Origin of the sequence: Goekera deserti (assembly GCF_010685995.1) — a bacterium.
Classification (GTDB): domain Bacteria; phylum Actinomycetota; class Actinomycetes; order Mycobacteriales; family Geodermatophilaceae; genus Goekera; species Goekera deserti.
Genome location: NZ_JAAGWK010000018.1, coordinates 1 through 55,910 on the forward strand (window position 1 = coordinate 1; position 55,910 = coordinate 55,910).

59 protein-coding genes and 1 riboswitch (1 of these 60 running past the window's edge) are annotated in these 55,910 nt (G+C 75.7%); of the genes, 30 read left to right on the forward strand and 29 right to left on the reverse strand.

All coding sequences use genetic code 11. The features are described from left to right. The 3 genes from G1H19_RS12635 to G1H19_RS12645 all read right to left on the reverse strand — a co-directional run. On the reverse strand, positions 1–216 hold a 216-nt coding region (locus G1H19_RS12635), incomplete at its 3' end, for a transposase (RefSeq protein WP_163638823.1). A gap of 143 nt (positions 217–359) precedes the next feature. Then, positions 360–1,295 carry an HNH endonuclease gene (locus G1H19_RS12640; protein WP_174278051.1) on the reverse strand — a complete coding sequence of 312 codons (936 nt, stop codon included), beginning with the start codon at positions 1,293–1,295 and terminating at the stop codon, positions 360–362. A 47-nt stretch (positions 1,296–1,342) separates the two neighbouring features. Further along, on the reverse strand, positions 1,343–2,314 hold the full coding sequence (locus G1H19_RS12645; protein WP_163638825.1) for a restriction endonuclease: 972 nt from the start codon (positions 2,312–2,314) through the stop codon (positions 1,343–1,345). Between G1H19_RS12645 and G1H19_RS12650 the strand changes: the two genes are divergently transcribed. Then, positions 2,286–2,816, forward strand: a complete 531-nt coding sequence (locus tag G1H19_RS12650; RefSeq protein ID WP_163638827.1) for a hypothetical protein — start codon at positions 2,286–2,288, stop codon at positions 2,814–2,816. The genes G1H19_RS12645 and G1H19_RS12650 overlap by 29 nt on opposite strands. Before the next feature lie 207 nt (positions 2,817–3,023). Here G1H19_RS12650 and G1H19_RS12655 read toward each other — a convergent pair whose 3' ends face one another. Further along, positions 3,024–3,266 (reverse strand): helix-turn-helix domain-containing protein, encoded by a 243-nt coding sequence (locus G1H19_RS12655; RefSeq protein WP_162392979.1) that lies wholly within the window; start codon positions 3,264–3,266, stop codon positions 3,024–3,026. 100 nt (positions 3,267–3,366) lie between these two features. Beyond that, positions 3,367–4,041 carry a CpaE-like family protein gene (locus G1H19_RS12660; RefSeq protein WP_152729537.1) on the reverse strand — a complete coding sequence of 225 codons (675 nt, stop codon included), beginning with the start codon at positions 4,039–4,041 and terminating at the stop codon, positions 3,367–3,369. Positions 4,042–4,166: 125 nt separating this feature from the next. On the opposite strand from G1H19_RS12660, the gene G1H19_RS12665 reads away from it, so the two are divergent. The 3 genes from G1H19_RS12665 (at position 4,167) to G1H19_RS12675 (ending at position 6,912) form a co-directional block, all read left to right on the forward strand. Beyond that, positions 4,167–5,018 (forward strand): HAD family hydrolase, encoded by an 852-nt coding sequence (locus G1H19_RS12665; protein ID WP_162392978.1) that lies wholly within the window; start codon positions 4,167–4,169, stop codon positions 5,016–5,018. Between the two features lie 77 nt (positions 5,019–5,095). Next, entirely contained in the window at positions 5,096–6,247 is a 1,152-nt protein-coding gene (gene macS, locus G1H19_RS12670; RefSeq protein ID WP_162392977.1) for a MacS family sensor histidine kinase, read from the forward strand. Continuing rightward, a complete protein-coding gene (locus G1H19_RS12675) occupies positions 6,244–6,912 on the forward strand; it encodes a response regulator (RefSeq protein ID WP_217269528.1) in 669 nt (222 codons plus the stop codon). The genes macS and G1H19_RS12675 overlap by 4 nt, the downstream gene beginning before the upstream one ends. Positions 6,913–7,029: 117 nt before the next feature. Here the strand turns inward: G1H19_RS12675 and G1H19_RS12680 are convergent, their stop codons facing one another. Then, the gene (locus G1H19_RS12680; protein ID WP_152729536.1) at positions 7,030–7,998 is read right to left on the reverse strand and encodes an aldo/keto reductase; all 969 of its coding nucleotides are present in this window, start codon (positions 7,996–7,998) and stop codon (positions 7,030–7,032) included. An 87-nt stretch (positions 7,999–8,085) separates the two neighbouring features. On the opposite strand from G1H19_RS12680, the gene G1H19_RS12685 reads away from it, so the two are divergent. Continuing rightward, positions 8,086–9,027, forward strand: coding sequence for a phosphotransferase (locus tag G1H19_RS12685; RefSeq protein WP_162392976.1), 942 nt, complete (start codon positions 8,086–8,088; stop codon positions 9,025–9,027). 125 nt (positions 9,028–9,152) lie between these two features. Here the strand turns inward: G1H19_RS12685 and G1H19_RS12690 are convergent, their stop codons facing one another. Further along, on the reverse strand, positions 9,153–9,935 hold the full coding sequence (locus G1H19_RS12690; protein WP_202925900.1) for a Fic family protein: 783 nt from the start codon (positions 9,933–9,935) through the stop codon (positions 9,153–9,155). 53 nt (positions 9,936–9,988) lie between these two features. Here G1H19_RS12690 and G1H19_RS12695 point away from each other — a divergent pair, with 53 nt between their 5' ends. Genes G1H19_RS12695 through G1H19_RS12705 form a run of 3 tightly spaced genes read left to right on the forward strand, consistent with a single transcriptional unit; the run spans position 9,989 to position 11,836 of the window. Beyond that, on the forward strand, positions 9,989–10,543 hold the full coding sequence (locus G1H19_RS12695; RefSeq protein WP_152729535.1) for a histidine phosphatase family protein: 555 nt from the start codon (positions 9,989–9,991) through the stop codon (positions 10,541–10,543). 19 nt (positions 10,544–10,562) lie between these two features. Next, entirely contained in the window at positions 10,563–11,084 is a 522-nt protein-coding gene (gene cobU / locus G1H19_RS12700) for a bifunctional adenosylcobinamide kinase/adenosylcobinamide-phosphate guanylyltransferase (protein WP_162392975.1), read from the forward strand. Next, positions 11,081–11,836 (forward strand): adenosylcobinamide-GDP ribazoletransferase, encoded by a 756-nt coding sequence (locus tag G1H19_RS12705; protein WP_235928123.1) that lies wholly within the window; start codon positions 11,081–11,083, stop codon positions 11,834–11,836. The genes cobU and G1H19_RS12705 overlap by 4 nt, the downstream gene beginning before the upstream one ends. 227 nt (positions 11,837–12,063) lie before the next feature. Here the strand turns inward: G1H19_RS12705 and cobN are convergent, their stop codons facing one another. Beyond that, positions 12,064–15,702, reverse strand: coding sequence for a cobaltochelatase subunit CobN (gene cobN / locus G1H19_RS12710; RefSeq protein ID WP_152729534.1), 3,639 nt, complete (start codon positions 15,700–15,702; stop codon positions 12,064–12,066). Positions 15,703–16,103: 401 nt separating this feature from the next. Here cobN and G1H19_RS12715 point away from each other — a divergent pair, with 401 nt between their 5' ends. Together G1H19_RS12715 and G1H19_RS12720 are read left to right on the forward strand one after the other, a co-directional pair. After that, entirely contained in the window at positions 16,104–16,598 is a 495-nt protein-coding gene (locus tag G1H19_RS12715; RefSeq protein ID WP_152729533.1) for a hypothetical protein, read from the forward strand. 119 nt (positions 16,599–16,717) lie between these two features. Further along, a complete protein-coding gene (locus G1H19_RS12720) occupies positions 16,718–17,008 on the forward strand; it encodes a DUF1540 domain-containing protein (protein WP_152729532.1) in 291 nt (96 codons plus the stop codon). Here the strand turns inward: G1H19_RS12720 and G1H19_RS12725 are convergent. From G1H19_RS12725 to G1H19_RS12740, 4 genes are all read right to left on the reverse strand, one after another. After that, entirely contained in the window at positions 16,993–17,421 is a 429-nt protein-coding gene (locus G1H19_RS12725; protein WP_152729531.1) for a hypothetical protein, read from the reverse strand. The genes G1H19_RS12720 and G1H19_RS12725 overlap by 16 nt on opposite strands. A 122-nt stretch (positions 17,422–17,543) precedes the next feature. Continuing rightward, complete coding sequence (locus tag G1H19_RS12730; RefSeq protein ID WP_162392973.1) at positions 17,544–18,548, reverse strand: ABC transporter substrate-binding protein; 1,005 nt, start codon at positions 18,546–18,548, stop codon at positions 17,544–17,546. A gap of 85 nt (positions 18,549–18,633) precedes the next feature. Next, positions 18,634–20,637 carry an ABC transporter permease gene (locus G1H19_RS12735; RefSeq protein ID WP_162392972.1) on the reverse strand — a complete coding sequence of 668 codons (2,004 nt, stop codon included), beginning with the start codon at positions 20,635–20,637 and terminating at the stop codon, positions 18,634–18,636. Positions 20,638–20,640: 3 nt separating this feature from the next. After that, positions 20,641–21,723: a quaternary amine ABC transporter ATP-binding protein gene (locus G1H19_RS12740; RefSeq protein WP_152729530.1), complete on the reverse strand. Its 1,083-nt coding sequence runs from the start codon at positions 21,721–21,723 to the stop codon at positions 20,641–20,643. A 299-nt stretch (positions 21,724–22,022) separates the two neighbouring features. On the opposite strand from G1H19_RS12740, the gene G1H19_RS12745 reads away from it, so the two are divergent. Beyond that, on the forward strand, positions 22,023–23,732 hold the full coding sequence (locus G1H19_RS12745) for a TIGR03767 family metallophosphoesterase (protein ID WP_162392971.1): 1,710 nt from the start codon (positions 22,023–22,025) through the stop codon (positions 23,730–23,732). Between the two features lie 72 nt (positions 23,733–23,804). Here G1H19_RS12745 and G1H19_RS12750 read toward each other — a convergent pair whose 3' ends face one another. Further along, positions 23,805–24,134: a tetratricopeptide repeat protein gene (locus G1H19_RS12750; protein WP_235909578.1), complete on the reverse strand. Its 330-nt coding sequence runs from the start codon at positions 24,132–24,134 to the stop codon at positions 23,805–23,807. A gap of 132 nt (positions 24,135–24,266) precedes the next feature. Between G1H19_RS12750 and G1H19_RS12755 the strand changes: the two genes are divergently transcribed. Genes G1H19_RS12755 through G1H19_RS24540 form a run of 3 tightly spaced genes read left to right on the forward strand, consistent with a single transcriptional unit; the run spans position 24,267 to position 27,741 of the window. Continuing rightward, positions 24,267–25,589: a nitrite/sulfite reductase gene (locus tag G1H19_RS12755; RefSeq protein ID WP_152729528.1), complete on the forward strand. Its 1,323-nt coding sequence runs from the start codon at positions 24,267–24,269 to the stop codon at positions 25,587–25,589. Further along, positions 25,586–26,209, forward strand: coding sequence for a precorrin-8X methylmutase (locus tag G1H19_RS12760; RefSeq protein ID WP_162392970.1), 624 nt, complete (start codon positions 25,586–25,588; stop codon positions 26,207–26,209). Before G1H19_RS12755 ends, G1H19_RS12760 begins: the two co-directional genes overlap by 4 nt. After that, positions 26,206–27,741 (forward strand): precorrin-2 C(20)-methyltransferase, encoded by a 1,536-nt coding sequence (locus tag G1H19_RS24540; protein WP_162392969.1) that lies wholly within the window; start codon positions 26,206–26,208, stop codon positions 27,739–27,741. Before G1H19_RS12760 ends, G1H19_RS24540 begins: the two co-directional genes overlap by 4 nt. Here the strand turns inward: G1H19_RS24540 and G1H19_RS12770 are convergent. Then, positions 27,738–28,523, reverse strand: coding sequence for a hypothetical protein (locus G1H19_RS12770; protein WP_152729527.1), 786 nt, complete (start codon positions 28,521–28,523; stop codon positions 27,738–27,740). The two genes, G1H19_RS24540 and G1H19_RS12770, sit on opposite strands and share 4 nt — an antisense overlap. Before the next feature lie 173 nt (positions 28,524–28,696). On the opposite strand from G1H19_RS12770, the gene G1H19_RS12775 reads away from it, so the two are divergent. After that, on the forward strand, positions 28,697–29,926 hold the full coding sequence (locus tag G1H19_RS12775; RefSeq protein ID WP_235928122.1) for an MFS transporter: 1,230 nt from the start codon (positions 28,697–28,699) through the stop codon (positions 29,924–29,926). A 226-nt stretch (positions 29,927–30,152) separates the two neighbouring features. On the opposite strand, the gene G1H19_RS12780 is transcribed toward G1H19_RS12775, so the two are convergent. Genes G1H19_RS12780 through G1H19_RS12790 form a run of 3 tightly spaced genes read right to left on the reverse strand, consistent with a single transcriptional unit; the run spans position 30,153 to position 34,029 of the window. Next, positions 30,153–31,724 carry a YfjP family GTPase gene (locus tag G1H19_RS12780; protein ID WP_322099362.1) on the reverse strand — a complete coding sequence of 524 codons (1,572 nt, stop codon included), beginning with the start codon at positions 31,722–31,724 and terminating at the stop codon, positions 30,153–30,155. Next, positions 31,721–33,439, reverse strand: coding sequence for a GTPase family protein (locus G1H19_RS12785; protein ID WP_162392968.1), 1,719 nt, complete (start codon positions 33,437–33,439; stop codon positions 31,721–31,723). Before G1H19_RS12785 ends, G1H19_RS12780 begins: the two co-directional genes overlap by 4 nt. Before the next feature lie 56 nt (positions 33,440–33,495). Next, positions 33,496–34,029, reverse strand: coding sequence for a DinB family protein (locus G1H19_RS12790; RefSeq protein WP_174278050.1), 534 nt, complete (start codon positions 34,027–34,029; stop codon positions 33,496–33,498). Positions 34,030–34,115: 86 nt separating this feature from the next. Here G1H19_RS12790 and G1H19_RS12795 point away from each other — a divergent pair, with 86 nt between their 5' ends. Next, positions 34,116–35,072, forward strand: coding sequence for a helix-turn-helix transcriptional regulator (locus tag G1H19_RS12795; protein WP_152729523.1), 957 nt, complete (start codon positions 34,116–34,118; stop codon positions 35,070–35,072). On the opposite strand, the gene G1H19_RS12800 is transcribed toward G1H19_RS12795, so the two are convergent. The 3 genes from G1H19_RS12800 to G1H19_RS12810 all read right to left on the reverse strand — a co-directional run bounded on the left by G1H19_RS12800 (position 35,053) and on the right by G1H19_RS12810 (position 37,756). Continuing rightward, positions 35,053–36,078: a TerC family protein gene (locus G1H19_RS12800; protein ID WP_162392967.1), complete on the reverse strand. Its 1,026-nt coding sequence runs from the start codon at positions 36,076–36,078 to the stop codon at positions 35,053–35,055. The two genes, G1H19_RS12795 and G1H19_RS12800, sit on opposite strands and share 20 nt — an antisense overlap. A 299-nt stretch (positions 36,079–36,377) precedes the next feature. Next, positions 36,378–37,022 (reverse strand): HAD family hydrolase, encoded by a 645-nt coding sequence (locus G1H19_RS12805; RefSeq protein WP_162392966.1) that lies wholly within the window; start codon positions 37,020–37,022, stop codon positions 36,378–36,380. Then, on the reverse strand, positions 37,019–37,756 hold the full coding sequence (locus G1H19_RS12810) for a cobalt-precorrin-6A reductase (protein WP_174278049.1): 738 nt from the start codon (positions 37,754–37,756) through the stop codon (positions 37,019–37,021). Before G1H19_RS12810 ends, G1H19_RS12805 begins: the two co-directional genes overlap by 4 nt. 212 nt (positions 37,757–37,968) lie before the next feature. Here G1H19_RS12810 and G1H19_RS12815 point away from each other — a divergent pair, with 212 nt between their 5' ends. Then, positions 37,969–39,063 carry a cobalt-precorrin-5B (C(1))-methyltransferase gene (locus G1H19_RS12815; RefSeq protein ID WP_174278048.1) on the forward strand — a complete coding sequence of 365 codons (1,095 nt, stop codon included), beginning with the start codon at positions 37,969–37,971 and terminating at the stop codon, positions 39,061–39,063. A 17-nt stretch (positions 39,064–39,080) separates the two neighbouring features. On the opposite strand, the gene cobM is transcribed toward G1H19_RS12815, so the two are convergent. From cobM to def, 4 genes are read right to left on the reverse strand one after another with little or no spacing between them, the layout of a single operon-like run. Further along, positions 39,081–39,821, reverse strand: coding sequence for a precorrin-4 C(11)-methyltransferase (gene cobM / locus G1H19_RS12820; protein WP_152729521.1), 741 nt, complete (start codon positions 39,819–39,821; stop codon positions 39,081–39,083). Continuing rightward, positions 39,818–39,964, reverse strand: coding sequence for a hypothetical protein (locus G1H19_RS12825; protein WP_162392965.1), 147 nt, complete (start codon positions 39,962–39,964; stop codon positions 39,818–39,820). The genes cobM and G1H19_RS12825 overlap by 4 nt, the downstream gene beginning before the upstream one ends. Beyond that, on the reverse strand, positions 39,961–41,175 hold the full coding sequence (gene cbiE / locus G1H19_RS24545) for a precorrin-6y C5,15-methyltransferase (decarboxylating) subunit CbiE (protein WP_193616504.1): 1,215 nt from the start codon (positions 41,173–41,175) through the stop codon (positions 39,961–39,963). The genes G1H19_RS12825 and cbiE overlap by 4 nt, the downstream gene beginning before the upstream one ends. After that, a complete protein-coding gene (def, locus tag G1H19_RS12835) occupies positions 41,172–41,729 on the reverse strand; it encodes a peptide deformylase (RefSeq protein WP_152729520.1) in 558 nt (185 codons plus the stop codon). Before def ends, cbiE begins: the two co-directional genes overlap by 4 nt. A 52-nt stretch (positions 41,730–41,781) precedes the next feature. On the opposite strand from def, the gene G1H19_RS12840 reads away from it, so the two are divergent. The 6 genes from G1H19_RS12840 (at position 41,782) to G1H19_RS12865 (ending at position 47,159) form a co-directional block, all read left to right on the forward strand. Beyond that, entirely contained in the window at positions 41,782–42,795 is a 1,014-nt protein-coding gene (locus G1H19_RS12840) for a cobalamin biosynthesis protein (RefSeq protein WP_162392964.1), read from the forward strand. A gap of 116 nt (positions 42,796–42,911) precedes the next feature. Continuing rightward, the gene (locus G1H19_RS12845; protein WP_162392963.1) at positions 42,912–43,598 is read left to right on the forward strand and encodes a PAS and ANTAR domain-containing protein; all 687 of its coding nucleotides are present in this window, start codon (positions 42,912–42,914) and stop codon (positions 43,596–43,598) included. Positions 43,599–43,711: 113 nt separating this feature from the next. After that, positions 43,712–44,356 carry a lysophospholipid acyltransferase family protein gene (locus G1H19_RS12850; protein ID WP_162392962.1) on the forward strand — a complete coding sequence of 215 codons (645 nt, stop codon included), beginning with the start codon at positions 43,712–43,714 and terminating at the stop codon, positions 44,354–44,356. Beyond that, entirely contained in the window at positions 44,353–45,849 is a 1,497-nt protein-coding gene (locus G1H19_RS12855; protein ID WP_162392961.1) for a cobyric acid synthase, read from the forward strand. The genes G1H19_RS12850 and G1H19_RS12855 overlap by 4 nt, the downstream gene beginning before the upstream one ends. 193 nt (positions 45,850–46,042) lie before the next feature. Next, positions 46,043–46,660 (forward strand): MSMEG_1061 family FMN-dependent PPOX-type flavoprotein, encoded by a 618-nt coding sequence (locus tag G1H19_RS12860; protein WP_162392960.1) that lies wholly within the window; start codon positions 46,043–46,045, stop codon positions 46,658–46,660. A gap of 73 nt (positions 46,661–46,733) precedes the next feature. Then, positions 46,734–47,159 carry a VOC family protein gene (locus tag G1H19_RS12865; protein WP_152729518.1) on the forward strand — a complete coding sequence of 142 codons (426 nt, stop codon included), beginning with the start codon at positions 46,734–46,736 and terminating at the stop codon, positions 47,157–47,159. 43 nt (positions 47,160–47,202) lie between these two features. On the opposite strand, the gene G1H19_RS12870 is transcribed toward G1H19_RS12865, so the two are convergent. Beyond that, positions 47,203–47,406, reverse strand: a complete 204-nt coding sequence (locus G1H19_RS12870; RefSeq protein WP_152729517.1) for a hypothetical protein — start codon at positions 47,404–47,406, stop codon at positions 47,203–47,205. A gap of 197 nt (positions 47,407–47,603) precedes the next feature. Between G1H19_RS12870 and G1H19_RS12875 the strand changes: the two genes are divergently transcribed. Beyond that, positions 47,604–48,194, forward strand: coding sequence for a type II toxin-antitoxin system PemK/MazF family toxin (locus G1H19_RS12875; protein WP_152729516.1), 591 nt, complete (start codon positions 47,604–47,606; stop codon positions 48,192–48,194). An 85-nt stretch (positions 48,195–48,279) separates the two neighbouring features. On the opposite strand, the gene G1H19_RS12880 is transcribed toward G1H19_RS12875, so the two are convergent. Next, complete coding sequence (locus G1H19_RS12880) at positions 48,280–49,344, reverse strand: AbrB family transcriptional regulator (protein ID WP_152729704.1); 1,065 nt, start codon at positions 49,342–49,344, stop codon at positions 48,280–48,282. 96 nt (positions 49,345–49,440) lie between these two features. Here G1H19_RS12880 and G1H19_RS12885 point away from each other — a divergent pair, with 96 nt between their 5' ends. Continuing rightward, positions 49,441–49,677, forward strand: coding sequence for a type II toxin-antitoxin system Phd/YefM family antitoxin (locus tag G1H19_RS12885; RefSeq protein ID WP_152729515.1), 237 nt, complete (start codon positions 49,441–49,443; stop codon positions 49,675–49,677). Further along, positions 49,674–50,093, forward strand: a complete 420-nt coding sequence (locus G1H19_RS12890; RefSeq protein WP_235928121.1) for a type II toxin-antitoxin system VapC family toxin — start codon at positions 49,674–49,676, stop codon at positions 50,091–50,093. Before G1H19_RS12885 ends, G1H19_RS12890 begins: the two co-directional genes overlap by 4 nt. 15 nt (positions 50,094–50,108) lie before the next feature. Here the strand turns inward: G1H19_RS12890 and G1H19_RS12895 are convergent, their stop codons facing one another. From G1H19_RS12895 to G1H19_RS12905, 3 genes are read right to left on the reverse strand one after another with little or no spacing between them, the layout of a single operon-like run. Next, a complete protein-coding gene (locus tag G1H19_RS12895) occupies positions 50,109–50,444 on the reverse strand; it encodes a hypothetical protein (protein WP_235928120.1) in 336 nt (111 codons plus the stop codon). Between the two features lie 35 nt (positions 50,445–50,479). Beyond that, entirely contained in the window at positions 50,480–50,773 is a 294-nt protein-coding gene (locus G1H19_RS12900; RefSeq protein ID WP_162392959.1) for a winged helix-turn-helix domain-containing protein, read from the reverse strand. Beyond that, positions 50,770–51,231: a hypothetical protein gene (locus G1H19_RS12905; protein WP_152729514.1), complete on the reverse strand. Its 462-nt coding sequence runs from the start codon at positions 51,229–51,231 to the stop codon at positions 50,770–50,772. Before G1H19_RS12905 ends, G1H19_RS12900 begins: the two co-directional genes overlap by 4 nt. A gap of 66 nt (positions 51,232–51,297) precedes the next feature. Then, a riboswitch (cobalamin riboswitch) is annotated at positions 51,298–51,424 on the forward strand. 39 nt (positions 51,425–51,463) lie between these two features. Between G1H19_RS12905 and G1H19_RS12910 the strand changes: the two genes are divergently transcribed. The 4 genes in view from G1H19_RS12910 to G1H19_RS12925 are tightly spaced (each overlapping or abutting the next) and all read left to right on the forward strand, a layout consistent with a single transcriptional unit that may run on beyond the window. Beyond that, the gene (locus tag G1H19_RS12910; RefSeq protein WP_162392958.1) at positions 51,464–53,548 is read left to right on the forward strand and encodes a putative cobaltochelatase; all 2,085 of its coding nucleotides are present in this window, start codon (positions 51,464–51,466) and stop codon (positions 53,546–53,548) included. After that, on the forward strand, positions 53,548–54,162 hold the full coding sequence (gene cobO / locus G1H19_RS12915; protein WP_152729513.1) for a cob(I)yrinic acid a,c-diamide adenosyltransferase: 615 nt from the start codon (positions 53,548–53,550) through the stop codon (positions 54,160–54,162). Before G1H19_RS12910 ends, cobO begins: the two co-directional genes overlap by 1 nt. After that, positions 54,159–55,583: a cobyrinate a,c-diamide synthase gene (locus tag G1H19_RS12920; protein ID WP_235928119.1), complete on the forward strand. Its 1,425-nt coding sequence runs from the start codon at positions 54,159–54,161 to the stop codon at positions 55,581–55,583. Before cobO ends, G1H19_RS12920 begins: the two co-directional genes overlap by 4 nt. Next, positions 55,570–55,910: the 5' portion of a cobalamin biosynthesis protein gene (locus tag G1H19_RS12925; protein WP_162392956.1), read on the forward strand. Its footprint extends 169 nt past the window's final position; the window shows 341 of its 510 coding nt (coding positions 1–341); it begins with the start codon at positions 55,570–55,572; the stop codon falls past the right edge of the window. The genes G1H19_RS12920 and G1H19_RS12925 overlap by 14 nt, the downstream gene beginning before the upstream one ends.

Consider the following 55,910-nt stretch of genomic DNA (forward strand, 5'->3'; position numbering starts at 1 on the left):
GTCCCGGGAGAAGCGGGCATGCCGCTTCCACACCGTCTGCCACGGCCCGAACCGCTCCGGCAGATCCCGCCAGGCGATCCCGCAGCGGTAGCGGTGCACGATCCCCTCGACCACCTGCCGATGCTCCCGATACGGCCGTGACCGTCCCCTGACCTGCGGCATCAGCGGCTCGATCACCGCCCACTGCGCATCCGTCAACTCAGCCAGCGGCGCCACGATCAAGATCCTGCCAGGTCAGCCCGACTTGGGAGACGTGCCCTAGGCGCGCCTCCTAGAACCGCCCGCCGAGCCGACGGGATCGCCTTGGGACGAGGCGGCCCTCATATTCGGCCGAGGTGCCACACAGGGCTGTAACCGAGTCAGGAGGCTTGGAAGACGGTGTCGAGATGCCACTCGAGGAACTGCTTGCCGGGACGGTCGGCCCGGCGCTCGGGCAGGGCGATGGTCTGGCCGGCGCGGCTGTAGAACTGTTCGCCGTTGCGGAACTCCGCGCGTAGCCGTGGGCTGACCAGCAGCCGGTGATGGGTGTCGACGCCGAGGTAGCCGCGGTCGTAGAGGGTGTGCACGTCTGAGCGCAACAGCACGCCGTTGTCGAGCCGGTGTTCACCGCCGGAGGGCAGCGGGCGGATGTGCGCGGCCTGCAGGGTGGGACGGATCTTGTCCCCGGTGATGGCGCAGCGGCGGTCGTAGGCGCCCAGAACCACAGCTTGGAAGGCCTGCTGCCCGAGGCGTTGGGGTGTCAGGCGGGGGTCGCCGTACACCGGCCCGTCCAGCCGCCACGCCTGCTCCAGGTCGAGCTCGATATCGGTGCCGAGCACCCGATGCAGCAGCCGGCTGAAGTAGGTCGACCAGCGGGCGTCAGCCAGGTCATAGCCCTTGCCCTGCACGATGCTGGGAGCGAACTCCGGTGGTGGCTCCGCAGCCGTGTCGGCGGGGAAGAAGCGGGTGTCGCGCACCAGCACGCAGCCGATGACCGGGTCCTCGTGCGCGGTGAGGGGCTGCCGGCGGTACCCGCCGACCCGGGCGCGCATCTCCTCCAACGTGCGGGCGCCGTTGCCGAGGCCAAACATCTCCCAGGCCTCAGAGATCCGCAGCGGGACGAAGCCACTGTAGAAGCCACCGCCCACCACGCGGTTGTGCGGATGGTGGCTCTTGAAGAAGAACGGCTCCCCCAGGCTGAGTGCTCCGAACCGCCGACCGCCGGACGGGCGCCAAAAGTTCACCTCACCGCCAGCCGGCTGGTCGGCGAGCTGGCGGTACCACTCGCCGTCGGTGACCCCGACGTAGGCCTTCACGCTCGCCAGTGTGCAGCGACAAGCTGATTGGGCAACGTCAAGGCGCCTCATCCATCCTTGCGGAAGCCTTCGATGTCTATTGCGGTTGGGAAGCCAGGGCTCGCCTTGCGGCGCTCGCAAACCAAGGCTTCGGCCTTGGACTTCATGGACCTCTTCCACCGTCGGCGGCCGCGAATGTGAGCCCAGGTCAGCAGGAGCGCCAAGCCACCCAAGACTCCGATGACGCGAACAAGGCGCCAAGAATCCACCCACCCATCGCCGGTGAAGAACACCGGGTCACGAAGCAGCGCAACCAAGATGACGAGCAGGAGCAAGACCACCGGCATGAGCAGCCAAGTAGGGCTCGGCGTGCTGGCGACCTGTGATGGGGTCAACGGGGGTCGAGGCGGGCGGGGCCTTCTGCCTTTGGTCGAGGAAGTGCGCGTTGGCCGTGGCGAAGCCGGTTCACTCTCGAACAGGCGCTTGCCTAATTCAGGCGACGATTGGACGGGCCCTGTGCGCACCGCTCCTGAACCGGGTTCAGTCCTCGACGAGGGCTGATGCGGCTTCGGCCTAAAGATGTGCTGCGCAACGCGGCCGACCGGGGTCATACGGCCGTCGACGTCAAAGACGAACAAGGCAACGGCCCGTTTGTCCGCCTCCTCGATCGCCGCCTTGCTATAGGCGCTGGCAGCGAAGAAGAACTTTTGGGCTGGCGGATGGTCCAGCGAAGCGCCCAGTAACCGCTGGATGTCCGGACGGCCCACCTGGACGGGTCGGTTCTTCACCTGATCCGGGCCAACAGGCAGAGCTCGGGCATCGGCGTGGCCCCGCTGGCGCAGCCAACGCTCAGCGGCAATCTCGGCATCCCGCGGAGTGGTGATCCGCATCGGTTCCGGCTGCATCACATCCCCTGTTCGCTGAACAACGCCTGGTGACAGCGCAGGCGCTCCAGCAGGACGATTGAGTCTTGCAGCTGCCGATACACCGCACATGCAGAAGAACCTCATCATGACGATCACCGCGGTGGCCGCGCTCACCGCCGGCTGCTCAAGCTCAGCTGAGGAAGTCACGGTCGCTGCGCCCAGCACGACCGTCGCAGCACCCGCGCCGTCCTCAACGGCGGCAGCGCCGACCACGGCCGCCGAGAGCCTGGACGCAGCGGCGGTCCTGGCCCAGCTACAGAGCGCCGGCCTGCCTATCACCGACAGTGCCGCTGTGACCGAGACCAACGACTCAAACAACCTCATCGGCCGGCCGGGGCAGTACGTGTCGAAGGTGGCGTTCGCCGATAGCCGCGTCGGCCAACCGATCGACCAGGCCGCCCCCGGCAATGAGGCCGGCGGGTCGATCGAGGTGTTCACCACGGCCGCCGAGGCGCAGGCACGGTCGGACTACATCCAGAAGAGCCTGGCCAGCCTGGGCCCGGCCGCCGGCACCGAGTACCACTACCTCACCGGCACAGCTCTGGTCCGAGTCACCGGCGTGCTGCCGCCCTCGGCTGCAGCCGAGTACGAGACCGCCGTCGCCTCGATCGGCTGACCCGATGCTGCCGTCTGCCTCAGGTGACGGAGGCGGGCCCAGACAGCGCCAAAGCCGGGTCCCGTCATTCCGGCGGGGGTCCCGGCCTCACTTCCCACAACCCGTGGGAGGTGGGCTACGTCCTCATACTGCCAGGAACCTAGGTAAGGCAACGCAAGGGCCGCGCCTCACCTCATCGAGGGGTCGCTCGCTAAGTCGCTCTAGCAGCTACTGGTCGGCCAGCGGCCGCGCGCCCGCTGGCCGGCGCGGTACGTGGTGCTTGTCCAGGGCCCGCCGGACGGCGGTCTGGGTGCGGTCGACGAGCTCGGCGATCTCCCGCAGGGACCGGCCCTCGGCGTACCGCTCGACAATGAAGGCATCCAGCCGCGCCTGTAGCAGCGGGTGCGCGCTGTACCGGGTGCCGGCGTACTCCGGCCGCGGGCGCAGCTGCGGCCGCGGCGGGTAGGGCACGCGCTCGAGTGTGCCCACCTTCGGACAAGTCAGGCCGTAGGCGGAGGGTCTTCTCGCCGAGAAGGGGGATGCCACCGTCAGAGTCGGTGATCTCTTCGCGTTAGTTCGGAGGCCGGGCTAGGCGATGCGCGCGAAGTCCAGCGCCTTGACGCGGTCGCTGCCGTCCCCCACCAGCTGCTCCCAGATCTCCGCGACTCGCGTTGTCTCGGTGGCGCGGACGAATTCGAGGCAGGGCCACAGCGGCTTCCGCCCCACCGCCCCAGCCGTCGGCGTCGGCGTCGAGCACCCCGTCGGTGGCCGGTGCGGCGGTCAGCGCCAGGGCGGCGGCCAGCGTGCTGGCCCCGGCGCCGCCGCAGCTGCCGGCCACGGCCGCGAGCCAGCCGCGGGCGACCGGCACGCGCAGGGCGGTGACCACCCGCTCCACGAACCAGTGCTCGTCGCGCGGGAGCGCCAGCACCCGCTCGGCGCCGGCCTCGACCGCCGCGGCCCAGTCGTCGGCGGGCAGGTCCCGGTCGGCGACGACCAGCACCCCGGGACGGCGGGGCAGCCCTCGCACCGCGGCCGAGGCCAGGGCGTCGGCGCAGAGGACCACCAGGGACGCCGTGCGGTGCGCGCGCCGCAGCGGGGCACCGCCCTGGGCCACCTCGGGGGTGCACCCGGCGGTGGCGAGCAGCCGGAGGACGTCGTCGAGCAGGTCGTCGTCGGCGCCGACCACGAGTGGAGGGGAGCCGGGCGGGGGTGCGGTGCGCCCGGGGCGGGCGGAGTGGACGGTCACCCCGACACCGCACCCGGCAGGGCCCGTCGGCGCGAGGACCTGCGGCGATCTGTGGACAACCCCTACGGGTGTGGACGGCGGCGAGCCGCGGGGGCGCCGACGTGGGTGCACTTACCGTGTGACCTGTGCACCGCAGCGCAGCCTTCTTCGACCTGGACAAGACGGTCATCGCCAAGTCCAGCGCGCTGGCGTTCGGCAAGCCCTTCTTCCAGGGCGGGCTGATCAACCGGCGGGCGGTGCTCAAGGGCGCCTACGCCCAGTTCGTGTTCTCGGTGGCCGGCGCCGACGAGGACCAGATGGAGCGGATGCGCGACCAGCTCACCGCCATGTGCACCGGCTGGGACGCCGCGGTGGTCCAGGAGATCGTCCGGGAGACGCTGCACGTGATCGTGGACCCGCTGGTCTACGCCGAGGCCGCCGACCTCATCCAGGAGCACCGGGACGCGGGTCGGGAGATCGTCATCGTCTCCAGCAGCGGGGCGGAGATGGTCGAGCCGATCGGCGAGATGCTCGGCGCCGACCGCGTCATCGCCACCCGGATGGTCGTCCAGGACGGCCGGTACACCGGCGAGGTCGCCTACTACGCCTACGGGGAGAACAAGGCCGCGGCGGTGCGCGAGGTGGCGGCCGAGATGGGCTACGACCTGGCCGACTGCCACGCCTACAGCGACTCGATCACCGACCTGCCGATGCTCTCCGCGGTGGGCCACCCCACGGCGGTCAACCCCGACCGGGGGCTGCGCCGGGAGGCCGCCCGGCGCGGCTGGCCGGTGCTCACCTTCGTGCGCCCGGTGCCGCTGCGCACCCGGTTCACCCCGCCCCGCGGGCAGGTCGTCACCGGGGCGGCCGTGGGGGTGGGTGCCGCGGTCGCCGGGTTGGCCTGGTACGCCCGCCGCCGCACGCTGCGCGGGCCGGCGGTCGGCCGGACGGACGCCTCCGACGTGCTGGTCCCCCGCCGCGGCCGCCGCGAGGCCTGACCTCCCCGCGGCCGCTACCGTCCACCCACCGGGCGCCGGTGCGCCCCGGTCAGCACGACGACGACGGGAGCAGCCACGTGCCGGAGCGGACCACCCGCGCGGCCGAGCGCGGCCCGGACCTGGTCGTGCCGCTGTGGCGGGCGGTGATCGCCTTCCGGGTGCTCACCCTGGGGCTGGCCGTGGGCGGCTGGGCGTTCGCCCGGGACGAGTACCCCGGCACCCTCGCCCCGGTGCTGCTACTGGTGGCGATGGCGGTGTGGACCGCGGTCACCAGCGTCGCGTACGCCCGGGCGTCCGGCCGGCGCACCCGCTCGGCGGTCGTGGACCTCGCCGGCACCCTGGTGGTCATCGCCCTCACGCTGACCACCCAGAGCACCGAGGGGCTGCACGGGTCGGCGCCGATCATCACCGGCATCTGGGTGGCCGGGCCCGCCTTCGCCCTGGCCCTCACCGAGGGTCGCGACGGCGGGGCGGCGGGCGCGGTGGTGGTGTGGGTCGCGGTGACCGCGCTGCGCGCCCGGGTGGGCGACGCCGAGTTCGGCAACCTGGTGCTGCTGATGGTGTCCTCGGTGCTGGTCGGCTACGCAGCCACCACCACCCGGCGGGCCACCGTCGCCCTGCAGGAGGCCACCGCGGCCGCGGCAGCCGCCGCCGAGCGCGAGCGGCTGTCCCGCTCGATCCACGACGGGGTGCTGCAGGTGCTCGCCGCGGTGCGCCGGCGGGGCGAGCAGATCGGGGGCGAGGCGGCCGACCTGGCCCGGCTGGCCGCCGAGCAGGAGGTGGCGCTGCGGGCGCTGATGTCGGCCGGCCCGACCACCGCCGCCGGCCGCACCGACCTGGCCGCCTCGCTGCGGCTGCTGGCCACCCCGCGGGTCCAGGTGGTGACCCCGGCCGGGCCGTTACCGCTGCCGAGTGCCACGGTGCACGAGCTCACCGCCGTGGTGCGGGAGGCGCTGACGAACACCGCCGCCCACGCCGGCGACGACGCCCGCGCGTGGGTGAGCGTGGAGGAGGACGACACGGGGGTGCTGGTGAGCGTGCGGGACGACGGGCGGGGCATCGAGCCGGGCCGGCTGGACGCGGCGGTGCTGGACGGCCACCGCGGGATCAGCCAGTCCATCTGCGGGCGGGTCCGCGACCTGGGCGGCACCGCGACGCTGCGCAGCGCACCCGGGGAGGGCACCGAGTGGGAGCTGGTCGTGCCCGTCCCGCAGGCTGTGCGCCGGTGACCGGCCCAGCGGCGGAGCAGGACGCAGCGACCACCGTGATGGTCGTCGACGACCACCCCATGTGGCGGGAGGCCGTGGCCCGCGACCTCGGCGAACGCGGCCACCACGTCGTGGCCACGGCCGGCGACGCCGCGGCGGCGGGCCGGATCGCCCGCGCGGTGCGCCCGGACGTCGTCGTGCTGGACCTGAACCTGGGCACCGCCTCCGGCGTCGACGTCACCCGGGACGTGGTCGGCGCACTGCCCGGCACGCGCGTGCTGGTGCTGTCGGCCAGCGCCGAGCAGAGCGACGTGCTGGAGGCGGTCAAGGCGGGCGCGTCGGGCTACCTGGTGAAGTCCGCCTCGCTGGACGAGCTGGACGACGCCGTCCGGCGCACCGCCGCCGGCGACGCGGTGTTCAGCGCCGGGCTGGCCGGGCTGCTGCTCGGGGAGTTCCGCCGGCTGCAGTCCGGGCCCGACGACGGCGTCCCGAAGCTGACCGAGCGGGAGGTGGAGGTGCTGCGGCTGGTGTCGCGCGGGCTGTCCGCCCGGCAGATCGCCGAGCGCCTGGTGCTGTCGCACCGCACGGTGGAGAACCACGTGCAGAACACGCTGCGCAAGCTGCACCTGCACAACCGGGTCGAGCTGACCCGCTACGCCATCGAGCACGGCCTCACCGACACCTGACCCGCGGAAAGCCCGGTGAGGACCGCCCAGCGGCCACTTCCGCGGAAACGGCCATCTACCGCGGCCCCGCCCGGGAACGACCGGGATCAACAGCGGCCATTTCCGCGGGAACGGCCGTCAGACGCCGAGGCGCTGGCGGACCGTGTCGACCAGGGTGCGCACGCCGGAGACGGGCTGGAAGGCCCGCGCCGCGGCGGTGAGCGCGACCTGCTCGTCGGCGGCCAGCTCCAGGTCGGCCGCGGCCACGTTGAACTCCAGCTGCTCCACGCCGGAGGCACCGGGGATGACCACCACCTGCGGCAGGCCGAGCAGCCAGGCCAGCGCGACCTGCGCCGGCTTCACGTCGTGCGCTGCGGCGACCTCGCGCAGCAGGTCCAGCAGCGGCGCGATCCGCGCCAGGTTCTCGGTACCGAACAGCGGGTTGACCGCGCGCACCCCGCCGGGGCGGTTGTCGACCCCGTACCGGCCGCCGAGCAGGCCCTGCGCGAGCGGGCTGTAGGCCATCACCATGCGGTTCTCCCGCTGGGCGAAGGGCACCAGGTCGTCCAGCGGCTCGGCGTGCGCCAGCGAGAACTGCACCTGGTTGCTCACCACCGGTCGGCCCAGCGCGACGTCGGCGGCCTGCCAGCGGGCCAGCGAGTAGTTGCTCACCCCGACCGCACCGATCCGGCCCTCGTCGAGCAGCGCACCCATGCCCTGCATCGTCACCGAGTCGGGCACCACCGGGTTGGGCTGGTGCACCTGGTACAGCGGGATGCGCCGCAGGTCCATCCGCCGCGCGCTGCCCTCGAAGCGGTTGCGCACCACGGCCGGGAAGGGCGCCACCGGGAAGACCTTGCTGGCCACCACGACGTCGGTGCGGTCCGACCCCAGCGCCTCGGCCAGGATCCGCTCGCTCTTGCCGAAGCCGTAGACCTCGGCGGTGTCGAACAGGGTGACGCCGAGGTCGCGGGCGCGGCGGACGATGGCCCGCGCGTCGCCCGCGGCGTAGGAGTCGCCGTAGCCCCACTCCTTGGAACCGAACTGCCAGGTGCCCAGACCCACCCGGCTGACCTGACCGAGACCGTCGACGTCGAGGAAGCGCATGGCCGCCAGTGTCGTCCTCGTGCGGCGCCGGCGCCCGGGCGGTCCGCACTCGCGGGGCCGGCACACCGCAGCAGCGAGGATGGGCCGGTGACACCGACTCCCGCGCCCTCCCCGGCCTGGACGCCGGAACGCGTCGTCGACGTCGACCGGGCCGCCGCGCTGGTCGCCGCGGCCTTCCCCGGGCTCGCCGGCCGACCGGTCGAGCCGTTCGGCGAGGGCTGGGACAACACCGTGCACCTGGTCGGCGGCGAGTGGGCGTTCCGCTTCCCGCGCCGCGCGTCGGCCCTGCCCGGGTTCCGCCGCGAACTCGAGGTGCTGCCCCGGCTGGCACCGCTGCTGCCACTGCCGGTGCCGGTGCCCGACCTGGTCGCCGTCGACGACGACCCGGTCTCACCCTGGCCGTTCACCGGCTCCCGGCTGCTGCCCGGCAGCGAGCTGGCCGAGCTGCGCCTGCCCGAGGCGGACCGGACGGAGGCGGCCGCCGCGCTCGGGGCCTTCCTGCGGGCCCTGCACGCACCGGCCACCCGGGACGCCGTCGACGTCGCGCTGCCCGTCGACCCGGTCCAGCGCGGCTGGCCCGCCGTCCGGCCGGAGCGCGCCCGGGCGCTGCTGGACCGGCTGACCGACGACGGCACCTGGCCCGGTGACCCCACCGTGCACGCGCTGCTGACCGAGGCCGGCCGGCTGGACGCACCCGCCGGGGAGCCGGTGCTCGCGCACGGCGACCTGCACGTGCGGCACGTGCTGCTGGACGGCGCGGGCTCGCTCACCGGCGTCATCGACTGGGGCGACGTGTGCCTCGCCGACCCCGCCGTCGACCTGTCCGTGGCGTACGCGGCGTTCACCGGCCGGGCGCGGGCGGCGCTGCTGGACTCCTACGGACCGATGGACGCCGAGCGGGAGCTCCGCGCGCGGGCGCTGGCCGTCCGGCTCAGCGCCCTGCTCGCCGACCACGCCGCCGCCGCGGGCCGGGAGACCCTGCTGGCCGAGGCACTCGCCGGCCTGCGCCGCGCCGTCGACCCGACCTGACACGCCACCGCCCGCAGGGTCCACGGAACCCGCCCACACAGCACGCACGAACCGCAGCCACCAGAGTGCGCAGGAGCACGACCACAGAAAGCGCGCGAACGGCGGGGGCGGGGGCGGGACCCGGGTCAGCCGCGCTGCAGGCTCTCGCAGACGGCCAGACCCTCCAGGGCGCCGTGCTCGGTGGCGCGGCAGCAGTGCACCAGCCAGGCGGCGACGCCGTCCGGGTCGCCGGAGCGGTAGCCGGCGAGCGCGGCCCGGTAGCCGTCGACGCCGAGCTCGGCGAACCCCACCTCGGGCACGGAGACGGCCTTGGGGTCCAGGCCGCGGGCGATGCCGGTGATCCGGGCCGCACCGCGGGCGACGACGCCGTCGGCGAGCCGGAACGGCGCCATCGCGGCCAGCTCTCCGTGCACCACCGCGGCGATCAGCACCGCCGGCAGCGTGGTGGTCGCGGTGATCACCGAGAACAGCGCGCCCAGCCGCGGCCCGACGTCCGGGGCGGGGCGGCCGAGGTCGGCGGCCGGCGCCAGGTCGGCGGCGGCGAGCACGTGCAGCCGGGCGAGCACCTGGCCGGGGGCGCGGTCCCAGGTGTCCACCATGGCGCCCAGGCCCACCGACACCCGCAGCGAGCCCTGCAGCACCGGGTCGTGCACGTCACCGGCGCGCAACTCGGCCAGCGGCACGTCCACGCCCTCCAGCGCGGCCGACGCCCGCGCCCCGCGCAGCGCGGACTCCGAGCTGACCCCGGCCGACTCCCGGCGCAGCACCTTGTGGCCCAGCAGCCGGTCGACGGAGGCGCGGGCCGACTCGGCGGCCTCGGCGACCCCGGGCAGCCCGAGCAGCGGCGCGAGCGGGTCGGGGGCGGCCGGGCGGGGCGCGGACGCGCCGGGGCGCATCGGGATGGTCACCCGCGCAACGGTACGAGCCGGCGGTGCGGCGCACTCGCCTAGGCTGTGCCGCGATGGCCGCCCCGCTGACCCTGCTCGTCGTCCGGCACGGCCAGAGCGAGTGGAACGCCGCCGGGCTGATGCAGGGCCAGGTGGCGCACGTGCCGTTGACCGAGCTCGGGCACGCCCAGGCCCGTTCCGCGGCCGACGAGCTGGCGTCGCTCGCTCCCGGCGCGCTGCTGAGCAGCGACCTGCAGCGAGCCGTGCAGACCGCCGAGCACTGCGCCCGCACCACCGGGCTGCCGGTGACCACGACCCCGGCGCTGCGCGAGCAGGGCTACGGCGACTACGAGGGCCGGCCCAGCCGCGAGCTGTGGGACCTCGTCGACTGGACCGACGTGCACTGGGCGGCGCCCGGCGGCGGCGAGAGCCTGGCCCAGCTGCACGCCCGGGTGGCCGGCTTCCTGGAACTGCTGCGCGCCGACCCGCCCGCCGACGTCGTCGCGCTGGTGACCCACGGCGACACGATCCGCGCCCTGACCGCGGTGCTCGCCGGCGACGGACCCGAGGCGATGCCGGTGGTCACCCCGCACAACGGCACGGTCACCCGCGTCGAGCTGCCGCGGTGAGCGCGGGCGGTGTCGGGCCGTGAGCCGGGTGCTGGTGCTCGGCGGCTCACGGTCGGGCAAGTCCGCGCACGCCGAGTCGCTGCTGGCAGGCCGGGACGACGTCCTGTACCTGGCGACCTCGCGGGTCGAGGACACCGACGCCGACTGGGCCGAGCGGGTCCGGCTGCACCGCGACCGCCGCCCCGCGGGCTGGACGACGCTGGAGACCACCCTGCCCTCGGACCTGATCCGGCCCGGCGCGGTGCTGGTGGACAGCATCACCACCTGGGTGGCGGCGCTGATGGACGAGACCGGTGTGTGGACCGACGACGAGGCAGCCCCGGCGCGGCTGGCCGGCCGCTGCGACGCCCTGGTCAACGCCTGGGTGATGACGCCGGCGCACGTGGTGGCGGTCAGCGACGAGGTCGGGCTGGGCGTCGTGCCGGAGACCCGCTCGGGCCGGCTGTTCCGGGACACCCTGGGCACGGTCAACCAGCGGCTGGCCGCCACCGCCGACGAGGTGTGGTTCGTGGTCGCCGGGCTGCCCCAGCGCCTGCGGTGAGGCGACCGTGGTGGGCCGGCCCCGCCGAGTCGCTCGCGCTGCTGACCGCCGTCCGGGTGCCGGCGGCCGCCTCGGCCCGCGGGGTGCTGCCGTGGGCGCCGCTGACCGGGCTGCTGCTCGGCCTCGCCGCAGCGGGCACCGCCTGGTTGGCGGCCCGGTACGCGACACCGCAGGTCGGCGCGGTGCTGGGCGTGGCGGTGCTGGCCGCGCTGACCCGCGGGCTGCACCTGGACGGGCTGGCCGACACCGCCGACGGGCTGGGCCCGCTGCGCGGCCGGGAACGCGCGCTGGCGGTGATGCGCCAGGGCGACGTCGGCCCGTTCGGCGTCGTCACCCTGGTGCTGGTGCTGCTGCTGCAGGTGGCCTGCCTGGCCGCGCTGCTCGACCGGGACGGCGGCTGGCCGGCCCTGGTCACCGCGGTGGTCACCGCCCGGCTGGCCATGGCACGCACCGGGCTGGCGGGGGTGCCGGTGGCCGAGGGGTCCTCGCTGGGCCGGGCGGTGGCCGGCACGGTGTCCCGCGGCTGGCTGGCCGGTGCGCTGCTGCTGTGCCTGGCGGCGGCTGCGGGCGCGGGAGCGGTGACGACCTCCCCGTGGGCGGCCACGGCCGTCGCGGTCGGGCTGGTCTGCTCCGAGCTGCTGTACCGGCGCGCGGTCGGCCGGCTCGGTGGGGTCAACGGCGACGTGATGGGGGCGATGGGCGAGGTGGCGGCCACCGCCGCCCTGCTGACCGCCGTCGTGCTGACCGGCTGACCCCCTGCGTCCCACGGTGTACCCCGGACCCCCGTCCCGCAGCCGGGACCGGGGGTCCGGGGTACACCGTGCACGTCATCGCTCCGGCCGGTGCGCGGACCCGGGCCGGTCGCCCGCACCACGCCCTGCGGCCAGCTCGCGTCCGGCCGCGCCCTGACCGGTGGACCGGTCGACCGAACGTCCGCGCCCGGCGGCGCCGCCACGCGTGGCGGTCCGTGCCGTGCCCGTCAGGCCTGCGCGCCGGCGCCCGGCTGCTGGGCCGGGGTCCCGCCGCCCTCCAGGTCGCCCTCGGTGTCCAGGTAGGCCTGGCGCAGGTCGGCGAGCAGCTGCGGGTCGGGCTCGGCCCACATCTGCCGGTCGACCGCCTCCAGCAGTCGCTCGGCGATGCCGTGCAGCGCCCACGGGTTGGACTCCTCCATGAACGCCCGGTTCTCCGGGTCCAGCACGTAGGTCTGCGCCAGCTTCTCGTACATCCAGTCGGCGACGACGCCGGTGGTCGCGTCGTAGCCGAACAGGTAGTCGACGGTGGCGGCCATCTCGAAGGCGCCCTTGTAGCCGTGCCGGCGCATCGCGGCCAGCCACTTGGGGTTGACCACCCGGGCCCGGAACACCCGGGACGTCTCCTCCACCAGCGAGCGGGTGCGCACGTGCTCGGGCCGGGTGGAGTCGCCGATGTAGGCCTTGGGCGAGCTGCCGGTCAGCGCGCGCACCGTCGCCACCATGCCGCCGTGGTACTGGAAGTAGTCGTCGGAGTCGGCGATGTCGTGCTCGCGGGTGTCGATGTTCTTCGCCGCCACCGCGATCCGCCGGTAGGAGGTCTCCATGTCCGGCCGGGCGGCGACGCCGTCCAGCCCGCGACCGTAGGCGTAGCCGCCCCAGACGGCGTAGACCTCGGCCAGGTCGGCGTCCCCGCGCCAGTCCCGGCTGTCGATCAGCGACAGCAACCCGGCCCCGTAGGCACCCGGCTTGGAGCCGAACACCCGGGTGGTGGCCCGCCGGCGGTCGCCGTGCTCGGCGACGTCGGCCTCCACGTGCGCCCGGACGAAGTTCTGCTCCGGCGTCTCGTCCAGCCCGGCGGCCATGGCCACGGCGTCGTCCATCATGGTGACGACGTGCGGGAAGGCGTCCCGGAAGAAGCCGGAGATCCGCACGGTGACGTCGATCCGGGGCCGGCCGAGCTCGGCGAGTGGGATCGGCTCCAGCTTCGTCACCCGGCGGCTGGCCTCGTCCCAGACCGGGCGGATGCCCAGCAGCGCCAGCACCTGGGCGACGTCGTCACCGGAGGTGCGCATGGCCGAGGTGCCCCACACCGAGAGCCCGACCGAGCGCGGGTGGCCCCCGGTCTCGGAGACGTAGCGCTCGACCAGCGACTCGGCCAGGCCCTGCCCGGTCTCCCAGGCCAGCCGGGAGGGCACGGCGCGCGGATCGACGGAGTAGAAGTTGCGCCCGGTCGGCAGCACGTTGACCAGCCCGCGCAGCGGGGACCCCGACGGGCCCGCCGGGATGTAGCCGCCGTCCAGGGCGTGCAGCGTCATGTCCAGCTCGTCGGTGGTCTTCTCCAGCCGGGGCACCACCTCGGCGACGGCGAACTGCAGCACCCGCTCGACGTCCGGGGAGTCCTCGCCCAGCACCTCGCGGACCACCGGCGCCACGGCCTCGGCGGTCCAGCCGGCCGCCTCCATGCCGGTGACCAGCGCGAGCGCCCGGGCCTCGACGTCGTCGGTCTCGTGCAGGCCGGCCGAGCCGTCCTCCACCAGGCCGAGCGCCTCGCGCAGGCCGGGCAGCGCGACCGAGCCGCCCCAGATCTGCCGGGCCCGCAGGATGGCGAGCACCAGCCCGACCCGGCCGTCACCGGTGGGCGGGGAGCCGAACACGTGCAGCCCGTCGCGGATCTGGGAGTCCTTGACCGCGCAGAGCCAGCCGTCGACGTTGAGGATCATCTCGTCGAACTCAGCGTCGTGCGGGCGCCCGTCCAGCCCCAGGTCGTGGTCGAGCTTCGCGGCCTGGATCAGCGTCCAGATCTGCTGGCGGACGGCGGGCAGCTTGGGCGGGTCCATCGCGGCGATGTTGGCGTGCTCGTCGAGCAGCTGCTCCAGCCGGGCGATGTCGCCGTAGGTGTCCGCCCGGGCCATCGGCGGCACCATGTGGTCGATCAGGGTGGCGTGCGCCCGGCGCTTGGCCTGGCTGCCCTCCCCCGGGTCGTTGACCAGGAACGGGTAGATCATCGGCACGTTGCCCAGCGCCGCGTCGGGCGCGCAGGACGCCGAGAGCCCGACGGTCTTGCCCGGCATCCACTCCAGGTTGCCGTGCTTGCCGACGTGGATCACCGCGTGCGCGCCGAACTCGTGCCGCAGCCACCAGTAGGCGGCCAGGTAGTGGTGGCTCGGCGGCAGGTCGGGGTCGTGGTAGATCGCGATCGGGTTCTCGCCGAAGCCGCGCGGCGGCTGCACCATCACCACGGTGTTGCCGGCGCGCAGGGCGGCGAACACGATGCAGTCGTCGGTCGGGTCCACGAACAGCTCGCCGGGCGGCGGGCCCCAGTGCTCGACCATCCGGTCGGTCAGCTCGGCCGGCAGCGTGTCGAAGAAGGCGCGGTAGGCGTCTGCCTTGATCCGCACCGGCTGGCCGGAGAGCTGCTCCGCGGTGAGCCACTCGGGGTCCTGCCCGCCGGCGACGATCAGCGCGTGCACCAGCGCGTCGCCGTCCAGGTCGGCGACGCCGGGGAAGGAACCCTCGCCGTCGAAGGGCCCGATGTCGTAGCCCTGCCCGGCCATCGCGGCCAGCAGCCGGACCACCGACGCCGGGGTGTCCAGGCCGACGGCGTTGCCGATCCGGGAGTGCTTGGTCGGGTAGGCGCTCAGCATCATCACCACGCGGCGCTCGGCCGGCGGGATGTGCCGCAGTCGGGCGTGGCCCAGCGCGATGCCGGCGACCCGGTCGGCGCGCTCGGGGTCGGCGACGTAGCTGGTCAGCCCCTCGTCGTCGACCTCCTTGAAGGAGAACGGCACGGTGATGATCCGGCCGTCGAACTCCGGGATGGCCACCTGGTTGCCCACGTCCAGCGGGGAGAGCCCGTCGTCGTTGGCCGCCCAGGTGGCGCGGTCGCTGCCCAGCACCAGGCCCTGGACCACCGGCACGTCCAGGTCGGCGAGCAGGCCGACGTCCCAGGCGCCGTCGTCCCCACCGGCCTGCACGGCGGCCGGGGTCTGGCCGCCGGCGGCGAGCACGGTGACCACGAGGGTGTCCACGCCGCGCAGCGCGTCGATCATGGCCGGGTCGATCTGGCGCAGCGAGGCGGTGTAGATCGGCAGCGCCTGCCCACCCGCGGCCTCGATGGACCGGCACAGCACGTCGACGAACGCGGTGTTGCCGGCCAGGTGGTGCGCCCGGTAGTACAGGACGCCGACCGTGGGCCCGTCGTTGACCGCGGGGCGGGGCACGACCCCCCAGGACGGCGCGACGGCGGGCGCGTCGAAGCCCTCGCCGTCCAGCAGGATGGTGTCGGACAGGAAGCGGTGCAGCTGCACGACGTTCTCCGGGCCGCCCTGGGCCAGGTAACCGTGGGCCTGCGTGGCCAGCCCCATCGGGACGGTGGACAGCTCCATCAGCTCGGCGTCCGGGATCTGCTCGCCACCCAGCACGATCACCGGGCGGGGGCCGGCGAGCAGCGGGGCGATCATCTCCTCGTACCGGCGCCGCGTCCCGAGGATCCGGACGACGACCAGGTCGGTGCCCTCGCAGAACTCGGCCAGCTTCTCCGGGCCCACGCGGTACGGGTTGCCCAGCTTCCAGTCGGAGTCCGAGGTGCGCGCCGACAGCAGGTCGGTGTCGGAGGTGGACAGCAGGGCGAACGTGCGTGTGCTCATGGCGAGCCTCCCTCGGGGTCCGCGCGTGCAGGTGTCGGACCTCGTGTCGTCGGGCACGGCAGCCGGCGTCTGGCTCCCCCGGTCGCCCGGGGTCACAGTGGCGGGACCGCGCCGGCTCGTGTTCCGGCTTCCTCGCTGCACTGCCGTGATGCGCCGACGGTACCGCCCCTCCCCCGGCCGCCTCCCGGCGCGCGCGGCGAGGCCCCCGCGTCCGGTGCGCCGGGCCGGGCGCCGCCCAGGCACCGTCGGCACCTCCGGGTCACCGCCCCACGGCCGGACCCGCGGCCGGTGACCTCGCGGTGCCGACGCTGGACGCCACGGGCCACGAGGACGGCCAGGCAGGCGCAGGCGGGCGCGGTGGCGTCGTTGCGGTGGCGGGCGCGCCGGGGCACGCTCGCGGGGTGGCCAGGACACGCGAGCGCGCGCCGGTGACGCCCGAGCGGGAGGCGGAGCTGGCGGCGGTGAGGGCCGCGGTGACCCGCCGGATCGGTCCCGAGTTCGTCGCCGCGCGGCTGGTCCCGCTGCTCACGCTCCCGGTCGACCTGGCCCTGCCGCTGCTCCGGCGCCTGCGGGGCCGGACGGGCGTGGCGCTGGCCCCCGACCTGGTCACCCAGCTGAACACGGTGGCCGTCGTCGCAGCGGTGCACGCCCTGCGGCGTCGTCCCCGGTCCCGGGCGGAGCGGTGGGCGGCTGCGGGTGCCGCGGTCTGGTGCGCCACCAGTCCGCTGCTGGCGGCGCGCACCGACCGGCTGGTGGTGCTCCGCGGGCGCTCGCCGCTGTGGGCCTACGTGGTCGGCGGCGTCCTCAGCGTGCCGGTGAGCGTCGCGACCGTCACGGCGATGCTGGTCGTCATGCGCTCCGCCCGCGACGAGCACCGGCGCGCCACCGGTCACTGACCTGCCGGCGCGGCGACAGGTGCCCGCCGGCCAGGACGCGCGCGCGGGGCCCCCGGACGGCTGCTCAGGCAAGCCTCAGTTGGCTGGTGGGGTCGCCGGGGAGGTGTCACCCTCGTCCCATGACCTCTCTCCAGGAACTCCCCCAGGTCCAGGACTGCTCCGCCACGAGCTGCTCCTACAACGCCGACGCCGCCTGCCACGCCGGCGCCATCACGATCGGCGGTGACCACGCCCACTGCGGGACCTTCGTCGAGATCTCGTTCCGCAGCGGCCTCGAGCGCACCGGCACGGTCGGTGCCTGCCACCGCACCGACTGCCGGCACAACGAGAAGCTGGAGTGCTCGGCGGCCTCGATCAGCGTGGGCGCCGGTGCCGACGTCGCCGACTGCCTGACCTACGACGCCAGGTAGTCCGGCGCGGCGATCTGCTCGGGCACCAGCCGGCCGGCCGGGTCGGCGCGCAGCGCCCCGTCGGCGACCGAGAGCGCGGCCACCGGGTCGCTGTCGTCGACCAGCACGGCACGCCCCGGCCCGGCCACGCCGCGCACGGCGCTCAGCACCGCCCGCCGGGCAGCGGCCGGCAGCCCGTCGGTGACCCGGTCCACCAGCACGAGCGCCGCACCGGACGTGCGCGCGGTCTCGACGGCGTCCATCCGCTCGGCGAGACCCGCGCACGCCCGGGTGACCAGGCGGTGCACCGGGACGCCCGTGTGCCCGGAGGCGCACCGGGCGCTGCCGTCGTCCAGGGCGTCCATGACCTCGCGCCGGACCGCGTCCGGCCCGAGCAGCACCGTCACGTCCCCGGCCTGCAACCGCAGCCCCATCGACCCTCCCGGTCTCCGACTGAGGCAAGGCTAACCTGCGTCAGGGCAACCGTCCAGGGTGACCGGGGCCGCGGGTGGGGTGCCGCCGGCGCGGGGTCCGCGCCGTGGCACCCCACCTCGGCTCAGGTGGGCAGCCAGGCGTCGACCTTGTCCTGGTTCGCCGCGATCCACTTCTTGGCAGCGTCGGCCGGGGTCATGCCGTCCTGGGCGATGTACCGGGCGACCAGGTTCTGGTCGTCGTTGCTCCAGCTGAAGTTCTTCACCAGCTGGTACCCCGGGCCGTTCTCCTCCGCGAAGTCCGCGCGCACGATCTTGTCCAGTGCGTACGTCGGGTAGTCGCAGGCGACCTTCTCCGGGTCGGCGTCGCAGCCCTCGGTGTAGGGCGGGAGGTCGACCTTGACCAGCGGCACCTCCGAGAGGAACCACTGCGGGCTGTAGAAGTAGCCGATCAGCGGCGTCCGGTCGGCCTGCGCCTGCCGGAACGAGGTGATCAGCGCGGCCTCGGAGCCCGCGTACACCACCTGGAAGTCCAGCCCCAGGTTCGCGACGAGCGCCTCGTCGTTGGTGACGAACGACGGGTCGCCGTCCAGCAGCTGGCCCTTGCCCCCGGACTCCGACGTCTCGAACAGGTCGGCGTAGCCGTTGAGCTTCGTCCAGTCGGTGATGTCGGGGTACTGCTCGACCATCCACGGCGGCACGTACCAGCCGATCTCGCCGGTGGGCCCGGTCGGCCCGGCCTCGACGGCGACCTGCTGCTCCTCGATGTACTGCTGCTTGAGGTCCTCGTGACCCCAGTTCTCCAGGATCACGTCCACCTCGCCGGTGGCGAACCCCTGCCAGGAGACCTCCTCCTTGAGGTTCTTCTGCTCCACGGTGCACCCCAGCTGGGTGGTGGCCACCTCGGCGACCACCGCGGCGTCGGCCTCATAGCCGACCCAGGGGTTCACCGCCAGGTTGATCGTGCCGCAGTCACCTGCCCCGGCGGCCGGGGCGTCGGTGGACTCCTCGATGGTGGAGGCGCCACACCCGGACAGGCCGAGGCTGAGGACGGCGGCGACCGCCCCGGTGCGGACGACGCGCCTGCGGCCGGCGCCCCGGGCACGACCGCGGTGGACGACTGTGAGCACAGGAGTTCCCTTCGGTGGCGGCTGCCGGGCGGCAGCCGTGGTGCGCGAGCCGGACGGCGGGGTGCGCCGGGCCGGCCGGGAGGTGTCAGGCAGGGGCACGGGTCCGGGCCGCCGCGGCCTGGGTGACGCGGTCGAGCAGGACGCCGAGCAGGACGATGCTGGCGCCGGCGGCGAGGCCCTTGCCGTAGAGCGTGCTCTGGCTGAACCCAGCCACGACGTCGTAGCCCAGCGCCCCGGCGCCGACCAGCCCACCGACGACCACCATGGCCAGAACGTAGATCAGACCCTGGTTGGCGGCGAGCGCGAGGGCGTGCCGGCTCATCGGCAGCTGCACCTTGGTGACCACCTGCCAGCGGGTCGACCCGGCCGAGGTGGCGGCCTCGACCGTCTCCACCGGCACCGCGCGGATGCCGTCGGCGACGATCTTGGTGGTCACCGGGACGGCGTAGACCACCGCGGCGAGGATGGCGGTGAACCGGCTGGCGGCGAACAGCGCCAGGAACGGCACGAGGTACACGAACGGCGGCATGCTCTGGGCGGCGTCCAGGAACGGCCGGACGGCGGCGTCGACCCGCGCGCTGCGGCCCATCGCCACCCCGGCGGTGACGCCGAGGGAGAGGGTGAGCACGGTCGCGACCAGCGTGGAGGCCAGCGTGGTCATCGAGTCCTCCCACAGCCCGAGCGCGATGAGCAGGCCCAGGCAGACCACGGCGGCGACCACGGCCCGCCGTCCCCCGGCGAGCCCGGCGAGCGCGACCAGGGCGCCACCGGTGACCCACCACGGGCTGTCGGTGAGCAGGGTCTGCAGCGGGTTGAGCACGCTCTCGGTGGCGGCGTCCTTGAACTCCAGCGTGAGCGCCGAGAGGTTGGTCTGCGCCCAGGCGCTCACCGCGTCCGCGGCGTCGGCGATGCGGGGGCCCACCGAGGCCTCGGCCGGGAACTGCGCGGCCCACACGTAGGTGCGGGAGAACCACACCGCGACCAGGGTCAGCACGACGCCGGCGCCCACCGCCGCCCGGCCCCACGGACCGCGGGCCGGGGCACCCCGGCGCCGCGCCACGCGCGCGCTGGCCGCCGACGTCGCGCGGTCCAGCAGGACGGCGAGCACCACGATCGCCAGCCCGGCGTTGAAGGCGGTGCCCACGTCGAGGGTCTCCAGCGCCTGCAGCACGGTCTGGCCGAGCCCCGGGGCGTTGATCAGCGCGGCGATCGTGGCCATGGACAGCGCCGCCATGATCGTCTGGTTCACGCCGGTGACCACCAGCTGCCGGGCCAGTGGCAGCCGCACCGTGCGCAGCGTCTGCCAGCGGTCGGCACCCACCGACCGGGCCGCCTCGACCACCCCCGCCGGGGCCTCGCGCACCCCGGCCGCGGTCAGCCGGATCACCGGCGGGACGGCGTAGACGATGGTGGCGATGGTGGCCGAGGCCGGGCCGATCAGGAACACCAGCGTCAGCGGGGCCAGGTAGACCAGCGACGGCATGGTCTGCATGACGTCCAGCACCGGGGTGAGCACGCGGTGCACCCGGTGGGACACCCCGGCCCAGATGCCCAGCGGGATGCCGATCAGCAGGCACACCAGCACCGCGGCCAGGGTGAGCGCGAGGGTCTCCATGCTCTCGGTCCACAGACCCTGCAGCCCGACGGTCACCAGCCCCGCGCCGGTGAGCAGCGCCACCCGCCACGAGGCGGCCAGCGCCGCCAGCAGCACGGCGACCGCGACCACGCCGAGCCAGCCGAGCACGGGCACCGGGCGGCCGAACGACGGCTGGGCGATCACGTCCTGGAACAGGGTGACCACGGCGTCGACCACCTGCCGCACGACGTCGAAGCCGTGGGTGAACAGCGGGTTGGTGGCCCGGCCGGCACCGATGGAGTCGGTGACCTCGCTGAGGCCCCGGTGCAGCGGGCTCAGCTCCGCCGGGCCGAGCGCCAGCGTCTGCCGGCCCCGCAGCAGGGCACCGAGCAGCACCCACGCCAGCAGGACGGCGGCCACGGCGAGGGCCCGGCGGGGCAGCCGCGCGGTGCGCCGCGGCGCGGGTGGCTCCGGCGCGGGTGCCGGCGGCGGCCGCTCCAGGACGGCGGTCACGCCTCAGCGCTCCCCGGCGACGACGGCGAGGATCTCCTCGTCACCCACGATGCCGACCAGCTCGCCGTCGCGCACGACCTTGACCGGCCGGTCGGCGCGCAGCACCGCCCGGGTCGCCTCGCGCACGACGACGTCCGGGCCCATCTCGGGCCCGTCGAGCAGGTCGTCGGGCCGCACCGGGCGCATGATCCAACGCAGGGTGAGCACGTCGGCCCGGGGCACCTCGCGCACGAAGTCGCGCACGTAGTCGTCGGCCGGGGCGCCGACCAGCTCGTCACCGGTGCCGCACTGCACCTGCCGGCCGTCGCGCATGATCAGGATCCGGTCGCCCAGCTTCAACGCCTCGGACAGGTCGTGGGTGACGAAGACCATCGTCTTGCCGACCTCGTGGTGCAGCCGGACGACCTCCTCCTGCATGTCCCGCCGGATCAGCGGGTCCAGCGCGGAGAACGGCTCGTCGAAGAACAGCACCTGCGGGTCGCCGGCCAGCGCGCGGGCCAGCCCCACCCGCTGCTGCATGCCGCCGGAGAGCTGGTCGGGATGGAAGTCCTGGTAGCCGGCGAGCCCGACCAGCTCGATGACCTCGTTGGCCCGGCGGGTGCGCTCGGCCTTGCCGACGCCGGCGACCTCCAGGCCGTAGGCCACGTTGTCCAGCACCCGGCGGTGCGGCAGCAGGCCGAAGTGCTGGAAGACCATCGAGAACACGTGCCGCCGCAGCTCGCGCAGCTCCTTGTCGTCGGCGGCCGAGATGTCCCGGCCCTGCACGAGCACCTGCCCGGCCGTGGGCTCGACCAGCCGGGTCAGGCAGCGCACCAGGGTGGACTTGCCCGACCCGGACAGGCCCATGACCACGAACACCTCCCCCGGGGCGACGTCGAAGGAGACGTCGCGCACCGCCGCGGTGCAGCCGGTGCGGTCCATCAGCTCCTGCCGGCCCAGCGCCCGCAGCTCCGCGGAGCCGGGCACGGCCCGGGCCCGGGGCCCGAAGACCTTCCACAGCCCGCGGACGGAGATCGCGGGCTCGCCACCGCCGGACGGCCCGGACGCCGGGACCCCCGTCACCTCGGGAGGGACCTGCAGGGTCATGGCGTCCTCTCCGTGCGGTGGGGCGTGCGGCCTGCGCCCGCGGCGCCCCGCCGGGCGCGGCGCGGTCCCGGTGCGACGCCCGGGGCGGGTGCGACGAGAGGGGAAGGTGGTGATCCCCGCACGGTACCGGGGTCGGCGCCTTCTCTCAGGTCGTGCGCGCCACACCGGCCCGGTGGCCCCGGTCGCGCCCGTGCCGGGGCGCGCCCCGGCCCGTACCGTCGTGGCTGCCGCTCCGGGCACCGCCCCTGGGCCGGCACCCCGCGTCGGCACGCACCGCACAGCCTCAGCAGGAGGGCACCGTGAGCGGTCAGCACCCGTCCGTGCTCACCACCGCCCGGACGCTCGCGGCCGGGGAGGTGCTCCGCCGGGGCAGCGCCGCGGACTACCGCGCGCTGACCCCCGCCCCCGGGGAGCGGCACACGGTGCGGCTGGACCTGGTGCCCGAGCGGGACGCCGTCGCCGCGCCACCGGGCCGGCGTCCGGTGGCCTGCTTCGGGCACGTGACCGACCTGCAGCTGGCCGACGTGCAGTCACCCGGCCGGTTCGAGTTCCTGGACGCCCAGGGAGGCGACCCGCGCTTCGCCGACCTGATCCCGATGCACCGGCCGCAGGAGTCGCTGACCGCCCGGGCCGTGGACGCGATGGTCCGCGCGCTGAACGGGGTGTCCGGCGGGCCGGTCACCGGGGCGCCGATGGAGCTGGTGCTCACCACCGGCGACGCCGTGGACAACGCCCAGTGGAACGAGCTCACCCTGTTCCTGGCCCTCCTCGAGGGCGGCACCGCACGCCCGGACTCCGGGGGCCCGGGGTACGAGGGCGTGCAGCACCCGCGCTGGCCGGGCACCGGCTTCTGGGTGCCCGACGGCCGCCACCCGCCGGCCCACGACCGGGCCGAGGACCACCTGGGCCGGGACCACCCGGACGAGGTCGTGGCCCGGTACGGGTTCCCCCGGCTGCCCGGCCTGCTGGACGACGCGCTGGCCGCCTTCCCGGCGCCCGGCCTGCAGGTGCCGTGGCTGGGCTGCTTCGGCAACCACGAGGCGCTGGCGCAGGGCATGGGCGTGCTCACCCCGGCACTCGGCCGGCACCTGGTGGGCAGCCGCAAGCCCGCGGCGCTGGCCGGCGGGCTGGACCCCGACCGGGCGGTGGAGCTGTTCCTGGACAGCCCGGAGGTGTTCTGCGCGACGCTGGACGTGCCGGTGACCCCCGACCGCGGCCGCCGTCCGGTGACCCGGGCCGAGTTCGTGGCCGCGCACTGCTCCGAGCGGGCCCGTCCCGCCGGGCACGGCTTCACCGCGGCCAACCTGCGCGACGGCACGGCGCACTACGCCTGGGACGACGGCCCGGTGCGCTTCGTCTGCCTGGACACCAACTGCCTGGCCGGGGGCAGCGACGGGTGCCTGGACGCCGACCAGCTGCGGTGGCTGGAGCGGGTGCTGCAGGACAGCTCCTCCCGCTGGACCGCGCGGGACGGCGGCGAGGTGCGCAGCGGGGCCGAGGACCGGCTGGTGGTGCTGTTCTCCCACCACGGCAGCGACCGGCTCACGCACAGCCGGGGCCACCGCGGCCCGGAGGGCACGCCGCTCAGCGGGGCGCCGGAGCTGCTCGCGCTGCTGCACCGCTTCCCCAACGTGGTGCTGTGGGTGAACGGCCACACGCACGTCAACGGCATCCGGGCCCACCGCGACCCGCGCGGGGACGGCGCCGGGTTCTGGGAGGTGGCCACCTGCGCGGTGGCCGACTGGCCGAGCCAGGCGCGGGTGCTGGAGCTGGCCGACAACGGCGACGGCACGCTGTCGGTGCTGACCACGATGCTGGACCACGGCGGCCCGGTGGTGCCGGCACCCGGGGGGCGGCGGGACGGCCCCTGGCTGGCGGCGGTGCACCGGGAGCTGGCGGCGAACGTGCCGGGCGGCGGGCTGGACTCGCCGCGGGCCGGGCTGCGCACCGACCGGAACACCGACCTGCGGCTGCCGGCGCCGTTCCCGCTGGCCGGTCTCGGCCGGTGACCCGGCGCCGGACACGACGCCGCCCCGCCCTCCGGTGGGAGGACGGGGCGGCGGTGGCTCCCGATCCGGGGCTCAGGCGGCGCCGAGCACGTCGGCCATGCGGTGCTGCGTGGCGGCCTCGGTCACGCGGCTCTGCCGGTCCATCGTGCGGGCCAGCGCCCGGCGGGCCCACGCGTTGCACGGCGAGGCCTCGACCAGCCGGGTCAGCGTGCGCTCGGCGCGCTGCAGCTGGGCGGAGCCGAAGTAGGCCCGGGCCAGCAGCTCCAGTGCGGCCTCGTTGCGGGGTTCGGCCTCGACCACCGTCTCCAGCATGCGGGCGGCGTCGGTCGGGCGCCCGGACTCCAGGTAGAGCTCCGCGCGGCGGAACTCGTCGTACACGTCGAACATCGTCATCTCGGTCATCAGCCGTCCTCTCCCAGACACGGGCCGTAACCGGCGACCGGCCGGTCTTGTTCCCGCCGCCTGGTGCGCCGAGCGGCCGGCGCACGCCGGTCGACGCACCCGCGCCGGCACCGACGTAGCCTCGCGTGCGCCATGACCGCCGCCCCCGGACTCCCCCGCACCCGCGTGGACGCCTGCCCGGGTGCGCTGCAGACCCACCCCGCGGCCGACGGGGGCCTGGCCCGGGTGCGCGTGCCCGGCGGGATGCTGACGGCGTCCCAGCTGCGGGTGCTCGCCGCCGCGGCGCGGGACCTGGGCGACGGGCACCTGGAGATGACCAGCCGCGGCAACCTGCAGCTGCGCGGGCTCGCCGCCGGCGTGGGACCCGAGCTCGGCGACCGGCTCGCCGGCGCGGGCCTGCTGCCCAGCGCCACCCACGAGCGGGTGCGCAACGTGCTGGCCTCCACGCTGTCCGGCCGGGACGGCAGCGGGCACCTCGACGCCCGGCCCTGGGTCCCGGCCCTGGACGCGGGCCTGTGCGCCGACCCCGGTCTGGCCGACCTGCCCGGCCGCTACCTCGCCACCCTGGACGACGGCCGCGGCGACGTCGCCGGCCTGGGGGGCGACGTCGGCCTGCTGGCGCTGGACGCGGGCACGGTGGCACTGCTGCTGGCCGGCACCGACTCCGGCCTGCGCACCGACCCCGCCGGCGCGGTGGTTCTCGCGCTGGCCGCGACCCGGGCCTTCGCCGCGGAGCGGACGGCCCAGGGCGGCACCGCGTGGCGACTGGCCGAGCTCACCGACGGACCCGCCCGCGTCGCGGCCCGGCTGGCCGGCACCCGGGCCGGTCACCCCACCGGCTCTGCCCCCGGGACGCTCGGCGTCGACCCGCGCGACCTCGTGGCGGTGCCCGCGGCACCGCTGGTGGGCCCGGTCGGCGCGGTCGCCCAGCTCGACGGCCGGACGGCGCTGATCGGGGTCGTGCCGCTCGGGCGGCTCACCGCCGGCCAGGCCGAGCTGCTCGCCGGCCTGGCCGCGCAGGTGCAGCTGACCCCGTGGCGCAGCGTCGTCGTCCCCGACCTGGCCGAGGACGCCGTCGACGACGCCGCCGTCGACCTGTACCGCACCGGCGTCGTCTTCGACGCGGCCAGCCCGTGGCTGCAGGTGACCACGTGTGCCGGCAGCCCCGGCTGCGCGCGGTCGCTGGCCGACGTGCGAGGTGACGCGCTGGCCGCGGTCGCCGCGGGCACGCTGCCCGCCGGCGGCGCCCGCCAGCACTGGGCCGGCTGTGCCCGCCGGTGCGGTTCACCGCACGGCGAGGTGGTCGACGTGCTCGCGGTGGCGCCGTCCGCCGACGCACCCGCCGGCTACGTCGTCACCGCACCGAGCCCACCGGCACCCGACCCCCCCGCACCCGACCAGCCCGCCCCCGATCAGCCCGCACCCGATCAGCACCGAGTCGACGAGGACCTGTGAGCTACCAGTACGAGCACGACGGCGCCGAGATCTACCGCCAGTCCTTCGCGATGATCCGGGCCGAGGCCGACCTGTCCGGCCTGCCCGCCGACGTCGCCCAGGTGACGGTGCGGATGATCCACGCCTGCGGCCAGGTCGACCTGGTGCGGGACGTGGCCTGGTCGCCAGACGTGGTGGCGCGTGCGCGGGAGGCGCTGCACGCCGGCGCACCGGTGCTCTGCGACGCCCAGATGGTCGCCGCCGGGGTCACCCGCCGCCGGCTGCCGAAGGACAACGACGTCATCTGCACGCTCAACGACCCGCGCACCGCGGGCCTGGCCCGCGAGATGGGCACCACCCGCACCGCCGCGGCGATGCACCTGTGGGGCGACCGGCTCGACGGTGCCGTGGTCGCGATCGGCAACGCGCCGACCGCGCTGTTCCACCTGCTGGAGATGGTCGCCGACGGCGCCCCACGCCCGGCCGCGGTGATCGGCATCCCGGTCGGCTTCATCGGCGCCGTGGAGAGCAAGGACGCCCTGGCCGCCTCCGACCTGGACTTCCTCGTCGTCCGCGGCCGGCGGGGTGGCAGCGCCATCACCGCCGCCGCGGTCAACGCGATCGCGAGCGAGGCGGAGTGAGCGGGCGGCCCGGCACCCCGGCAGAGGCCGGCACCACCGGTCGGCTCTACGGCGTCGGGCTCGGCCCGGGTGACCCCGAGCTGGTCACCGTCAAGGCCGCCCGGCTGATCGCCGCCGCCGACGTGGTCGCGTTCCACGCCGCACGGCACGGACGGTCGGTGGCCCGCGGGATCGCCGAGCCCTACCTGCGCCCCGACCAGGTCGAGGAACTGCTGGTCTACCCGGTCACCACCGAGACCACCGACCACCCCGGTGGCTACCAGGGCGCCATCGACGAGTTCTACGAGGCCGCCGCCGCACGGCTCGCCGCCCACCTGGACGCCGGGCGCGACGTCGTCGTGCTCGCCGAGGGCGACCCGTTCTTCTACGGCTCCTACATGCACATGCACAAGCGGCTCGCGCACCGCTACCCCACCGAGGTCGTGCCCGGGGTGACCAGCGTCAGCGGCGCCGCGGCCGCCGTGGGCCGCCCGCTGGTGGAGCGGGACGAGGTGCTCACCGTGCTGCCCGGCACGATGGACGCCGACGAGCTCGCCGAGTGGCTGGCCACCACCGACAGCGCCGCGGTGATGAAGCTCGGCCGCACGTTCCCCGCCGTCCGCGAGGCCTTCGACCGGGCCGGCGTGCTGGACCGGGCGCTGTACGTGGAGCGGGCCACCAGCGACCGGCAGCGCACCCTGCCGCTGGCCGAGGTCGACCCGGACACCGTGCCGTACTTCTCCCTCGCCCTGCTGCCCAGCCCGCTGACCCAGCCCGGCCGGCCCCGCGCCGCGGGCACCGCACCCGCGACCGGCACCGCCGAGGTGGTCGTGGTCGGGCTCGGCCCGGGCAAGCGCAGCTGGACGACGCCGGAGGCCGCCGAGGCCCTCGCCGCCGCCGACGTGCTGGTCGGTTACGGCCCGTACCTGGACCGGGTGCCGGCCAACCCGCGGCAGACCCGGTACCCCAGTGACAACCGGGTCGAGGCCGAGCGCGCGGCACACGCCCTGGAGCTGGCCCGGGACGGCCGGCGGGTGGCGGTCGTGTCCTCCGGCGACCCGGGGGTGTTCGCGATGGCCGCGGCGGTGCTGGAGGTGGCGGCCGAGCCGCGCTTCGCCGACGTCGGGGTGCGGGTGCTGCCGGGGATCACCGCGGCGCAGGCGGTCGCGTCGCGGGTGGGTGCGCCGCTGGGGCACGACTTCTGCGTCATGTCGCTGTCCGACGTGCTCAAGCCGTGGACGCTGATCGTCGACCGGTTGCGGCACGTGGGCGCGGCCGACCTGGTGCTGGCGCTCTACAACCCCCGGTCGAAGGCCCGCCCGCACCAGCTCGGCGAGGCACTGGACGTGGTCCGGGAGCACCGCGGGCCGGAGACCGTCGTCGTGGTCGGGCGGGACGTCGGCGGGCCGGCCGAGGAGCTGACCGTGACCACCCTGGCCGAGCTCGACCCGGCGACGGTGGACATGCGCTGCCTGGTGCTGATCGGCTCGTCGCAGACCCGGGTGACGCCGTCCGGGCAGGTCTTCACCTCCCGCCGCCACCCGGGCCGCTAGTCGGGCAGCTGCAGGCGGGCGTCGGACAGCTCGGCGGACAGGGCCGGCCCGGCGACCTCGGCGAGCCGGCGGACCAGCTGCCCGACCGCGGCGTCGTAGCCGCGGCTCGCGGCCGGCGTGTGGCCGCGGTTGCTGTCCTCGGGCAGCAGCCAGCGCAGCCGGTCGAAGGCCGCGGTGCGCTCGGCGGTGACCTCGGGGTGCCGGCGCAGCTCGTTGCGGATCTCCAGCGCGCAGCGCAGCGAGCGCAGCTCGGTCTCCACCGAGGCGACCTGGTCGGCGGTGGCGTCCAGCCGGCGCATCCGGGTGACCTGCTCCTGGCCCCGGGCCAGCTCCTGCGCCAGGTCGATGCCGGCCAGCGCCGAGCGGGTGCGGGAGCGCACCGCCTGCACCGTCTCGGCCGGCCCCTCCGGCCGGTCGGCCGCGGAGAGGACGACGTGCAGCGCGGACGCGACGCTGGCCGAGGCCAGCAGCACCAGCTCGACCGTCGCCGCGGACCGCAGCTCGACGAGCACGGTGCCGTCGCGCCCGGGCAGGCCGCCGTCCCGGCCGGGGGTGGGCAGGCCGGCCACCCGGCCGGTCATCCCCACCGGGTGCGTCGGCACCTCCGGCCGGGCCTGGCTGGGCAGCACGGCCAGCAGCACGTAGGCGGCCAGCAGGTCCAGTGCCTGGGTGAGGTCGCCGATCCGCACCAGGGACGGCCGCTCGGGCGGCTGCGTCCAGCGCAGCCGCACCAGCCGACGCTCGGTCTCGGCCCCGGTGACGGGGCCGGGGGTCGCACGCACCGTCCTCGCTCCTGTCCGCCGCCGGATGACTCGCGCCGCCGAGGCTAGGCGACGGCACCCCCGGGCTCCCGCGGGACACGAGCGGACGCTGCCCCGTGCGGTCTCGGAGCCGCGGCCCGGACCGGGCGCACGGCGCGGGAACAGGACGTCGGCCCCGGCGCTTGCAGCTCCACGTGCCCAGCCGTCGACTGACCGGAGCGCCCGCCTTCTGGGCCGTGGCAGCCGTCTACCTGCTCGTGCTGGTCTCCTCCGGTGTCCCGTCGCCGCTGTACCGGGTCTACCAGGAGGAGTTCGGCTTCTCCTCCGGTCTGCTGACCGTCGTCTTCGCCGTGTACGCGCTGGCGCTGCTGGCCTCGCTGCTGGTGGTCGGCGCACTGTCGGACCACATCGGGCGGCGTCCGGTGCTCGTGGTCGGGCTGGTGGTGCAGGCGGCCGGGATGGTGCTGTTCCTGCTCGCGGACGGCGTCGGGTGGCTGCTCGCCGCCCGGGTCGTGCAGGGCTTCGCCACCGGCGCGATGACCGGCGCGTTCGGGGCGGCGCTGATGGACCTGCAGGCCCGCGACCGGCCGCTCGCCCCGGTGGTCAACAGCGCGACCCCGGGGCTGGGTCTGGCCGTGGGCGCAGTCGGCGCCGGCCTGCTGGTGGAGTTCGTGCCGGCGCCCACCGAGTGGGTGTTCGGCGTGCTCACCGCCCTGTTCCTGCTGTTCGCCGTGGGCGTGCTGCTCGTCCTGCCGGAGTCCTCCCCGCGGCGCCCCGGGGCGCGTGCCTCGCTGCGGCCCACGCTCACCGTGCCGCCGCCGCAGCGCCGGCCGTTCCTGCTGGTCATGCCCTGCCTGGCCGCCACCTGGGCCTTCGGTGGCCTGGCCGCCTCGCTCGGGCCGTCGCTGTCGGCCGAGGTGTTCGGCATCGACGACCACTTCCTGGGCACGCTCGGGGTGGCGGCGATCAACGGCACCGGGGTGATCGCGTCGCTGGCCATGCGCAACGCCGCGCCGCGCCGGTCGCTGCTGGTGGGCGCGCTGGTCTTCGCGACCGGCGTCGCCGGCACCGTCGTCTCGCTGCTCACCGCCTGGACGTGGCTGTACTTCCTCACCGCCGTCGTGTCCGGCTGGGGTTTCGGGGCGGCGTTCCTGGGCTCGGTCGCCGTGGTCACCCAGGACGTCGCCCCCGGCTCCCGGGCCGGGCTGATGTCGGCGCTGTTCACCTTCGGCTACGTGAGCTTCAGCGTGCCCGCCGTCGCCGCCGGGGTCGCCTCCGGGCGGTGGGGTCTGGCCGCGACCGCGGAGGTCTTCGGCGTCGTGGTGGTGCTCTCGGCGCTGGTCGCCGTCGTGGGCCTGCTCCTCCAGCAGCGCCGCACCGCCGCGCCGTCCCTGGCCCGCGCCCCCGCCGACACCCCCGCCTGACCCCCCTTCCGCCAAGATGGCCATCGTGGCGGGGAGTTCGTGTCGGTTGTGGCGCCTCTTGCGACACCACCCACCCGCCACGATGGCCATTGTGGCGGGGAGTTCGTGTTGGTTGTGGCGGCGCCCGCCGCCTGAGGCCGCCGTTCGGAGACCGCCACGATGGCCATCGTGGCGGGGGGTTCCTGTCGGTTGCGGCGGGGCGACGGGTGTCGACCCGGCCGTGAGGTCAGGAGCGGGCGCGGGTGACGGCCTCGCAGTAGCGCTGGTGGTCGAAGCGGGCGGCGGCGAGGGGCTCCAGTACCTCGTCCTGGGCGACCTGGTCGACCCGCTCGGTGAGCGCCCGCCGCGCCTGTCTGCCCCGCCGCCGCGCGCCCATCGCGACCAGCGGGCGGGCGACGAGCGCGAGCAGCAACCCGGCCAGCAGCCCGCCGACCAGCAGCAGCGTCGGCAGCGGGATGCCCTCCACCCGGGGCAGCGGGACGACGTCGTCCAGCTGCAGCCACCCGAGCACGACCAGCCCGAGCAGCCACAGCGCCCCGGCCAGCGCCACCAGCATGAGCAGCCACTGCAGGCCGCCGACGCCGCGCTGCCAGAACGGCGTCCGGTCGGGGCCGAGGTCCGCCCCGGCGACGGCCCGGTCCAGCTCGCCGGCCAGCCGGTCCTCCGAGACCTCGGCGGTGCGGCGCAGCTCGTCGCGCCAGGCCTGGGGCAGCCCGTCGCCGGCGCCGTCCCGGGCCCGCCGCAGCGCGGTGCTGACGCCGGCGCGCTGCACGGCGCCGGCCTCGGGCAGCGACGTGCGGGACTCCTCGTTGCCCAGGTGCAGCCGCTTCAGCGGGTCGGCCCGCAGCTTCCCGGTCCAGCGGACGACGGGCCAGCCGGTGGCGGCGGTCCCCCGCCGGCGCGCGGACCGCTCGACCGCCGCGACGACGGTGGGCACCCCGGCCGCGGACGCCAGCGCCTCGGTCAGGCCCTCCCGCTCGTCCCGTCCCAGCTCGCTGCCTCCGGAGCCACAGTGCTCGGCCAACGCCCCGGCCGCGCCCCGGACGTCGGCGGTCAGCCGGTCGGTGGCCGCCCGGCGCGCCGCGACCCGGGTGGCCAGCTGGGCGCGCAGCTCCTCGACCCCGTCGCCGGTGCGCGCCGACACCGGGAGCAGCGGCGTCCCGGCCAGTCCCTCCGAGTCCAGCAGCCCGCGCAGGTCGGCGACGCAGGCCTTGGCGGCGAGCTCGTCGAGCCGGTCGACCTGGTTGAGCACGACGTAGAGCACCCCGGCGTGGCCGGCGAGCGGCACGAGGTAGCGCTGGTGGACGGCGGCGTCGGCGTACTTCTGCGGGTCGAGCACCCACACCAGGACGTCGACCAGCTCCACGAGCCGGTCGACCTCGAGCCGGTTCTCCATCCGCACGCTGTCGTGGTCGGGGAGGTCGAGCAGCACCAGCCCGTCGAGCCGGGGGTCGAGGGCGGCGGCGTGCCGGCGCGGCACCTGCAGCCAGTCCAGCAGCCGGTCCTGCGCGTCGCCCCACACGGTGGCGTGCGCGACACCGGTGGTCGGCCGACGCACCCCGGGCACGCTCACGTCGCCGCCGGAGAGCGCGTTGAACAGCGTCGACTTGCCGCTGCCGGTGGCGCCTGCCAGCGCGACGACGGTGGCCGTGCCCAGCGCCTCGCGGGCCCCCGCCTTGGCCAGCAGCGCCCGCGCGTTCGAGACCTCCGGCACCTCGAGCCGGCCGTCGGCGATCTCGACGGCGTCGCGCAGCGCTGTCAGCCGGTCGGCGAGGGAGAGCTCGCGCCGGCGGATCACCGGGCGTCCTGCTGCCGGGCGCGCGCCAGGGTCTGGGCGGCGTCGGTCAGCTCGTCGGCCGCCTCGGGGGCGGGGGCGACGGCGTCGAGCAGCGCGTCGAAGCGGTCCTGCTCCTCGCCCAGCAGCCGGTCGGCGCGGGCGGACAGGTCGGCGCGGGCCCGGTCGGCCAGCGCGCGGACGGCGGCGTCGCCGAACACCGCCTCCAGCACCCGCTGGCCCACCGCGGTCGTGCCGCCGGCCACGGCGACCTCGCCGCCGGTGAGCCCGCCGGTGGAGGCGAAGACGGCGACCATGACCACCGCGCCGGCGCCGTTGATGCCCCAGGACATGAACCGGGCCCGGGTCCGGCGGCCGGCGCCCTCGGTGCGGACCAGGTCGAGCACGACGCCCTGCCAGCTCCGCACCTCGTCGGCGGCGATGCCGGTGAACTGCGGCGACACGCCCTCCAGGTCCTGCCGGCCGGCCACCAGCGCGGGGCCGCCGGGCAGTGCCCGCCAGGCGGTGACGGTGCGCTCGGCGGCCCGGTCGGCCTCGGCCCGCAGCAGCTGCTCGACGCTGGACTCCAGCGCACCGCGCAGGTCGTCGGCCGGGGTGGGCCGGCCGGTCAGCGAGGCGGTCAGCCGGTCGCGCAGCCTCCCCACCCCGGACTGCAGGTTACGCATCCACTCGCCGGTGCCGACGAACTCCTGCCAGCGGGCCAGCACCTCCCCGCGCAGCAGGGTGCCGCTACGCACCCCTTCATCGATGCCGTCGCGTGCCTCGGCGTAGGCGGCGTCGGCGGCCTGGCGCAGGGAGCCGGCGGCAGCGTGCTGGGCCTGGACGGCGGTCACCAGGCCGGCGACCCGGCCGTCGAGGCTCTCCAGCGCACCCTGCAGGGTCTGCCGGACGACGGCGGCCCGCTGCTCCTGGTCGGCAGCCAGCGCGAACAGCCACTCGCGCAGCGGCGCCACCTGGTCCGCGGGCAGCATGCCGTCGACCAGCGGGCGCTCCTCCACGACGAACAGCCGGGCGCCGCTCAACCCGGCCCGCTGCAGCATCCCGGCCAGGTCGTCGGCCACCTCGCGGACGGCGTCGGTCGGCACCCGGTCGAGCACGACGGCCAGCGCGGTGCCGCGCTCCTGCGCCGTTCGCAGCAGGTCCCACGGGACGGCGTCGGCGTAGCGGGCGGCGGTGGTCACGAACACCCACAGGTCGGCCGCGGACAGCAGCTGGCCGGCGAGGTCTCGGTTGGCCTCGACCACCGAGTCGACGTCCGGGGCGTCGATCAGGGCCAGCCCCGCCGGGACGTCGTCACGGGCGACCAGCCGCAGCGCGCCGGGACCGGCGTCGGCGAGCGACTCCCCGGTGGCCCGGGCGAGGCCGGGCAGGACGCGGTCGTCGGCGAAGGCGGCCCGGTCGGCGGTGGAGCAGACCAGCACCGGCGCCCGGGTGGTCGGCCGGAGCACACCGGGCATCGACACCGGCGCGCCGATCACGCTGTTGACCAGGGTCGACTTGCCGGCGCCGGTGGAGCCACCGACCACGGTCAGCAGCGGGGCGTCCAGGTCGCGCAGCCGGGGCAGCAGGTAGTCGTCGATCTGGTCCACCACAGCGCGCGCGGCGCGTACGGCGTGGTCCCGCTCGGCGGTGGCCAGGCCGAGCGGCGCGGCGGCGACCTGGTCGCGCAGCGCCTGCAGGGCGTCGGGCAGCCGGGTGGCGGCGGGGAGGGTCTGCACCAGGCGATCATGCCCAGGTCAGCGGGGTCCTACCCCTCCCCCGCCGGTCGCCGCGGTCAGCCCATGGACTTCTGCCCGTCGATCGTCTCGCGCAGGATGTCGGCGTGGCCGGCGTGCTGCGCGGTCTCGCCGACGATGTGCAGCACCACCTGGCGGGCCGACCAGGAGGCCCCCGGCTCGAACCACGGCGCCTCGGGGAGCGGGTGCGCGGCGTCCAGGCTGGGCAGTGTGCGCACCAGCTCGTCGGTGCGCGCGGCCACCTCCGCGTAGCGCTCCAGCACGGCGGCCAGGGTCTCGCCGGGCTGCATCCGGAACTGGCCCAGCCAGTCGGTGTGCTCGTTCGCCGCGGCCATCCGCTCGGCGCCGCCGGACATGAACGCGGCCCACCCGGCCTCCACCAGGGTGACGTGCTTGACCAGCCCGCCGATGCACAGCTCGCTGGCGGTCGGGCGCAGGCCGGCCTGCTCGTCGGTGAGCCCCTGCGCGGTGTGCCGCAGGAAGTGCCGGCGCGTGGCCAGGATCTGCAGCAGGTCTGCCCGCTCGCGGTCCATGGTGGTCTCCTCCGTCGTCCGTACCTCGGTGCTGGTCATGTCCGTGCCCTCCATCGCTCGTCGTGGGGTCGACGCTAGAGAACACTCCGGTCAGTTCCTGACCGCAATGGCAGCAGACTGGGGGCATGGCCCAGACGAGCACCCGGATGCTCCAGCTGCTCTCGCTGCTGCAGACCCACCGGCACTGGCCGGGCAACGAGCTGGCCGACCGGCTGGAGGTCTCGCCGCGCACGCTGCGCCGGGACGTCGACCGGCTCCGCGAGCTCGGCTACCCGGTGCGGGCCAGCCGCGGCGTCGACGGCGGGTACCAGCTGAGCCCCGGCGCCGCGCTGCCCCCGCTCGTCCTGGACGACGAGGAGGCCGTCGCGATCGCCGTCGGGCTGCAGGCGGCGGCGTCCTCCGCGGTCGCCGGCATGGCCGAGTCGTCGGTGCGGGCACTGACGAAGCTGGTCCGGGTGATGCCGCAGCGGCTGCGCCGGCGGGTCGACGCGCTGCACGCCGTCACCGTGCCCGGCGCCTGGGAGCGGGCCGGCGAGGTGGTCGAGCCCACCGTCCTGACCACGCTCGCCCAGGCCTGCCGGGACGACGAGCGGCTGCGCTTCGGCTACACCGCCGCCGACGGGAGGGTCAGCGACCGGCACGTCGAGCCGCATCGGCTGGTGTCGCTCGGGCGCCGCTGGTACCTGGTCGCCTACGACGTAGAGCGGGCGGACTGGCGGAGCTTCCGCCTCGACCGGCTGCAGCGACCGGCCGGCACCGGCGCCCGGTTCGCCCCGCGCCGGCTGCCCGCCGAGGACGCCGCGGCCTTCGTGCAGGCCGGGACGGGCCCGCGGGCGACGGCGCACGCGGTGGCCGCCGTGGTTGAGCTCCCTGCGGCCCGGGTGCGCGAGCACGTCGGCCGCTGGGGCGACGTGGAGGACCTCGGCCCCGACCGGTGCCGGCTGCGGATGGCCACGGACGCCTTCGACTGGCCGGCGATGGTGCTGGGCTCGCTGGGGGCGGAGTTCACCGTGGAGGAGCCGCCCGCCCTGGTCGAGCACCTCCGCCGGTGCGCCGAGCTCTTCACCCGCGCGGTGAGCTGACGGGGCGGCGCCACAGCGGCTCCAGCTCGGCGGTCTCCTCCTCGGTGGCCACCCGGAAGGGCGGCTGCGCGGGCTGCGGGAGGGCGTGGCGCTGCTGCCCGCGGGTGGCCCGCAGGCTGGCCGCGATCGAGACGCCGATGATCGTGGCCACCACGGCCAGCGAGATCGTCGTCGGGATGTAGAAGACGTCGATCTTGAGCAGCATCTTGATGCCGACCCAGATGAGCACCAGCGCCAGGCCGAGCTTCAGGTAGACGAACCGGTGGACCAGGTCGGCGAGCAGGAAGTACATCGCCCGCAGCCCCAGGATGGCGAACGCGTTGGCGGTGAACACCAGGAAGGCCTCGTCGGTGACCGCGAAGATGGCCGGGATCGAGTCGACCGCGAACACGATGTCGGTGACCTCGATCAGCACCAGGACGGCGAGCAGCGGGGTCGCCAGCAGCACGCCGCCGCGCCGGACGAGCAGCCGCTGGCCGTGGAAGGCGTCGGTCATCGGCACGTACCGGCGGAACCACCGCAGGGCGCGGGAGTTCTCGACGTCGATGTGCTCGTTGCGCTGCCGGATCATCCGCCAGCCGGTGTAGAGCAGGAAGGCGGCGAACACGTAGAGCACCCACGCGACGTTCTCGATGAGCACCGCACCGGCGGCGATGAAGATGCCGCGGAACACCAGGGCACCCAGCACGCCGAGGAACAGCACCCGGTGCTGGAACTCGCGTGGGACGGCGAAGAACCCGAACACGATCGCCCAGACGAACACGTTGTCCACGGCCAGGGACTTCTCGATGACGTAGCCGGCGAAGTACTGCTGACCGAGCTCGGCGCCGTAGCGCCACCAGATGAACCCGCCGAACGCGACGCCGAAGGCGACCCAGACCAGCGACCAGGCCGCCGCCTCCCGGACGCTGATCACGTGCGCACGACGGTGCGCGAGCAGGTCGACGGCGAGCATCGCGAGGATGAAACCGAGCACGGACGCCCACAACCACAACGGGACGGACACACCAGCCTCCAGTCAGCGTTCTGACCAGAGGTCTCGCCCAGCCGGAGCCCACCCCGCCGAGCCCGGATGGCCGGGCCGTACTGACGACGGGGCGCTCGGGGCTACTCCCCTCACGGTGATCTGATTGAAAGGTCCACCAGGGCGTGCTGTCAAGACCGCACGCCCCGCGCCGTGTCGACAGGCCGCCATGTCGACCTCCCGCCGTGTCGACACCCCGCCCTGTCGACACCCCGCCCTGTCGACACCCCGCCCTGTCGACTCTGCGCCGTGTCGACATGGCGACATCGGCGACCGACCGGTCAGAGGGCAGCCAGCGCGGCGGGCACCTCACCCGGGGTCGCGACGACGACGGCGGCACCCGCGGCCACCAGCTCGCCCTCCGGGGCGGGACCCCAGCCGGCGCCGATGCAGGGCAGCCCGTGCACCCGCGCGCCGAGCACGTCCTGCGCCCGGTCGCCGACCAGCACCGGCCGCTCCCCGTCCGGGTGGGCGGCGAGCGCGAGGCCCACCACCTGCTCCTTGTGCCGCACGGTGCCGTCGAAGGTCGCGCCGTGCACCGAGTCGACGGCGTCCCGCAGGCCGACGTGGGCCAGGATGCGCAGCGCGGAGTCCGCGGGCTTGCTGGTGGCCACGGCCAGGGTGCAGCCGGCCGCGCGCAGCTCCTGCAGCAGCTCGCGGACCCCCGGGTACACCGGCGCCTCGAGCATCGCCCCCGCGCTGTAGTGCGCGCGGTAGGCCACCACGGCGCGCTCGACGTCGGCCTCGGGCACGCCGATGACGTCGGCGAACCCCTCCCACAGCGGCGGGCCGACCATCGCCTGCAGCTGCGCGGCTGTCGGCTCCGGCAGGCCCAGCCCGGCGACCGCCACCCGCACCGAGGCGGTGATCCCGGGCGCCGAGTCGACGATGGTGCCGTCGAGGTCGAACAGGACGAGCCGGCTCACGCCGGCCCGCCCGTGGTCCAGGCGACCGCCGCGGCCACCGAGTCGACCACCGTGACGCCGTCCGGCGGCCGGGGCCGGCGCACCAGCACCACCGGGACGCCGAGCTCGCGTGCGGCCTGCAGCTTGGCCTCGGTCATGTGACCTCCGGAGTCCTTGGTGACGACGACGTCGACGGCGTGCTCGCGCAGCAGCGCCCGCTCGTCGGCGAGCGAGAACGGCCCGCGGGCCAGCACGAGGGTGGCCCCCGGTGGCAGCGGCTCGGTCGGCGGGTCGACGGCGCGCACCAGCACCCGGCCGCGCAGCCCGGCGAAGGCACCCACCCCCTGCCGGCCGGTGGTGACGAAGACGCTCCGGTGCCCGGCGACCGCGGCAGCGGCCCCGGCCAGCGAGTCCACCCACCGCCAGTCGTCCCCGGGCTGCGCCGTCCAGCCGGGTCGGTGCAGCCGGAGCAGCCGCACGCCGGTGACCGCTGCCGCCGCAGCCGCGGAGGCGGTGATCCGGGCCGCGAACGGGTGCGTGGCGTCGACCACCGCGCGCGGCCGGTGCTCCTGGATCCAGGCGGCCAGCCCGTCGGCGCCGCCGAAGCCACCGACCCGGGTGGCCCCCGCGGGCAGCACCGGGTCGGCGACCCGGCCGGCCAGCGAGGTCAGCACGTCGACCCCCGCGGCCACCAGCGCCGCGGCCAGCTCGCGCGCCTCCCCGGTGCCGCCGAGCACCAGCACCGGCCCGCTCACCGCCGCCACCTGACCGCCCTTCCCGACACGAACTCCTCGCCACGATGGCCATCGTGGCGAGGAGGTCGTGTCGATCTCGGCGTCACAGCGCCCGACCTCAGCACGATCAGCGCGCGAGCCGTGGGCACGGTTCCCGCGCGGAACGGGGCACCCTTCGCGCGCGGACCGTGGTCGGGGGCGGGGCGGGGTGGGGGCGCGTGCACCATGGAGCGGTGACGACGGCGGGGCGGGAGAGCAGCACCGGGCTGCGCTACGGCTGGACGACGGGCGCCTGCGCCACCGCGGCCACCACCGCCGCGTACACCGCCCTGCTCACCGGCGAGTTCCCCGACCCGGTGACCATCGACCTGCCGAAGGACGTGCACGCCGCGTTCGCCCTGGCCCGGGAGGAGCTCCGGCCGGGCAGCGCCACCGCCGGCGTGGTCAAGGACGCCGGCGACGACCCCGACGTCACCCACGGGGCGCTGGTCGGCGTCACGGTCACCCACGGCGAGCCGGGCAGCGGCGTGCTGTTCCGCGCCGGGGAGGGCGTGGGCACGGTGACCAAGCCCGGGCTGCCGCTGGCCGTCGGGGAGCCGGCGGTCAACCCGGTGCCCCGCCGGCTGATGACCGAGCACGTGCAGGCCGTGGCCCGCGCCCACGGCGGCAGCGGCGACGTCGTCCTGACGGTGTCGGTGGACAACGGCGCCGAGATCGCTCGCAGTACGTGGAACCCGCGGCTGGGCATCCTCGGTGGGCTGTCGATCCTGGGCACCACGGGCGTCGTCGTGCCCTACTCGTGCGCGGCGTGGATCGACTCGATCCGGCGCGGCGTCGACGTCGCCCGGGCGGCCGGGCACGAGCACGTGGCCGGCTGCACCGGCTCCACCAGCGAGCGGGTGGTCACCGAGCTGTACGGCCTGCCCGAGGACGCGCTGCTGGACATGGGCGACTTCGCCGGCGCGGTGCTCAAGTACGTGCGCCGGCACCCCGTGCCCCGGCTGACGGTGGCCGGTGGCATCGGCAAGCTCGCCAAGCTGGCCGACGGCCACCTCGACCTGCACTCCGGCCGCTCGCAGGTGTCCCCCGCGGCGCTGGCCGAGCTGGTCCGCGGCGCCGGGGGGTCGCCCGCGCTGGCGGCGGGCGTGCTCGGCGCGAACACCGCCCTGGACGCGCTGCAGCAGTGCCAGGCCGCCGGCTTCCCGCTCGGTGACCTCGTGGCGGCGGGCGCCCGGGAGACCTCGCTCGGGGTGCTGCGCGGCGCCCCGGTCGCCGTCGACGTCGTGGTGATCGACCGCGGGGGCACCGTCGTGGGCCGCGCCGGCTGACGGACGGCGGTGCCGCATCAGCGGCAGCGGGCGGACGAGTACAGGTGGCTGTCCGGGAACTGCCCGGCGGTCAGCACCTCGCCGACCACCACGATCGCGGTGCGCCGGACGCCGGCCGCCGTCACCTGGCCGGCGATGTCGGCCAGCGTGCCGCGGATCACCAGCTCGTCGTCCCGGCTGGCCCGGGCGACCACCGCGACCGGGCAGTCCAGCCCGTAGTGCGGCAGCAACTCGGGCACCAGCTCGTCGAGCCGCTGCACGGCCAGGTGCAGCACCAGCGTGGCCCCGGTGGCGGCGTAGGCGGCCAGCTGCTCCCCCGGCGGCATCGCCGAGGAGCGCGCCTGCGTCCGGGTCAGCACGACGGTCTGGCCCACGCCGGGAACGGTCAGCTCCCGCTTCAGCGACGCGGCCGCCGCGGCGAACGCCGGCACCCCCGGGACGACGTCGTAGGGCACGCCGGCCGCGTCCAGCCGGCGCATCTGCTCGGCCATCGCGCTGTAGATCGACGGGTCGCCGGAGTGCAGCCGGGCGACGTCCAGGCCGGCGGCGTGCGCCGCGACCAGCTCGTCGGTGATCTGGTCGAGGGTGAGGTCGGCGGTGTCGACCAGCCGGGCACCGGCGGGGGCGGTGTCCAGCAGCTCGCGCGGCACCAGCGCGCCCGCGTAGAGGCACACCGGCGCCGAGGCGATCAGCCGCGCCGCCCGCACGGTGACCAGGTCGGCCGCCCCCGGCCCCGCCCCGATGAAGTGCACCGTCATGCGAGGCCCCGGCACTTGAGCCCGAAAAAGTCAGGATCGCCGGCGGGCTCGAGCCCGAAGATGTCGGGATCAGCGGCGGACTCGAGCCCGGAGACGTCAGGATCGGCGGCGGACGCCGGCTCGAGGAGGAGGGACGCGGTCATCGGGTCACGCTCCAGATCGTCACGGGCATCGCCGGCTTCCAACCGCTGAACCGGCCGACCGGCTCGGCCTGCGCCACCGACAGCCGGGTCAGCGACCCGCCCACCCGGCCGTGCCACTCGGCCAGCACGGCCTCGCTCTGCACCGTCACCGCGCTGACCACCAGCCGCCCACCGGGGGCCAGCGCCTCCCAGCAGAGGTCGAGCAGCAGCGGCGTGGTGGCCCCGCCGCCGACGAAGACCGCGTCCGGCCGGGGCAGCCCGGCCAGCGCCTCGGGCGCCCGGCCGAGCACGACCCGCAGCCCGGGGACGCCGAGCCGCAGCGCGTTCCCGGTGACCCGGTCGGCCCGCTCCGGCACCGGTTCCACCGCGACGGCGCGGCAGCTGGGGTGCACGCGCATCCACTCGATGCCGATCGAGCCGGCCCCGGCGCCGACGTCCCACAGCAGCTGGCCGGGCAGCGGGGCGAGCCGGGCCAGGGTCACCGCCCGCACGTCGCGCTTGGTGAGTTGGCCGTCGGAGTCGTAGGCGTCGTCGGGCAGGCCGGGCACGGTCGGCAGCGGCACCGTGCCGGGGTCGGCCCGCACCTCGACGGCGGTCACCACCAGGGGGTCGGTCGCGGCGTCGGACCAGCCGCGCGCGGTGCCGCTGGTGGCGTGCTCACCCGGACCGCCGAGCTGGGCGAGCGCGGTCACCCGGCTGTCGCCGTACCCGCGGGCGGTGAGCAGCGCGGCGACGGCGGCCGGGGTGCCGCCGTCCGAGCCGAGCACCAGCAGCCGGCGGCCCGGGGTGGCGTGCGGCAGCACCAGCTCCAGCGGGCGGCCTACCACGGTCACCACCGTGGTGTCCTCCACCGCCCAGCCCAGCCGGGCGCAGGCCAGGGTGACCGAGGAGGGGTGCGGCAGCACGTGCACGGCGTCCCCGCCGAGCCGGCGCACCAGCGACGTGCCGATGCCGGAGAGCATCGGGTCGCCGCTGGCCAGCACCACGGTGTCCCGGTCGGGCACGGCGAAGCCGTCCAGCGCCGGGGCCATCGGCGAGGGCCACGGCAGCCGCTCGGCGCCCACCGACGCGGGCACCAGCCGCAGCTGCCGGTCGCTGCCCCGCAGCACGGCGGCCGCCTCGACCGCCCGGCGGGCCGCCGGGGACAGCCCGTCCCAGCCGTCGGCACCGATGCCGACGACCGTCACCCGCGCCCCCGGTGGCCTGCTCACGCCGGCAGGTCGCCGGCCGGCCCGGCTGCCTGGGCGAGCAGCCGGTCGCGCTCCTCCTCGGGCAGCCGGTCGACGTAGACGATGCCGTCGAGGTGGTCGACCTCGTGCTGCAGGCAGCGGGCGGCCATGCCGGTGGCCTCGATCGCCAGCGGCCTGCCGGTGATGTCCACGCCGTCGACCCGGGCCCGGAAGCCGCGCGGCAGGTCGGCGTACGGGCCGGGCACCGACAGGCAGCCCTCCTCGGTGAGCTCCTCGGCCGGCTCGTCGCCCACCGGCTCCAGCACGGTGAGCACCGGGTTGACCACGTAGCCCACGACGTCGTGGGAGTCGGCGTCCGGGCAGTCCAGCACGAAGACCCGGGCGTCCACCCCGATCTGGTTGGCGGCCAGGCCCACGCCGTTGGCGGCGTACATGCTGGCGAACATGTCCAGCAGCAGCCGGCGCAGGGACTCGTCGAAGTCGGTCACCTCCGCGCACGGCCGGTGCAGGACGGGGTCCGTGCCGTAGGTGACGATCGGCCGGGCGACGCCGTCGTAACGGCCGGGCAGGCGCATGACGCCGGAGTCTAGGGACTGCGCGCCCGCACCCGGCTGAGAGCATCTCGGGGTGGACATCGCGACGTCGGCCGGACTCGCCCTGGGCACGCTGGCCGACCTGGCGCTCGCCGACCCCCGCCGCCGGCACCCGGTGGCGGGCTTCGGGCAGGCGGCCACCGCCCTGGAACGGCGCGTCTGGCGGGACTCCCGCGCGGCCGGCGCCGGCTACACGGCCACCTGCGTCGGGACGACGGCCGCGCTGGGGTGGGCCGCCGCGCGGGCGACCCGCCGCTCCCCCGCCGCCCGGACCGTGCTCACCGCCGCCGCGACCTGGACCGTGCTGGGCGGCACCTCGCTGGGGCGGGCGGCCACCGTGATGCACGACCACCTGGCCGCCGGGGACCTGCCCGCGGCGCGCGGCCAGCTGCCGAGCCTGGCCGGGCGCGACCCGCGGGGGCTGGCCGAGGCCGAGCTGGTGCGGGCCACGGTGGAGTCCGTCGCGGAGAACACCTCCGACGCGGCCGTCGCGCCGCTGTTCTGGGGCGCGGTGGCCGGGGTGCCGGGCCTGCTCGCCTACCGCGCGGTCAACACCCTGGACGCGATGGTCGGCCACCGCTCGGCGCGGTACGCCCGGTTCGGCTGGGCCAGCGCCCGGCTGGACGACGTCGCCAACTGGGTCCCGGCCCGGCTCACCGCTGCCCTGACCGTGCTCTGCGCACCCCTGGTGGGCGGGTCGGCTGCCGGGGCGCTGCGCGCCTGGCGACGCGACGGCGCCCGGCACCCGAGCCCGAACGCCGGTCGCTGCGAGGCGGCACTGGCCGGTGCGCTCGGGCTGCGGCTGGGTGGGCGCAACGCGTACGGGACGCGGGTCGAGGACCGGCCCCCGCTGGGTGACGGGGAGCCCCCGGTCCGGGCGGACGTCGTCCGGTCGGTGCGGCTGTCCCGGGCCGTCTGGTGCGTGGCCGCCGTGGCTGCGGTGAGCAGCCGGTCCGTCCTCGGTGACAGGTGGTCAGGACACCCCCGGGCGATCGGGTTGCGCGGCAGGAGATCGCGGCCCGGTGCATCACGGGCCGGATCTGGGTAGCTTCGGCGCATCGATCAGGCGTCCGGCGCAGGCCGGGCGGTGTCACGCGTCGAAGAAGCGGCAGCGTGGCGCCCGCACCTCGTGCGCGCCCGCGACCGTCCGAGGCCCTCATGACCATGACCGCTCCCGTCACCACCTCCCCGCGCCCTGCCGGACACCAGGACGCGGCGCACCGGCCGGCGCCGCTCACCGGCCGCTACCGGGCCGAGCCGGCCACCGGCGCCTGGTACTGGTCGCCCCAGCTCTCGACCCTGCTGGGCCTGCAGCACGACTCGGTCCAGCCCGGCATCGACGTGCTCGTGGACCACCTGCACCCGGACGAGCGGGACGACGCCGTCACGGCCCTGGCCCGCTGCACCCGGGGGGCCCCGTCCACCACGCTGCGCCGGTTCCGCCGGGTGGACGGCACCGAGCTGCGCGCCATCATGGTCACCGAGCCCGAGCTGGACGACGACGGCACCGTGATCGCCGTGTCCGGGCTGGTGGTCGCCCTGCCGGACGAGGAGGCTGCACCCGGGGACGCCACCCGCGTCCAGGCGCTGGAGGCCGAGGTCGAGCAGCTGCGCACGGCCATGGCCAGCCGGGCCGCGATCGAGCAGGCCAAGGGCGTGCTGATGCTTTTCACCGGCTTCACCGAGCAGGCCTGCTTCGACCTGCTGGGCCACATCTCCAGCCACACCCACCGCAAGGTGCGCGACCTGGCGCTGGAGATCACCGCCTCCGCCGCCGGCCGCAGCCCGCTGCCGGAGGACATCCGGGTGATCCTGCACGACGCCTGCCCCCCGGCGACCCCCTCCGGCTGACCGGCGCCGTGCAGCCCGACCCGGCGACCGACCGCGCCGCGGGCCGGGCTGCACCGTCAGGGATGATCCTCGGACCGGGCGGCTGGCAGCCCGGTCCGAGGTGAGGGGGACGCGTGCTCTACCGAGTCGTCCGATCCGTGCTCAAGCCGCTGTTCTGGCTGACCTGCCGGCCGGTCGTCACCGGCCTGGAGAACGTGCCGGCCACCGGGGCGTTCATCATCGCCAGCAACCACCTGTCCTTCATCGACAGCATGGTCATCCCGCTCGCCTCGCCCCGGCAGGTCGGCTACCTGGCCAAGGCGGAGTACTGGCAGGGCAGCGGGGTCAGCGGCTGGCTGGTGCGCAAGATGTTCACCGGGCTGGGCGCGATGCCGGTCGACCGGCAGGCGTCCCGGTCGGCGCAGCTGGCACTGGACACCGCGATGGGGGTGCTGCGCCAGGGCCGCGGCTTCGGCATCTACCCCGAGGGCACCCGCTCCCGCGACGGGCGGCTGGCCCGGGGCAAGACCGGGGTGGCCTGGCTGGCGCTCACCGCCGACTGCCCGGTGGTGCCGGTCGCGGTCACCGGCACCGACCGCATCCAGCCGGTGGACGCCCGCTGGCCGCGCCTGCAACGCTTCACGGTGACCTTCGGGGAGCCGCTCACCTTCCCCGAGTACGCCGGCATGGCCGGCAAGGGCGTTCCGCGCCGGATCGTGACCGACCGGATCATGGAGCGCATCGCCGAGATGAGCGGCCAGGAGAAGGCCGGCTGGTGAGCGGGGCGCTGTTGGTCGCCGGCACCACCTCCGACGCGGGGAAGTCCGTGGTCACCGCCGGGATCTGCCGCTGGCTGGCCCGGCAGGGCGTGTCGGTGGCACCGTTCAAGGCCCAGAACATGAGCAACAACTCACACGTCACCGTCGACGGCGCCGAGATCGGCCGCGCACAGGTCATGCAGGCCGCGGCGGCGCGGGTGGAGCCCGAGGCGGCGATGAACCCGGTGCTGCTCAAGCCCGGCGGCGAGAACTCCAGCCAGGTGGTCGTGCTGGGCCGCGCCGTCGCCGAGGTGACGGCGCTGTCCTACCGACCGATGAAGGCGGCGCTGCTGGAGCAGGTGCTCAGCAGCCTGGCCGACCTCCGCCGCCGCTTCGACGTCGTCGTCTGCGAGGGGGCGGGCTCGCCCACCGAGATCAACCTGCGCGCCGACGACATCGCGAACATGGGCCTGGCCACCGCCGCGCAGCTGCCGGTCGTGGTGGTCGGCGACATCGACCGCGGTGGGCTGTTCCCCGCGCTCTACGGCACCGTGGCGCTGATGCCGGCGGCCGACCAGCGGCTGGTCGCCGGGTTCCTGGTCAACAAGTTCCGCGGCGACCAGCGGCTGCTGGCCCCGGGCCTGGAGACGCTGCAGCAGCTCACCGGCCGGCCCACCCTGGGCGTGCTGCCGTGGCTCGCCGGGCTGTGGCTGGACGTCGAGGACTCCCTGGACCTCACCGGCGACCGCGGCCCCACGCTGCCCCCGCTCGGCGACGACGTGCTGCGGGTGTCGGTGGTGCAGCTGCCCCGGTTGTCCAACTTCACCGACCTGGACGCCCTGGCCGCCGAGCCCGGCGTCCTGGTGCGCTACGCCACCCGGCCGGAGGAACTGGCCGACGCCGACCTGGTGGTGCTGCCCGGCACCCGCTCCACCGTGTCCGACCTGGGCTGGCTGCGTGCCCGCGGCCTGGACGTCGCGCTGGCCCGCCGGGCGGCCGACGAGCTGCCGGTGCTGGGCATCTGCGGCGGGCACCAGATGCTGGCCCGCACCATCACCGACGACGTCGAGTCGCGTGCCGGCGTCGTGGCCGGGCTGGGGCTGCTGCCCACCGAGGTGCGCTTCGACCCGGTGAAGACCCTCGGCCGCCCGACCGGGTCGGCGCTGGGGCACCCGGTGCACGGGTACGAGATCCACCACGGCGTGGTCGTACCCGACGACGGGGCCGAGCCCTTCCTGGACGGCGTCCGCGCCGGGTCGGTGTGGGGCACCACCTGGCACGGGGCGCTGGAGAACGACGGTTTCCGGCGGGCCTTCCTCACCGAGGTGGCCCGGCGCACCGGGCGCCGGTTCGTCGTCGCCCCGGACACCGACTTCGCGCACCTCCGGGAGGCACGCCTGGACCGCCTCGGCGACCTGGTCGTCGAGCACGCCGACACCGACGCGCTGTGGCGGCTGGTCGAGCAGGGCCCACCGGCCGACCTGCCGCTGCTGGCCCCCGGCGCCGGCCGCTGAGCTCAGCCGCCGAGGGCGGCGCGCACGTGCTCCGGCCACGGCGTGGACCGGCCCGCGGCGGTGGCCACGTAGGTGGTGCGCACCACGCAGCAGGTAGTGGCTGTTGAAGACGACGCCCTGCTGGTCGCACTCCACGTAGCGGACGGGGGAACTCCACACCTCGGGCACGGGGGGCGAGGCTACCGTCGCCCCCGTGCAGCCGCAGCAGCCTGACGACGACCCCGCGACCGTGCTCGCCGGCTACCGGCCGCCCTCGCAGCTGGTGCAGGACAAGGAGATCGACCGGATCGACGAGCACTGCCGGGCGTTCATCGAGCTGTCCCCCTTCGCCACCCTGGCCACCGCGGACGCCGACGGCTGGCCGGACGTGTCCCCGCGCGGCGGCGCGCCGGGCTTCGTGCGCGTGCTGGACGAGCACCGGCTGGCACTGCCCGACCGGCAGGGCAACAACCGGGTCGACGGGCTGCGCAACGTGGCCGCCAACCCGCGCGCCGCGCTGCTGTTCTTCGTGCCCGGCGTCGAGGAGACGCTGCGGGTGTACGGCACCGCGACGCTGGTGGGCCCCGACGCACTCGGCCTCGACCTGACCGAGTTCGGCCGGGCTCCGCTCTCGGTGCTGGTGCTGCAGGTGCGGCGGGCCTACGTCCAGTGCGCCAAGTCGGTCATGCGCTCGCGGCTGTGGGACCCGGCCGCCCGGGTCGAGCGCTCCGCGCTCGCGCCGTTCGGACGGGTGCTCCGTGACCACTGCCAGCTCGCCACCCCGATGCCCGCCGACGACGTGATCCGCGCGGAACTGGCCGAGGAGCTGTAGGGAGGACCTCCTCGTCCCCCACGGCTCGCCGCGGGCCCTGTGAGGCGGCCGTTCCGTCCGTCATCATGCGGGCATGCCGTACACGTTCCAGGTGACGATCGACAGCCCGGCGCCGCACGAGCTGGCCGACTGGTGGGCCGAGGCCCTCGAGTGGCAGCGCGAGCCCAGCGACGCGGCGTTCATCCGCCGCATGGTGGCCGAGGGCCACGCCGCCGAGTCTGACACGATGACCCACCGCGGCGAGCTGGTCTGGCGGGAGGGCGCGGCGATCACCCACCCGGACGGCGCGGCGCCCCGGGTGCTGTTCCAGCTCGTGCCCGAGCCCAAGACGGTCAAGAACCGCGTCCACCTGGACGTGCGGGTCGGGCCGGAGCGGGTCGAGCAGGAGCTGGCCCGGCTGGTCTCCCGGGGCGCCACCGAGCTGCACCGCGGCCGGCAGGGCCCGCACACCTGGGTGACGATCGCCGATCCGGAGGGCAACGAGCTCTGCATCACCTGAGCCCGGCCGGGCACCGGCCCGCAGCAGGCGCCGCCGGGCGAGGTCAGCCGCGCAGGGTGTCCCGGGCGAGCTTGCGGTCCATCACCGCGCGCTCGGCGAGCAGCCGGAGACGTTCCCGGTGTACCCGTCGGTCGTTCGCACCGCGATAGCGCGCGTCCTCGACGAGCTGCCATGCGGCGAGGGCGCTGGCCCGCACCCCGGAGGTCGACGTCGTCGTTGCTGGACGAGCCGGTTGGATCGTGGTCATCCCCACGCCCTTCGACAGCGGCACCGGGTCCCCACCGGACCGGCGCGCACCACGAGTCTGTGAGCTACACAGGTGTAATTCAAGCTGTGCGAAGCGTCACCGCCACATGTGTCCCAGCCGATACCGGGGCCCGGCGCGTCGTCGGCGTGTCATGGGCTGGACCTGCCGAACCGGGGTGGTGCGTACGGTGGTCGGTCATGGCGACCGGCGGGTTCAGAGCCGTCCTCGGCCGCGCGCTGCGCGCCGCGGCGGGGCAGGGTGCGCGCGCAGCGATGCGCGAGCTGGAGAAGCGGTCGGCGCGGCCGCCCCGGCAGGAGCGCCCGCGGCCGGCTCCCCGCCGCGAGGCACCGCCGTCCCGCCACCCGGCGCCGCGGCCCGGCCCGGCCACGGCCGGCTCCCCCGGCCCGGTCGCCCTGGAGTACCGCCCCCGGGACGACGGCCTGCCCGACCCGGGCGAGGTCGTCTGGGCATGGGTGCCCTACGAAGAGGGCGACGGCCGCGGCAAGGACCGCCCGGTGCTGGTGATCGCCCGCTCCGGCGGTGACCTGCTGGCGCTGATGCTCACCAGCAAGGACCACGACCGGGACGCCCGCGACGAGGCCCGGCACGGCCGGCACTGGATCGACGTCGGCACCGGCGGCTGGGACCGGCAGGGCCGGCCCAGCGAGGTGCGGGTCGACCGGCTGATCACCCTGGACCCGGGCACGGTCCGGCGCGAGGGCGCCACCCTGGACCGGGAGCGCTACGAGCAGGTGGCCGCCGAGGTCCGCCGGGTGCACGGCTGGTGAGCACCCACCAGGACCGACCGGCGGCCGCCCACCAGGACCGACACGAACCCCTCGCCACGATGGCCATCATGGCGGGACGGCGGGCTCAGCCTGCGCCGCGCGGGCGCAGCAGCCGGGCCAGCAGCGGCGCGGTCAGCAGCATCACGAACAGCCGGAGCACCTGCACGGCCAGCACGAAGGTCGCGTCGGCGCCGCTCGCGGTGGCGGTGGCCAGCACGGCGTAGAGCCCGCCGGGTGTGGTCGCCAGGTAGCCGGTGAGCGCGCTCACCCCGGCCGTGCGGGCCAGCAGCACGCCCAGCCCGGCGCAGGCGAGCACCACGGCCACGATCAGCAGCAGGGCCAGCGGCAGCAACCGGGCGACGGCGACCAGGCTGGTGCGGGTGAAGCCCAGGCCGACCTGCAGGCCGATCACCAGGAAAGCCGCCGCCTCCACGGCCGCCGGGGCGGTCGCGCCACCGGCCACGCCGGTCAGGTCGGCCGCGGCCGCGGCCGCCACCAGCATCGGGCCGAGCAGGGCAGCGACGGGCAGGTGCGCGAGCCGGCCCAGCACGATGCCCACCACGGTGCAGGCCACCGTGAACAGCAGGTCGGCGGGCACGCCGGCACCGCCGCGCACCGCGCCGCCGCTGCCCGCCGAGGCGTCGAAGACCGTCGTGGCCACCACCGGCATCGCGACCACGATGACCAGCACCCGCAGGTACTGCAGCACCGCGACCACCTGCTCGTCGGCCTCCAGGTCGCGGGCCATGGCGGTGATCCCCGAGGCACCGCTGGCGATCATGGCGAACGCCCCGGTGACCGGGGTGACGTCTCGGCGCAGCCCCATCAGCCGGCCGGCGACCAGGCTGACCACCAGGCTCGCCACGGTCGCCAGCAGCACCGGCAGCCAGTGCCGGCCGATGGTGGTCAGCGTGTCGGCGTCGACCAGCGACCCGATCGAGACCCCGATGACCGCCTGCGCGGCCGTCGAGCCCGACCGGGGCAGCATCATCCGCCGGCGGCCCACCAGCGCCCGGCCCAGCCCGGCGACCAGCCCCCCGAAGATCGTCGGCGACGGGACGCCGAGCAGGGTGGACACCGCGCTGACCGCTGCGGCGACGCCGAGCACGAGCGCCCCGTCGAGCAGTTGCCCGCGACTCGGCCGGGGCATCCGCACGGCGCCACTCTGCCCCTGCGGTGTGGGTCACGGGCACCTGCGCCGACGCGCGCTCGGCCCCCGCTGTCTCCCCGGTGATACCGTCACCTCATGGAATCGGTGTCCATTCGTGAGCTGCGCAACAGCGGTGGCGACGTGGTGGACCGCGTGCAGCGGGGAGAGCGACTCCGGGTGACCCGGGACGGAGCCGAGGTCGCAGAGCTGCGGCCCCTGCCGAGGCGCACCCCGTCGACGGCAGTCCTGATCGCCAGCCGTCAGCACCTGCCGGCGATGGACCCTGCCGCGCTGCGTCACGACCTCGACGAGGTCGTGGACCAGTCCCTGTGACGACTGTCGCCGGGAAGGGTCTGCTGGACACCAACGCGGTGATCCTGCTCGCTCGCCTGCAGGTGGCCGACCTGCCGGGAGAGGTGCTGATCTCCACGGTGACACTCGCCGAGCTCTCGGCCGGTCCACTCCTCGCCGGCGACCCGGTCGAGCGGTCGACCCGGCAGGCACACCTCCAGCAGGCCGAGGCGGACTTCGAGGCACTGCCGGTCGACGCCGCCACCGCCCGGGCGTTCGGCCGAGTGGCGGCGGACATGCGTGCAGCGGGTCGCAAACCCTCCGCCCGCGCCTTCGATGCCCTGATCGCGGCAACGGCGATCGCGAACGGGCTGCCGCTCTACACGGTGAACCCGGACGACTTCGCTTCGGTCTCCGAGCTCACCGTGCACGCCATCCCACACCCGGACCGGGCGTAGTCCGACTGTCGGCGGTCAGCCGGTGGCGGCCTCGTCGGCGACCGGCCGGCGTACCGGTGGGCGTAGCCGGTAGACGGCGGCGCCGTCGCCCACGGCGTCCAGGTCGTAGCGGTGCACGACCTTGGGCCCGTCGTGCAGGTGCACGTGGGTGACGGTGGGGAGCGGGTCGCCGTGGCGCGCGGCCCGGACGTCGACCCGACCGTCGAGCGGCCCGCCCAGGAAGCGCAGCTCGGACCCGCCGCAGCCGGTGTCGGCGCGGGCCGGGCCCTCGGCGCTCGTGTTCTCGGACAGCTCGATCTCCCCACTCGGTTCGGCGACCCGGGGGCCCAGGGTAGGCCCCGGACCGCCCACCGGACAGGGCGACGCGGCGTCGGTGGACGCCGCCGTCAGGAGCCGGTGATCCGCCGGAGCTCGGCGACGTGCGCGTCGAAGGCGGCCCGACCCTCGGGCGTCAACCCCAGGCTGGTGCGCTGCCGGGACGCGACGGTGGCCTTGCGCACCCGCACGTAGCCGGCGTCCTCCAGCTGCTTGACGTGCTTGGACAGCACCGAGTCGCTCACCCCGACGGCGTCCCGGACGGTGGCGAACTCCATCGTGTCGACGGCGGCGAGCAGCCCGCAGACCTGCAGCCGCGGCGGGGCGTGCACCACGGGGTCGAACCGGGGCGCGACAGCGGTCACAGCTGCCCGCGCAGCTCGGCGATGTAGATCCGGCTCCACCAGCGGCTCACGAGGGCGATGCCGATCCCGAGGACCGCTCCGGCCACCGCCATCGCGCCGCGGACGTCGAGCACCAGCTCCAGCACCAGGGCGGGCACCAGGACCGCCAGGCTGCCCACGACCCAGACCCGCCACGCCCGCCGGGTGGGGCCGGGCCGGTCGCCGCTCACCCAGGTCCCGGTCAGCCGCCGGTACACCGACATCAGCCAGCGGGTGCCGGCGCCGTAGAGCGCGATGGCCACCAGGGGCGCCCACGGGAACCACAGCGAGTAGGAGGCGAAGAAGCCGAAGGTCATCAACCCCAGCAGCGCGTCGTACCACCACGGCTGCATCGCCCGGTCAGCCAGTGCGGCCCGGTCGGCCTGCAGCGCGGCGAGCTGGGCCGCGGCGACGTCCCTGCCGATCCCGTTGCTTTCCATGTCGGAAAGTCTGACGCGCGACTTTCCACTTCGTCAAGTAGCGGCGGCTGTCCCCGCCCGGCCGGGTCGTGGTCTCATGGACGACGAACTGCGACGGCAGTGGAGGAAGCCGGTGCGATCCCGGCGCGGTCCCGCCACTGTGACGCCGGCACCCGCCGGTCAGCCAGGAACTCCCGCCGTCGCCTCCTGCCACCTCCGGGCGTGGACACCCGGGGAGAGGACACCTGCGCCCGTGACCTACCCCTTCAGTGCCGTCGTCGGCATGGACGACATGCGCCTGGCGCTGCTGCTCAACGCCGTCTCCCCCGCGATCGGCGGTGTGCTGGTGCGCGGGGAGAAGGGCACCGCGAAGTCGACGATGGTGCGGGCGCTGGCCGCCGTGCTGCCGGCCGTCGGCGTCGTCGTCGGCTGCCGGTTCGCCTGCGACCCCGCCACCCCCGACCCCGGCTGCCCCGACGGCCCACACCCGGCCGACGGGCCCGCGCAGACCCGCCCGGCCCGACTGGTCGAGCTGCCCGTCGGCGCCTCGGAGGACCGGGTCGTCGGCGCGCTGGACATCGAGCGCGCGCTCACCGAGGGCGTCAAGGCCTTCGAGCCGGGCCTGCTGGCCGCCGCCAACCGCGGCGTGCTGTACGTCGACGAGGTCAACCTGCTGCACGACCACCTGGTGGACCTGCTGCTGGACGCCGCCGCGCTGGGCACCGCCTACGTGGAACGCGAGGGCGTCTCGGTGCGGCACGCGGCACGTTTCCTGCTGGTCGGCACCATGAACCCCGAGGAGGGCGAGCTGCGCCCGCAGCTGCTGGACCGCTTCGGGCTCACCGTCGAGGTGGCCGCCCCGCGCGACGGCGCGCTGCGGGCCGAGGTGGTGCGCCGCCGCTTCGGGTACGACGCCGACCCGGCCGGCTTCACCACCACCTGGGCACCGGCGGAGACCACGCTGGCGAGCCGGATCGCCGCCGCCCGCGCCCTGCTTCCTGCCGTGGTGCTCGGCGACGCCGCGCTGCGTCAGGTGACCGGCATCTGCGCGGCCTTCGACGTCGACGGCCTGCGCGCCGACATCGTCACCGCCCGCGCCGCCATCGCGCACGCCGCCTGGGAGGGCCGCACCGACGTCACCGAGGACGACGTGCGGGTGGCCGCCCGGCTGGCCCTGCCGCACCGCCGCCGGCGCAACCCCTTCGACGCCCCCGGCCTGGACGACGACACGCTGGAGCAGGCGCTGTCCGACGCCCGCGACCCCGCACCCGAGGACGACGGCGGCCCGGAGGGCGACGACCCTGAGCGCGACGGCCCCGAGGACGACGGCCCGCCCGAGGGCGGCCCGGGCGGCGGCTCCCCCGACCCCGCACCGGACGGCTCGGACGCCGCCGGCCCGGCCCCTGCCGCGGACGCACCCGGCCCCGACGGCCCCGGCGCGGAGGGCGAGCGACCGCCCACGACGGCGCCCCGGGGCGAGGGCGGCGGCAGCACCGGCGCCACCCCGGCACCCGACCAGGCGGCCGTCGCGCCGACCGACCCGTTCCGCGCCCGCCGGCTGGAGGTGCCCGGCATCGGCTCGGGCGTGGCCGGCAAGCGGTCCCGGGCCCGCAGCGACCGCGGTCGGGTGGTGGGGTCCCGGCGTCCGGCGGGCACGGTCACCCGGCTGCACCTGACCGACACCGTGCTCGCCGCCGCCCCGCACCAGCGCGCCCGCGGGCGCAGCGGCCCGGGGCTCCGGCTGGCCCGGGAGGACCTGCGGCAGGCCACGCTGGAGGGCCGGGAGGGCAACCTCGTGCTGTTCGTGGTGGACGCGTCCGGCTCGATGGCCTCGGCGCGGCGGATGGCCGCCGTCAAGGGCGCCGTCCTCTCCCTGCTGATGGACGCCTACCAGCGGCGGGACAAGGTCGGGCTGATCACCTTCCGCGGCGCCGACGCCGAGCTCGCACTGCCGCCCACCTGGTCGGTCGAGGCCGCCGCCGCGCGGCTCACCAGCCTGCCGACCGGGGGCCGTACCCCGCTGGCCGCCGGGCTGCTGCGCGCGCACGAGGTGCTGCGGGTCGAGCACGTCCGCGACCCGCGGCGCCGTCCGCTGCTGGTGGTGGTGACCGACGGGCGGGCGACCGGGGCACGCGGCGGCCGGCCACTGGCCGACGCGCACCGGGCGGCCCAGCTGATCGCCTCCGGCGGGACGGCGAGCGTCGTCGTCGACTGCGAGGCAGGGCACGTGCGGCTCGGGCTGGCCGGCGTGCTCGGCGCCCACCTGGGTGCCCGCACCCTGCAGCTGGCCGAGCTGAGCGCCGAGGCGCTCGCCGGCACCGTCCGGAGCGCCGCCTGATGCCGCAGGGACAGGTCACCGCCGTGCCGGTCGACGGGCTCACCACCCGGCAGCGCCGCAACCGGCCGCTGCTCGCCGTGCACACCGGGGAGATGAAGGGCAAGTCCACCGCCGCCTTCGGCATGGCCATGCGCGCCTGGAACCAGGGCTGGTCGATCGCGGTCTACCAGTTCGTCAAGAGCGCGAAGTGGAAGGTCGGTGAGGAGAACGCCCTGGGGGCTCTCGGCCGGCTGCACGAGGCCACCGGGGAGGGCGGCCCGGTCGTCTGGCACAAGATGGGCTCGGGCTGGAGTTGGTCGCGCAAGCACGGCGACGAGACCGACCACGCCGCCGACGCCGCCGAGGGCTGGGCACAGATCAAGCGCGACCTCGCAGCCGAGGCGCACCGCTTCTACGTGCTCGACGAGTTCACCTACCCGATGACGTGGGGCTGGGTCGACGTCGAGGACGTCGTCGAGACGATGCGGCACCGCCCCGGCAACCAGCACGTCGTCATCACCGGGCGCACCGCGCACCCGGCGCTCGTCGAGGCCGCCGACCTGGTCGTGGAGATGACCAAGGTCAAGCACCCGATGGACGCCGGCCAGAAGGGACAGCGAGGCATCGAGTGGTGAGCACCGGGATCCCGCGGATCGTGCTGGGCGCGCCGTCGTCCAACTCGGGCAAGACGTCGATCGCCACCGGGCTGATCGCAGCGCTGACCGCGCGCGGCCTGACCGTGTCGCCGCACAAGGTCGGCCCGGACTACATCGACCCGGGCTACCACGGCCTCGCCGCCGGCCGCCCCGGCCGCAACCTGGACCCGTGGCTGGCCGGCGACGAGCGGCTGGTCCCGCTGTTCCTGCACGGCGCCCTCACCCCCACCCCGGCCGACGTCGCCGTGGTCGAGGGCGTGATGGGCCTGTTCGACGGCGCCTCGCACGCCAGCGTCGCGCCGGGCTACGGCTCCACGGCCTACGTCGCCGCGGCGCTGCGGGCCCCGGTCGTGCTGGTCGTGGACGCCTCCAGCCAGGCCCGCAGCGTCGCCGCGGTCGTGCACGGCTTCGCCACCTTCGACCCTGGCGTGCGGATCGGCGGCGTCGTGCTCAACCGGGTCGGCAGCGACCGGCACGAGGCGATCCTGCGCGAGGCGCTCGGCGCGGCCGGGGTGCCGGTGCTCGGTGCGGTCCGCCGGATCGAGGCGCTGCAGACGCCGTCCCGGCACCTGGGCCTGGTGCCCGCCGCGGAACGCTCGTCCGAGGCGGTGCGCACCGTGCGCGCGCTCGGCGCGGTCGTCGAGTCCTCCATCGACGTCGACGCCGTCCTGCGGCTGGCCGGCACGGCACCGGACCTGGACGGCGTCCCGTGGGACCCCGCCGCCGAGGTCACCCGGGCCCCGCTGACCGCTGAGGGCACCAGGCCGGTGGTCGCCGTCGCCGGCGGTGCCGCCTTCACGTTCGGCTACGCCGAGACCGCCGAGCTGCTGGCCGCCGCCGGTGCCGACGTGGTGGTCGTCGACCCGCTGCGCGACCAGGCCCTGCCCGCCGGCACCCGGGCGCTGGTGGTCGGCGGCGGGTTCCCCGAGGTGCACGCCTCGGCGCTGAGCGCGAACGTCGGGCTGCGCACCGCCATCGCCGAGCTGGCCGCGGCCGGCGGACCGATCGCCGCCGAGTGCGCCGGGCTGCTGTACCTGGCCCGCGAGCTGGACGGCGAGCCGATGTGCGGCGTGCTGGACACCGCCGCCGCCATGCACCCCCGGCTGACCCTGGGCTACCGCTCGGCGGTGGCGCTGTCCGACAGCGCGCTGGCCCCGGCCGGCACCCGGGTGCGCGGCCACGAGTTCCACCGCACCCGCACCGGCCCGGGCGCGGGCGCGACGCCGGCCTGGCAGTGGAACGCCGAGGGCCCGGAGGGGTTCGTCGCCGGGCCGCAGGCCAACGTGCACGCCTCCTACCTGCACCTCAACTGGGCCGGCTCCCCCGCGATGGCCGGCCGGTTCGTCGCCGCCGCGGCCGCCGTCCCGGTGCCGCTGCACGCCTCCCGTGCCCCGTCCTGAGGCGGTCGTCGGGGTCGGGGCGCGGCGCGGGGTGACGGCGGCCGAGGTGCTGGCCGCCGTCGACGCGGTGCTGCCCCCCGGCGTGCGGGTCGGCCACCTCGCCACCCTCGACGTCCGCGCCGCCGAGCCCGGGGTGCAGGCCGCCGCCGCCCAGCGCGGCTGGCGGCTCACCGGGCACCCCGCCGCGGCCCTGGCCGCCGTCGTGGTGCCGACGCCGTCCGCTCGGGCGGCGGCCGCCGTCGGCACGCCCTCGGTCGCCGAGGCCGCCGCCCTGCTCGGCGGTGGCGAGCTGCTGGTCCCGAAGACCGTCCTCGGCCGGGTCACCAC

Coding starts and splice junctions, on each gene's coding strand:
- G1H19_RS12650 (WP_163638827.1), top strand. CDS start 2,286: ATGACGATCACCGCGGTGGCCGCGCTCACCGCCGGCTGCTCAAGCTCA.
- G1H19_RS12680 (WP_152729536.1), bottom strand. CDS start 7,998: ATGCGCTTCCTCGACGTCGACGGTCTCGGTCAGGTCAGCCGGGTGGGT.
- G1H19_RS12695 (WP_152729535.1), top strand. CDS start 9,989: ATGGCCGCCCCGCTGACCCTGCTCGTCGTCCGGCACGGCCAGAGCGAG.
- cobN (WP_152729534.1), bottom strand. CDS start 15,702: ATGAGCACACGCACGTTCGCCCTGCTGTCCACCTCCGACACCGACCTG.
- G1H19_RS12720 (WP_152729532.1), top strand. CDS start 16,718: ATGACCTCTCTCCAGGAACTCCCCCAGGTCCAGGACTGCTCCGCCACG.
- G1H19_RS12725 (WP_152729531.1), bottom strand. CDS start 17,421: ATGGGGCTGCGGTTGCAGGCCGGGGACGTGACGGTGCTGCTCGGGCCG.
- G1H19_RS12740 (WP_152729530.1), bottom strand. CDS start 21,723: ATGACCCTGCAGGTCCCTCCCGAGGTGACGGGGGTCCCGGCGTCCGGG.
- G1H19_RS12750 (WP_235909578.1), bottom strand. CDS start 24,134: ATGACCGAGATGACGATGTTCGACGTGTACGACGAGTTCCGCCGCGCG.
- G1H19_RS12755 (WP_152729528.1), top strand. CDS start 24,267: ATGACCGCCGCCCCCGGACTCCCCCGCACCCGCGTGGACGCCTGCCCG.
- G1H19_RS12790 (WP_174278050.1), bottom strand. CDS start 34,029: ATGACCAGCACCGAGGTACGGACGACGGAGGAGACCACCATGGACCGC.
- G1H19_RS12795 (WP_152729523.1), top strand. CDS start 34,116: ATGGCCCAGACGAGCACCCGGATGCTCCAGCTGCTCTCGCTGCTGCAG.
- cobM (WP_152729521.1), bottom strand. CDS start 39,821: ATGACGGTGCACTTCATCGGGGCGGGGCCGGGGGCGGCCGACCTGGTC.
- G1H19_RS12825 (WP_162392965.1), bottom strand. CDS start 39,964: ATGACCGCGTCCCTCCTCCTCGAGCCGGCGTCCGCCGCCGATCCTGAC.
- def (WP_152729520.1), bottom strand. CDS start 41,729: ATGCGCCTGCCCGGCCGTTACGACGGCGTCGCCCGGCCGATCGTCACC.
- G1H19_RS12845 (WP_162392963.1), top strand. CDS start 42,912: ATGACCGCTCCCGTCACCACCTCCCCGCGCCCTGCCGGACACCAGGAC.
- G1H19_RS12865 (WP_152729518.1), top strand. CDS start 46,734: ATGCCGTACACGTTCCAGGTGACGATCGACAGCCCGGCGCCGCACGAG.
- G1H19_RS12870 (WP_152729517.1), bottom strand. CDS start 47,406: ATGACCACGATCCAACCGGCTCGTCCAGCAACGACGACGTCGACCTCC.
- G1H19_RS12875 (WP_152729516.1), top strand. CDS start 47,604: ATGGCGACCGGCGGGTTCAGAGCCGTCCTCGGCCGCGCGCTGCGCGCC.
- G1H19_RS12880 (WP_152729704.1), bottom strand. CDS start 49,344: ATGCCCCGGCCGAGTCGCGGGCAACTGCTCGACGGGGCGCTCGTGCTC.
- G1H19_RS12885 (WP_152729515.1), top strand. CDS start 49,441: ATGGAATCGGTGTCCATTCGTGAGCTGCGCAACAGCGGTGGCGACGTG.
- G1H19_RS12905 (WP_152729514.1), bottom strand. CDS start 51,231: ATGGAAAGCAACGGGATCGGCAGGGACGTCGCCGCGGCCCAGCTCGCC.
- cobO (WP_152729513.1), top strand. CDS start 53,548: ATGCCGCAGGGACAGGTCACCGCCGTGCCGGTCGACGGGCTCACCACC.